This is a genomic window from Salmonella sp. SAL04214, from assembly GCF_046550615.1.
Classification (GTDB): domain Bacteria; phylum Pseudomonadota; class Gammaproteobacteria; order Enterobacterales; family Enterobacteriaceae; genus Salmonella; species Salmonella enterica.
On the sequence record NZ_JBGDXT010000005.1, the window covers coordinates 112184 to 169372 of the forward strand.

59 protein-coding genes, 2 pseudogenes, 1 riboswitch and 1 other annotated feature (2 of these 63 only partly in view) are annotated in these 57189 nt (G+C 53.4%); of the genes and pseudogenes, 32 read left to right on the plus strand and 29 right to left on the minus strand.

Annotated features, from left to right (window positions below; genetic code table 11):
* The 11 genes from ACLJQD_RS10720 to pduF form a co-directional block, all read right to left on the minus strand.
* Positions 1–343 carry the 5' end (the start) of a precorrin-3B C(17)-methyltransferase gene (locus tag ACLJQD_RS10720; RefSeq protein ID WP_017441819.1) on the minus strand. Its footprint begins 383 nt before the window's first position, so 343 of the gene's 726 nt are visible here — the first part of the coding sequence; it begins with the start codon at positions 341–343; the stop codon falls past the left edge of the window.
* Positions 343–1398, minus strand: a complete 1056-nt coding sequence (gene cbiG, locus ACLJQD_RS10725) for a cobalt-precorrin 5A hydrolase (protein ID WP_017441818.1) — start codon at positions 1396–1398, stop codon at positions 343–345. Before cbiG ends, ACLJQD_RS10720 begins: the two co-directional genes overlap by 1 nt.
* Positions 1379–2152, minus strand: a complete 774-nt coding sequence (locus tag ACLJQD_RS10730) for a cobalt-precorrin-4 methyltransferase (protein ID WP_000004859.1) — start codon at positions 2150–2152, stop codon at positions 1379–1381. The genes cbiG and ACLJQD_RS10730 overlap by 20 nt, the downstream gene beginning before the upstream one ends.
* Positions 2136–2714, minus strand: coding sequence for a decarboxylating cobalt-precorrin-6B (C(15))-methyltransferase (locus tag ACLJQD_RS10735; RefSeq protein WP_000650985.1), 579 nt, complete (start codon positions 2712–2714; stop codon positions 2136–2138). Before ACLJQD_RS10735 ends, ACLJQD_RS10730 begins: the two co-directional genes overlap by 17 nt.
* The gene (locus ACLJQD_RS10740) at positions 2704–3309 is read right to left on the minus strand and encodes a cobalt-precorrin-7 (C(5))-methyltransferase (protein ID WP_017441817.1); all 606 of its coding nucleotides are present in this window, start codon (positions 3307–3309) and stop codon (positions 2704–2706) included. Before ACLJQD_RS10740 ends, ACLJQD_RS10735 begins: the two co-directional genes overlap by 11 nt.
* Positions 3303–4442 (minus strand): cobalt-precorrin-5B (C(1))-methyltransferase CbiD, encoded by a 1140-nt coding sequence (gene cbiD / locus ACLJQD_RS10745; protein WP_017441816.1) that lies wholly within the window; start codon positions 4440–4442, stop codon positions 3303–3305. Before cbiD ends, ACLJQD_RS10740 begins: the two co-directional genes overlap by 7 nt.
* Positions 4442–5074, minus strand: coding sequence for a cobalt-precorrin-8 methylmutase (locus ACLJQD_RS10750; protein ID WP_000558987.1), 633 nt, complete (start codon positions 5072–5074; stop codon positions 4442–4444). The genes cbiD and ACLJQD_RS10750 overlap by 1 nt, the downstream gene beginning before the upstream one ends.
* A gap of 10 nt (positions 5075–5084) precedes the next feature.
* Positions 5085–6044 carry an adenosylcobinamide-phosphate synthase CbiB gene (gene cbiB, locus ACLJQD_RS10755; RefSeq protein WP_000153647.1) on the minus strand — a complete coding sequence of 320 codons (960 nt, stop codon included), beginning with the start codon at positions 6042–6044 and terminating at the stop codon, positions 5085–5087.
* Positions 6041–7420 carry a cobyrinate a,c-diamide synthase gene (locus ACLJQD_RS10760; protein WP_017441815.1) on the minus strand — a complete coding sequence of 460 codons (1380 nt, stop codon included), beginning with the start codon at positions 7418–7420 and terminating at the stop codon, positions 6041–6043. Before ACLJQD_RS10760 ends, cbiB begins: the two co-directional genes overlap by 4 nt.
* A 96-nt stretch (positions 7421–7516) precedes the next feature.
* Positions 7517–7692, minus strand: a riboswitch (cobalamin riboswitch).
* Positions 7693–8017: 325 nt separating this feature from the next.
* Entirely contained in the window at positions 8018–8929 is a 912-nt protein-coding gene (pocR, locus tag ACLJQD_RS10765) for a transcriptional regulator PocR (RefSeq protein ID WP_000622326.1), read from the minus strand.
* A gap of 216 nt (positions 8930–9145) precedes the next feature.
* On the minus strand, positions 9146–9940 hold the full coding sequence (gene pduF / locus ACLJQD_RS10770) for a propanediol diffusion facilitator PduF (RefSeq protein ID WP_001000023.1): 795 nt from the start codon (positions 9938–9940) through the stop codon (positions 9146–9148).
* Between the two features lie 524 nt (positions 9941–10464).
* Here pduF and pduA point away from each other — a divergent pair.
* From pduA to pduX, 21 genes are all read left to right on the plus strand, one after another.
* Positions 10465–10749, plus strand: coding sequence for a propanediol utilization microcompartment protein PduA (pduA, locus tag ACLJQD_RS10775; RefSeq protein WP_001183618.1), 285 nt, complete (start codon positions 10465–10467; stop codon positions 10747–10749).
* Entirely contained in the window at positions 10746–11558 is an 813-nt protein-coding gene (pduB, locus tag ACLJQD_RS10780; protein WP_000097500.1) for a propanediol utilization microcompartment protein PduB, read from the plus strand. The genes pduA and pduB overlap by 4 nt, the downstream gene beginning before the upstream one ends.
* Positions 11559–11576: 18 nt before the next feature.
* Positions 11577–13241 (plus strand): propanediol dehydratase large subunit PduC, encoded by a 1665-nt coding sequence (gene pduC, locus ACLJQD_RS10785; protein WP_001256899.1) that lies wholly within the window; start codon positions 11577–11579, stop codon positions 13239–13241.
* 10 nt (positions 13242–13251) lie between these two features.
* Positions 13252–13926 carry a propanediol dehydratase medium subunit PduD gene (gene pduD / locus ACLJQD_RS10790; RefSeq protein ID WP_000405049.1) on the plus strand — a complete coding sequence of 225 codons (675 nt, stop codon included), beginning with the start codon at positions 13252–13254 and terminating at the stop codon, positions 13924–13926.
* A 14-nt stretch (positions 13927–13940) separates the two neighbouring features.
* A complete protein-coding gene (gene pduE, locus ACLJQD_RS10795; protein WP_001090600.1) occupies positions 13941–14462 on the plus strand; it encodes a propanediol dehydratase small subunit PduE in 522 nt (173 codons plus the stop codon).
* A 15-nt stretch (positions 14463–14477) separates the two neighbouring features.
* On the plus strand, positions 14478–16310 hold the full coding sequence (gene pduG, locus ACLJQD_RS10800; RefSeq protein ID WP_017441814.1) for a propanediol dehydratase reactivase alpha subunit PduG: 1833 nt from the start codon (positions 14478–14480) through the stop codon (positions 16308–16310).
* On the plus strand, positions 16300–16650 hold the full coding sequence (gene pduH, locus ACLJQD_RS10805) for a propanediol dehydratase reactivase beta subunit PduH (protein ID WP_017441813.1): 351 nt from the start codon (positions 16300–16302) through the stop codon (positions 16648–16650). The genes pduG and pduH overlap by 11 nt, the downstream gene beginning before the upstream one ends.
* Before the next feature lie 19 nt (positions 16651–16669).
* Entirely contained in the window at positions 16670–16945 is a 276-nt protein-coding gene (gene pduJ, locus ACLJQD_RS10810) for a propanediol utilization microcompartment protein PduJ (RefSeq protein ID WP_001057755.1), read from the plus strand.
* 3 nt (positions 16946–16948) lie between these two features.
* Entirely contained in the window at positions 16949–17431 is a 483-nt protein-coding gene (gene pduK / locus ACLJQD_RS10815) for a propanediol utilization microcompartment protein PduK (protein WP_077907243.1), read from the plus strand.
* Positions 17431–18063, plus strand: a complete 633-nt coding sequence (locus ACLJQD_RS10820) for a phosphate propanoyltransferase (protein WP_017441811.1) — start codon at positions 17431–17433, stop codon at positions 18061–18063. The genes pduK and ACLJQD_RS10820 overlap by 1 nt, the downstream gene beginning before the upstream one ends.
* Complete coding sequence (gene pduM, locus ACLJQD_RS10825; protein WP_001012966.1) at positions 18060–18551, plus strand: propanediol utilization microcompartment protein PduM; 492 nt, start codon at positions 18060–18062, stop codon at positions 18549–18551. The genes ACLJQD_RS10820 and pduM overlap by 4 nt, the downstream gene beginning before the upstream one ends.
* Before the next feature lie 3 nt (positions 18552–18554).
* On the plus strand, positions 18555–18830 hold the full coding sequence (pduN, locus tag ACLJQD_RS10830) for a propanediol utilization microcompartment protein PduN (protein WP_000549825.1): 276 nt from the start codon (positions 18555–18557) through the stop codon (positions 18828–18830).
* Positions 18831–18839: 9 nt separating this feature from the next.
* Positions 18840–19850 (plus strand): two-domain cob(I)yrinic acid a,c-diamide adenosyltransferase PduO, encoded by a 1011-nt coding sequence (gene pduO / locus ACLJQD_RS10835; RefSeq protein ID WP_001029486.1) that lies wholly within the window; start codon positions 18840–18842, stop codon positions 19848–19850.
* Entirely contained in the window at positions 19847–21241 is a 1395-nt protein-coding gene (gene pduP, locus ACLJQD_RS10840) for a CoA-acylating propionaldehyde dehydrogenase PduP (RefSeq protein ID WP_017441810.1), read from the plus strand. The genes pduO and pduP overlap by 4 nt, the downstream gene beginning before the upstream one ends.
* Before the next feature lie 11 nt (positions 21242–21252).
* Positions 21253–22365, plus strand: a complete 1113-nt coding sequence (gene pduQ, locus ACLJQD_RS10845) for a 1-propanol dehydrogenase PduQ (protein ID WP_017441809.1) — start codon at positions 21253–21255, stop codon at positions 22363–22365.
* Complete coding sequence (gene pduS / locus ACLJQD_RS10850) at positions 22362–23717, plus strand: cobalamin reductase PduS (RefSeq protein WP_017441808.1); 1356 nt, start codon at positions 22362–22364, stop codon at positions 23715–23717. The genes pduQ and pduS overlap by 4 nt, the downstream gene beginning before the upstream one ends.
* A gap of 2 nt (positions 23718–23719) precedes the next feature.
* Positions 23720–24274: a propanediol utilization microcompartment protein PduT gene (pduT, locus tag ACLJQD_RS10855; RefSeq protein WP_000075772.1), complete on the plus strand. Its 555-nt coding sequence runs from the start codon at positions 23720–23722 to the stop codon at positions 24272–24274.
* Positions 24274–24624: a propanediol utilization microcompartment protein PduU gene (gene pduU, locus ACLJQD_RS10860; RefSeq protein WP_000441103.1), complete on the plus strand. Its 351-nt coding sequence runs from the start codon at positions 24274–24276 to the stop codon at positions 24622–24624. Before pduT ends, pduU begins: the two co-directional genes overlap by 1 nt.
* 4 nt (positions 24625–24628) lie before the next feature.
* A complete protein-coding gene (gene pduV, locus ACLJQD_RS10865; RefSeq protein WP_017441807.1) occupies positions 24629–25081 on the plus strand; it encodes a propanediol utilization protein PduV in 453 nt (150 codons plus the stop codon).
* A complete protein-coding gene (pduW, locus tag ACLJQD_RS10870; protein WP_017441806.1) occupies positions 25066–26280 on the plus strand; it encodes a propanediol utilization propionate kinase PduW in 1215 nt (404 codons plus the stop codon). The genes pduV and pduW overlap by 16 nt, the downstream gene beginning before the upstream one ends.
* A gap of 93 nt (positions 26281–26373) precedes the next feature.
* Positions 26374–27240 carry an L-threonine kinase PduX gene (gene pduX, locus ACLJQD_RS10875; RefSeq protein WP_001808089.1) on the plus strand — a complete coding sequence of 289 codons (867 nt, stop codon included), beginning with the start codon at positions 26374–26376 and terminating at the stop codon, positions 27238–27240.
* Between the two features lie 33 nt (positions 27241–27273).
* Here pduX and ACLJQD_RS10880 read toward each other — a convergent pair whose 3' ends face one another.
* The 8 genes and pseudogenes from ACLJQD_RS10880 to ACLJQD_RS10915 all read right to left on the minus strand — a co-directional run.
* Positions 27274–27609: a DUF496 family protein gene (locus tag ACLJQD_RS10880; protein WP_000450405.1), complete on the minus strand. Its 336-nt coding sequence runs from the start codon at positions 27607–27609 to the stop codon at positions 27274–27276.
* Between the two features lie 244 nt (positions 27610–27853).
* Positions 27854–28912: an FUSC family protein gene (locus ACLJQD_RS10885; RefSeq protein ID WP_001200855.1), complete on the minus strand. Its 1059-nt coding sequence runs from the start codon at positions 28910–28912 to the stop codon at positions 27854–27856.
* A gap of 118 nt (positions 28913–29030) precedes the next feature.
* Positions 29031–29498, minus strand: a complete 468-nt coding sequence (gene sbmC / locus ACLJQD_RS10890) for a DNA gyrase inhibitor SbmC (RefSeq protein ID WP_000384326.1) — start codon at positions 29496–29498, stop codon at positions 29031–29033.
* 150 nt (positions 29499–29648) lie between these two features.
* Positions 29649–30821: a serine-type D-Ala-D-Ala carboxypeptidase DacD gene (gene dacD, locus ACLJQD_RS10895; protein ID WP_017441805.1), complete on the minus strand. Its 1173-nt coding sequence runs from the start codon at positions 30819–30821 to the stop codon at positions 29649–29651.
* Between the two features lie 123 nt (positions 30822–30944).
* Positions 30945–31709 carry a thiosulfate reductase cytochrome B subunit gene (gene phsC, locus ACLJQD_RS10900; RefSeq protein ID WP_017441804.1) on the minus strand — a complete coding sequence of 255 codons (765 nt, stop codon included), beginning with the start codon at positions 31707–31709 and terminating at the stop codon, positions 30945–30947.
* Positions 31706–32284 carry a thiosulfate reductase electron transport protein PhsB gene (gene phsB, locus ACLJQD_RS10905; protein WP_001015351.1) on the minus strand — a complete coding sequence of 193 codons (579 nt, stop codon included), beginning with the start codon at positions 32282–32284 and terminating at the stop codon, positions 31706–31708. Before phsB ends, phsC begins: the two co-directional genes overlap by 4 nt.
* Before the next feature lie 14 nt (positions 32285–32298).
* The gene (phsA, locus tag ACLJQD_RS10910) at positions 32299–34575 is read right to left on the minus strand and encodes a thiosulfate reductase PhsA (protein WP_017441803.1); all 2277 of its coding nucleotides are present in this window, start codon (positions 34573–34575) and stop codon (positions 32299–32301) included.
* A 259-nt stretch (positions 34576–34834) separates the two neighbouring features.
* Positions 34835–34927: pseudogene (locus ACLJQD_RS10915) on the minus strand (heavy metal-binding domain-containing protein); the annotation flags it as partial.
* A gap of 266 nt (positions 34928–35193) precedes the next feature.
* Between ACLJQD_RS10915 and sopA the strand changes: the two are divergent.
* Positions 35194–37542 (plus strand): SPI-1 type III secretion system effector HECT-type E3 ubiquitin transferase SopA, encoded by a 2349-nt coding sequence (gene sopA, locus ACLJQD_RS10920; RefSeq protein ID WP_023242751.1) that lies wholly within the window; start codon positions 35194–35196, stop codon positions 37540–37542.
* Between the two features lie 129 nt (positions 37543–37671).
* Here the strand turns inward: sopA and ACLJQD_RS10925 are convergent.
* Positions 37672–37749, minus strand: a pseudogene (locus ACLJQD_RS10925) (hypothetical protein); the annotation flags it as partial.
* Positions 37750–37884: 135 nt separating this feature from the next.
* Between ACLJQD_RS10925 and sbcB the strand changes: the two are divergent.
* Entirely contained in the window at positions 37885–39315 is a 1431-nt protein-coding gene (gene sbcB, locus ACLJQD_RS10930; RefSeq protein ID WP_017441801.1) for an exodeoxyribonuclease I, read from the plus strand.
* A 135-nt stretch (positions 39316–39450) separates the two neighbouring features.
* Here sbcB and plaP read toward each other — a convergent pair whose 3' ends face one another.
* From plaP to ACLJQD_RS10950, 4 genes are all read right to left on the minus strand, one after another.
* Positions 39451–40809 (minus strand): putrescine/proton symporter PlaP, encoded by a 1359-nt coding sequence (plaP, locus tag ACLJQD_RS10935; protein WP_001519005.1) that lies wholly within the window; start codon positions 40807–40809, stop codon positions 39451–39453.
* Complete coding sequence (gene yoeI, locus ACLJQD_RS10940) at positions 40799–40861, minus strand: membrane protein YoeI (protein WP_096335044.1); 63 nt, start codon at positions 40859–40861, stop codon at positions 40799–40801. The genes plaP and yoeI overlap by 11 nt, the downstream gene beginning before the upstream one ends.
* A 233-nt stretch (positions 40862–41094) precedes the next feature.
* Positions 41095–42009 carry a LysR family transcriptional regulator gene (locus tag ACLJQD_RS10945; protein ID WP_000803316.1) on the minus strand — a complete coding sequence of 305 codons (915 nt, stop codon included), beginning with the start codon at positions 42007–42009 and terminating at the stop codon, positions 41095–41097.
* A 45-nt stretch (positions 42010–42054) separates the two neighbouring features.
* Positions 42055–42879: an SDR family oxidoreductase gene (locus ACLJQD_RS10950; protein WP_017441800.1), complete on the minus strand. Its 825-nt coding sequence runs from the start codon at positions 42877–42879 to the stop codon at positions 42055–42057.
* Positions 42880–43041: 162 nt separating this feature from the next.
* On the opposite strand from ACLJQD_RS10950, the gene hisL reads away from it, so the two are divergent.
* From hisL to hisIE, 9 genes are all read left to right on the plus strand, one after another.
* The gene (gene hisL / locus ACLJQD_RS10955) at positions 43042–43092 is read left to right on the plus strand and encodes a his operon leader peptide (RefSeq protein ID WP_001364200.1); all 51 of its coding nucleotides are present in this window, start codon (positions 43042–43044) and stop codon (positions 43090–43092) included.
* Positions 43068–43191 (plus strand) — a sequence feature (His leader region). It overlaps the preceding gene by 25 nt.
* Positions 43192–43238: 47 nt before the next feature.
* A complete protein-coding gene (gene hisG / locus ACLJQD_RS10960) occupies positions 43239–44138 on the plus strand; it encodes an ATP phosphoribosyltransferase (RefSeq protein WP_000886600.1) in 900 nt (299 codons plus the stop codon).
* A gap of 102 nt (positions 44139–44240) precedes the next feature.
* Positions 44241–45545 (plus strand): histidinol dehydrogenase, encoded by a 1305-nt coding sequence (hisD, locus tag ACLJQD_RS10965; protein WP_000009613.1) that lies wholly within the window; start codon positions 44241–44243, stop codon positions 45543–45545.
* Complete coding sequence (gene hisC, locus ACLJQD_RS10970; protein ID WP_017441798.1) at positions 45542–46621, plus strand: histidinol-phosphate transaminase; 1080 nt, start codon at positions 45542–45544, stop codon at positions 46619–46621. Before hisD ends, hisC begins: the two co-directional genes overlap by 4 nt.
* Complete coding sequence (hisB, locus tag ACLJQD_RS10975) at positions 46618–47685, plus strand: bifunctional histidinol-phosphatase/imidazoleglycerol-phosphate dehydratase HisB (RefSeq protein WP_000080050.1); 1068 nt, start codon at positions 46618–46620, stop codon at positions 47683–47685. The genes hisC and hisB overlap by 4 nt, the downstream gene beginning before the upstream one ends.
* On the plus strand, positions 47685–48275 hold the full coding sequence (gene hisH / locus ACLJQD_RS10980) for an imidazole glycerol phosphate synthase subunit HisH (protein WP_001103591.1): 591 nt from the start codon (positions 47685–47687) through the stop codon (positions 48273–48275). The genes hisB and hisH overlap by 1 nt, the downstream gene beginning before the upstream one ends.
* Positions 48275–49012 (plus strand): 1-(5-phosphoribosyl)-5-[(5-phosphoribosylamino)methylideneamino]imidazole-4-carboxamide isomerase, encoded by a 738-nt coding sequence (gene hisA, locus ACLJQD_RS10985; RefSeq protein ID WP_000586406.1) that lies wholly within the window; start codon positions 48275–48277, stop codon positions 49010–49012. Before hisH ends, hisA begins: the two co-directional genes overlap by 1 nt.
* The gene (gene hisF / locus ACLJQD_RS10990; protein ID WP_000880125.1) at positions 48994–49770 is read left to right on the plus strand and encodes an imidazole glycerol phosphate synthase subunit HisF; all 777 of its coding nucleotides are present in this window, start codon (positions 48994–48996) and stop codon (positions 49768–49770) included. Before hisA ends, hisF begins: the two co-directional genes overlap by 19 nt.
* Positions 49764–50375, plus strand: coding sequence for a bifunctional phosphoribosyl-AMP cyclohydrolase/phosphoribosyl-ATP diphosphatase HisIE (hisIE, locus tag ACLJQD_RS10995; protein WP_017441797.1), 612 nt, complete (start codon positions 49764–49766; stop codon positions 50373–50375). Before hisF ends, hisIE begins: the two co-directional genes overlap by 7 nt.
* 94 nt (positions 50376–50469) lie before the next feature.
* On the opposite strand, the gene wzzB is transcribed toward hisIE, so the two are convergent.
* The 5 genes from wzzB to cpsG all read right to left on the minus strand — a co-directional run.
* On the minus strand, positions 50470–51453 hold the full coding sequence (gene wzzB / locus ACLJQD_RS11000) for an LPS O-antigen chain length determinant protein WzzB (RefSeq protein WP_000215251.1): 984 nt from the start codon (positions 51451–51453) through the stop codon (positions 50470–50472).
* Positions 51454–51595: 142 nt separating this feature from the next.
* Entirely contained in the window at positions 51596–52762 is a 1167-nt protein-coding gene (ugd, locus tag ACLJQD_RS11005; protein ID WP_000704834.1) for a UDP-glucose 6-dehydrogenase, read from the minus strand.
* 235 nt (positions 52763–52997) lie between these two features.
* Positions 52998–54404, minus strand: coding sequence for an NADP-dependent phosphogluconate dehydrogenase (gene gndA, locus ACLJQD_RS11010; RefSeq protein ID WP_017441796.1), 1407 nt, complete (start codon positions 54402–54404; stop codon positions 52998–53000).
* A gap of 136 nt (positions 54405–54540) precedes the next feature.
* Positions 54541–56067 carry a lipopolysaccharide biosynthesis protein gene (locus tag ACLJQD_RS11015; RefSeq protein WP_024156511.1) on the minus strand — a complete coding sequence of 509 codons (1527 nt, stop codon included), beginning with the start codon at positions 56065–56067 and terminating at the stop codon, positions 54541–54543.
* A 285-nt stretch (positions 56068–56352) separates the two neighbouring features.
* Positions 56353–57189, minus strand: the 3' portion of a protein-coding gene (gene cpsG, locus ACLJQD_RS11020) for a colanic acid biosynthesis phosphomannomutase CpsG (protein ID WP_017441794.1). 534 nt of this gene lie beyond the right edge of the window; 837 of the gene's 1371 nt are visible here — the last part of the coding sequence; its start codon lies off the right edge, out of view; its stop codon occupies positions 56353–56355.

A 57189-nucleotide genomic window follows, 5' to 3' on the forward strand; every position in this document is an offset into this window, starting at 1 on the left:
CTGCGATACTGGCGGTCATCCCCGGAATAAGGCGAACCTCTACATCCAGCTTCTGCTTGCTCACCAGCTCCAGCACCAGTCCCGCCATGCCGTAAATACCGGCGTCGCCGCTGCTAATCAGCGCTACGTTATGCCCGGCCTGCGCCAGTTCAATAGCCGCCTGGCAGCGTTCAATTTCCTTACACATGCCGGTCTTGATCACCTGTTTGTCGCCGGTGAATGCTTTCACCAGGTGGGTGTAGGTTTTGTAGCCCACGACGATTTCCGCCGCCTGTAACGCCTCAATCGCTTCCATGGTCATCATTGACTGTGAGCCAGGGCCAATTCCGATTACGCTTAACATCAGTGTGAAACTCCCAAAGTAATAGTGACGCCCTGTTCGCGCAGGGTTTCGCCTAACAATTGTCCCTGGCTTAATAACCACGCAGCCGGGCCGGATACGCTGCCAACGCCCACCGTTTTTCTGACGAAGCCAGAACCGGGAAAATGGTGTTCGAATTCGCGCAACGCTTCGGCGGTAAAGGTTTTAAAAGGCACGCGGCAGCAGGAGGCGAGCTGAATAAGCCCCGGCTCCCCTTTTTTGAGCGTGACGCTGCCAATCGCTTTTAACGCCAGCGGATCGAGTTTCTGCGCTTCAAGCTGGCGCGCCAGTAATGTTGCTAACAGGGGAAATGGCGTATCGCGGCGACAGCCAATTCCCGCCACCACGCGCTGGGGCACCAGTTTCCAGTGCGGTACGGGAAGCTCAGGGAGGTCATTACGCAAAGAGACGCAGATAAGCGCATCCAGTTCAGGCAGCCGCTGCAAATCATCAACAGGGATAAAACCGCGAATATCGCACTGGTCGATCTCTTCCGTTAGTTCGGCATCCCACCATAGCCCCACACGTTGATGACTGACCAACATCTGGTTAACGGTTTTTACCGCCGTGCGAAGATCGGTCATGCGGGCGTTAAGCTGGAAAGCTAAGGTGTCCAACGCGGACATCTCATTGACATCCGTTGCCGTGGTAATCACCGGATCGGCGCCTAACATTCCTGCCAGGTAACGCGTCAAGGCATTGGCCCCGCCCGCATGACCGGAAAGCAGGCTAATGACATGCTGACCACGTTCATCAATGACGACCACCGCAGGATCGCTGAACTTGTCGTTCACTAACGGCGCCAGGACACGAACGGCAATGCCGGTCGCGCCAATAAAAATAAGCGCGGTATAAGTGGTAAAAGCCTGCCGGGCGGTATTAGCGAATCCGCCATCGAAGGGAATAAATCCCTCTTCCCGCAGTTTTTCACTGGTAAAGCAGGTTAACGGCAGCATCGCGGCGAGTCTCTTTGCCAGCGCCACGCCGCCGGGCGTCAGGCAAAACAACGCAATGGATTCAGGCTTTACGGTATTCATGGCTAAAGTCCGCTGCATAAAGTCTTGAGTAGTGATACTCCTTACCCAGAAAATTCCCGACCAGGATTAGCGCCGTCTTACGGATGCCAGCATCACGTACTTTGTCGCTAATATCCGCTAACGTGCCGCGAACGGTCTGACTTTCCGGCCAGGTAGCCTTATAGATGACTGCGACAGGCGTAGTTGCCGGATAACCGCCGGCAATGAGACGTTCCGCCACCCGATGAATACGCTGAACGGAGAGATAAATCGCCATCGACGTCTGGTGACTGGCGAACGCCTCCAGTTGTTCGCGCGCCGGTACTGGCGTACGCCCTTCCAGACGGGTAATAATGAGACTCTGCGATACCTCCGGTACGGTATATTCCACACCCAGCTCCGCCGCAGCGCCGAGAAACGCGCTGACGCCAGGCACTACCTGCCAGTCGATACCACGGCGGGTTAACTCTTCGCCTTGCTCACGTACGGAGCCGTACAGCGAGACATCGCCCGTTTGCAACCGCACCACCGTTTTTCCCGCTTTCACGCCCGCAGCCATCAGCTCGATAATCTGCTCAAGATGCAGTTCGGCGCTGTCGTAGCGTTCTGCCTGCGCGGGGCAGTAATCCAGCAGTTCGGTATTGATCAGCGAACCGGCATAGATAACTATCTGCGCCTGTTGCAGCAGGCGGTAGCCTTTAAGCGTGATCAGCTCGCGATCGCCCGGCCCGGCGCCGACGAACCATACACAGCGTGGATCAAATGTCTCTGACATGGTTTTCTTCCTTCTGACAGGCGATAACAAAAACAGGGTTGTTCGGTTTGAAATAGTGTCCCGCCCCCAGCGGCGTTAACGATGAAAGCTGAAGCTGTACACAGTCCATTCGACATGCGCCGATGTGCGCAAGATGCGCCAGCGCGCTATGGAGGTTTTCCTGCAAGATAAAGGTCATCACCAGACGGCCACCGGGATGCAGATGGCCCATCGCCCAGTCAATCAGCGCCGTCAGATGCCCGCCGCTGCCGCCCATAAACACCGCATCGGCTTTCCCGGTTATGGTCATTGGCGCTTCGCCGGGGAGAATATCGATATTGCCGCAGGCAAAGCGCTGACGATTCTCATCAAGCAGCCGTAGCGCGGCAGGATTACGCTCGATAGCCGTCACCTGCAACGAAGGAAATTGCAGCGCCGCTTCAATTGAGACGCTTCCCGTTCCCGCCCCGACGTCAATCAGGTGACTGGCGCGGTGGAGCTCAAGTTTCGACAGTGCCAGCGCCCGTACCGCCTCTTTGGTCATTGGCACGTTCTCGCCGCGCAGAAAAAGCTCATCTTTCATCCAGGATCACCACTGCATTCATTTCATAGTCGGCGTTGACCGCACTGACGGGTAGCCAGTGGATCCGCTCATTTTCCATCGCCAGATTTTCACCAATCACCATTAAGCGATGCCCTTTGCCCCGCGCGACCAATTCCCGCGCGATTTCTCGCGGCCCGCAGCGGGCATCCGTGACCATCGCCACTTTGCGATGGTTCGCCAACTGCTCGAAGCTGACGCAACGACCGTGGCTACTGGTCAACCACATGTCATTCATATCAATTCCAGCCTGTGCGCACAGATACTGTACGGCGCTGATGCCAGGGATAATGCGAACCTGTTCGATACCAAAATACGCCACCAGGCGTGTACCGATGCCATAAAACAGCGGATCGCCGGAGGCCAGCACCACGATCCCTTTATCCCGACGGGCGGCAATCCATGACAACAACGCGCCAATATCCGCGCCCAGCGTAAATCGTTCGCCGCCAAACGCCGGAAACTGCGCCAAATGCCGTTTACCGCCTGCCAGCGCATCGGCGTGGTCTATCGCTTCCAGCGCCGCAGGCGTCATCAAATGCCGTCCAGCGGGCCCCATTCCCACGACCGTTAGCATTGCAGCTCCTTAGCAATCTCGTCGACGGGACGATTACTGCCGAGAATATGGTTATCAAAAGAAAACAGGATGGCGTCGCAGACAGGCGGCGTTTTGGTAAAACGCAGCATCTGCATGACTCGTAAACAAATACGCCTGGCAAGATGGTTATAGATATGCCCGAAGCCATATGCTTCAATGTGCTCCATTGCCGCTTCGGTGGTATCGCAATCGCTGACCAGGGTGAGTAACTCCAGCGGCGCGCCCAGTAAAGCTAAATGCGCGACCAGCGTTTCCATGCGCGCATCGGCAATATGGCTATGGGTATGAAAGATCCCGGCGGCGATTTTGATCAATTTTCCAGGATGCCCCACCAGCACTATCTGGCAAAATCCCAGCCGTACCGCCTCTTCAATCATGTAGCCGACAAAATTGCTCATGGTGACGACCGCCTGTGTGTCGGCGCCCATTTGTTCGCGAACAAACCGTTCGCCGTGGTTGCCCGGCACGAGTATCACCCGCGTTAATCCTGACGCCCGTTTGATCTCCAGTTCCAGCGATAGCGAGCGTTTCCAGCTTTCTTCCGACATCGGCGTCACAATGCCGGTAGTGCCAATAATGGAAATGCCGCCAAGAATGCCAAGCCGCGAGTTATACGTCTTTTGCGCCCGCACTTCGCCTTCCGGGGCAAAAATCTCCACATCGGCCCCACGCGCCGGGCCTATCGCTTCGCGCACCGCAGACTCAATGGTATGGCGTGGCGTACGATTGATGGCGGCGCTCCCGAGCGGTAGTCCAATCCCTTTACGCGTTACCGTACCAATACCTTCGCCGCCAGTGAGCGTAATCTCACCGCTGTCGTTGAGCGTAACGCGGGCAAAAATCAGCATTCCGTGCGTGGCATCCACATCATCGCCGCCATCTTTACGAATTGCGGCTATCGCCTGCTGGCCTTCAATGTGCGGCGACTCCACGTTCAGGCATAGCGTGACGCCCGACGGCGTGACGATGGAGACCTGATGAATCAGATGTTGACGCAATACCATCAGCGCGGCGACTTTTGCCGCCGCCGTCGCGCAGGAACCGGTGGTATATCCTTTACGTAACGCTTTACCGTGGTGCCAGACCGGCGCGTCAAAAGAAAGCTCGCTCATCAGGCCTCCCGGAGATGATAGAGCAGCGCATTGACGATAGCGGCAGCCACGTTACTGCCGCCTTTACGCCCTAACGCGGCAACCGCGGGGAAATGGCTATGGGTGAGCGCCTCTTTGGACTCCGCCGCGCCGACAAACCCTACCGGTACGCCCACCACGCCGCTCACCGTCACGTTATGTTCAAGCAAACGGAACAGGGCCGTCGGCGCATTACCGAAAACAAAGAGCTTGTTTTTCTCCTCCTCGGCGATAGCGATATCGACGGCGGCCATTGAACGGGTAATCCCCTGCGTTTTTGCGGCGCGCACTACGCGCGGATCGCTGATATAACAGCGACACTCGCCGCCAAACGTCGCCAGTAATCTTTTATTAATGCCGGACAGCGCCATCGTGGTATCGGTATAAATAATGCACGGATGGCGTAACGCATCACAAAGCTGCTCCAGCGCATCGGCAGAGAACCACAAAATGTCCAGCCAGTCGAAATCGGCGGTGGTATGAATAACCCGCTTGATAATGGCCTCATGGAGCGGACTGGCGAAACGGTAATCAGGACGCGTTTCGCGAATAATGTCGCTAATAATGGTGAAACTGTTGGCCTCAATGGTTTGGGGCTGCTGGATATAATGCATACTGTCGTCCTCAGGCCACGCCAGATAACCCGCACCGCGCCGCAATAAACAGCGCCAGCGCCAGGGTTGAAGCGACCCACATCAATCGAATCGTTCGGGAAATATCGTCCACGGAAATATCGCGCTGCGCGTCGCCTATCCAGGGCTTGTCCACACGCTCGCCAAAGTAGTTATTTGGGCCACCGAGCTGGATTCCTAAGGCGCCGGCCACGCACGCTTCCGACCAGGCGCAATTTGGGCTACTGTGGTTATAACGGTCACGCCAGCCAATACGCAGCGCCCGCCAACCACTCAGGCGACACAGTCCTGCCGCAATGCCCAGCAACAGCCAGCTCAGTCGGGCAGGAAGATAGTTCGCTACGTCGTCCATACGGGCGCTGACCATACCAATCGCCCGGTATTTTTCATGTTTGTAGCCCACCATTGAATCCAGGGTATTGACGGCTTTGTAGGCCATCGCCAGCGGCGCGCCGCCGAGAAAGAGGAAAAAGAGCGGCGCGATAATGCCGTCAACGGTGTTTTCTGCAACCGTTTCCACCACGGCGCGATTGATCTGCGCTGGCTGAAGTTGCGACGTATCGCGCCCGACGATCCAGGAGAGTTTTATTCGGCTTTCCGCAAGGTCGTTCTTCCGTAACGGTCGTTCAACCTCCTGCGCGGCGTGGGCCAGAGAGCGTCCGGCCAGCGTGGTAAAGATCATCCAGACTTCGACGCTCCAGCCAAACCAGGGGTGAATCCGCTGCGCCAGCGCCAGTACGCCCCATGCCACGCCCCAGGTCGCCCCGACAACCACAACCCACATTACGCCGCCGCCAATCCGCAGCGCTTTATCGCCGGGACAATAGCGACGCACAATACGCTGCACAAACGTGATTAAACGACCTATCCAGCGTACCGGATGGGGCCAGTGTTGAGGGTCGCCGATGATAAAATCCAGCACCCAGGCGATACACCAGGCAAGAATCGTCATAATACGCGCCTCGCCGCCGCCAGCCAGTGCTGCAACATTTCCGGACGCTGGGCGAAATGGACGTGCAGATAGCTGGCAAACGTGTTGCCTGTCTGCCAGCCGCCAGTCCATTCCTGTAACACGCGGCCATCGCGAACCTTACGACAGGCCATAACGGCGGGTGTTTCGGGGATAAAATCTGAGTAGTGAAATTCATGGCCGCGCACTATCTCGCCAGGCGCCGCCAATAGCGTTGGCTGCATAGCCTGCGCCTCACAGTAGCCAAAGCGGGTAAGTCGCTTACCCATTTTGCTGTGACCGGGGATAATATTCGCCATCTGATGAATTTCCCCACCACTATCCTCCAGAGTGCTCCCCAGATACATCAGACCACCACACTCCGCGTAAATCGCCACGCCGCGCTGATGCGCTGCCCGCAAATGTTTTAACATCACCGTATTTGCCGCCAGATCCGCGGCGTATAATTCAGGATATCCACCGCCCAGCCAGATCATCTGACAATCAGGCAATGCGCGGTCATGCAGTGGGCTAAAACGCACAATGTTAACGCCGGCACGCTCCAGCAAATCGATGTTATCGGGATAATAAAAGTTAAAGGCCTCATCATCCGCCAGAGCAAGCGTCAGCCCTGCCCCCGCTGTGTTATCGGGGCGTTCAGGCCACATTCCCGCCGGAAGCGCTGATAACACGCTCAGCGAGAGTAGCGCATCCACATCCACTGTTTGCTCCAGCGTGGCGGCAAAATCATGCCATGATTGCTGATTGACGAGGGATTCTCTGGCGATAATCAACCCCAGGTGGCGTTCAGGTAATGCGACGCCGTCGCAAGGAGGGACATACCCCAGTACCGGCAGTGAGCAATAATGTTCAATGGCATTTTTGAGGAGCTGATAGTGGGCGTCGCTAGTGACGCGATTCACAATCACGCCCGCGAGGTTGAGGGTCGGGTCGAAGTGCTGAAATCCCATAACGGTAGCCGCAAGCGACGTTGAAACAGCCTTGCCGTCCACCAGTAGGATGACCGGGCAACCAAGCTGTTTGGCCATCGCAGCTGTGCTGCAGTAATTGGGATCGACGCCATAGCCGTCATACAACCCCATGACCCCTTCAATGACAGCGATATCCGCCTGCCGCATTTGTTCGCAAAATAAGGCGTTGAGAACAGGAGGAGGAAGCATGAAACTGTCAAGATTACGGGACGCCACGCCACAGATAGCGGTATGCCAGCCGGTATCAAGGTAATCTGGCCCAACTTTAAACGGCTGTACGCGCAGCGCGCGTTTTTGCAGCAGCCTTAACAAACCAAGCGTCACCGTGGTTTTGCCGCAACCGCTTCCTGTGCCTGCAAGAATAAATGCGTGATGCTTTGCCGCCATTACCCTGATCCTGTTCAGGGTGGTAGGGGTATACAGGTACGCGCATGTTCAGTCTTTCGACTGTACGCGTCTTCGCAACCCACTTCCCACCGAAGTTGTTGGTTATCACCGACAGGCAGGTCTTCTGGCTTAGCGTCCTCCTCGCCCGTCCTTCCCAATCTTGCGATCAGTGGTCTTTACGGGGTCGTCAGCATCACAGCAGCGGGGGCTGCGGGGGATTTTCACCCCCTTCCCTACCACAAATGTGGCAAACCTGTTGGTTTACGTTATGGCTGTACGGCACACCCATAACGACAATTAATAATGTGCTACGTTTTAAATTTCTGTGAGCAATAGCCTGAGCGGTTGCTCATCTGACGTTAATCTACTCATCCTTACCGGTATATTGACGATAAAACGTATCGACAAAGCGTAATAAAACTTATCTTTCCTGACACTGTACTTCATCACAAAAATAAAAACTGGTGCAGTTTATGCCCTAAATTTTATTATTTTGTTGCGCTATGACAATTTATTGTTACACCAGATAAATTTTCTTTCTGAAATGATTAAGATACAAAAGACTATCAAAAATCGGCAATAGCAAAATATTGCTATTCATAACGATGGAGGATGAGAATTCTCATTTATCTGCTGGCGATAAGCCTGCGGCGTAACCTGATAGGTCTGGCGGAAGACTTTGCAAAAATAGCTGGTTTGCGAAAAGCCTAAATTACGCGCAATACTGGCAATACTCCAGTCACTATGGCAAAGCAATTCTCTGGCGCTAACCATTCTCTGGCGGTTTACCCACGCATTAAATCCGATTCCCTGATATTTCTTGAATAGCTTACTGAAGTAATAGGGGCTGAGATAGACATGTGAGGCGACATCCTCAAGACGAAGATCGTCGGACAAATGCGCATCAATATAGCGAAGCGCTTTTTTCATTTTACTGTCATGCGGAGTGGGACCACGAGTGGTTTTATTTGCCTCCGATTGCTGCGGATTGTCTTTGATAACCACGAAATTGAGCTGTTTTTTCAGGCAATTCTCAACAATCAGTTTAAGAAGATCGGCGGAAGCGATAACGCGTGAATAGTCCATCTCTGGCACATTCCGAAATTCATTCAAGAGCTCAGGGTCAGCCTGCCAGCGATCGTCAACATTAAGAATGTTTACCAGCTCCACGTCATTACTTAAACGAACCTGCCCGCATAAAACAAAGCCAACTAAATGCCCTGCGATTACCAGCGGAATAGAAAAATCCGTTAGACCGGCATGACAACGATAAATACAGGGTTGATCGGACTTCGATGCCTCCAGTCCCCCGCAGCGATCGCTCATACGACAACGTGTACTATGCTGGGGATGCTGCCGCATCAACTGACAAAACGGCGTGAAATTGAATAGCTCAGATATTTCATCACCATGAATATTGACAACCACAACCGCCAGACCGGTGGCTTGTGCAAAATCCTGTGCGATTTTATTAATGAGTTCTGAGTTCAGAGCGCTCGCAGAAATCATGATAAAACCCCTCAGTTAATTTATTGTTATAAACAAAACACATTATTTACATTCACTTTTTATTACCATTATCCTGGCCCTGATAAAAAGTACAATGACAATATCAAAAGTCTCCCATTGCTGGGAGACGTTTTGATCAGTTCGTGAAAGCAGATCACGAAATTATCTCACCTGTTTTTACGATACATCATTGCTGTGAATCTGGTTCGCATTTCCTTACAGTTCACAGCGGTTACAAGGTAAATTCTTACCAATAAAATAGCGATATATGGCTGCTCCGGCACAGGCGCCGATAACAGGCGCGACAATCGGCACGATAAAATAAGGGATCTCTCGCCCACCGCTCATCGCCATGTTCCCCCACCCCGCTAACCATGTGAACAGTTTGGGACCGAAATCACGCGCCGGGTTCATTGCAAAACCGGTAAGGGGTCCAGTAGACGCGCCGATAACGGCAACCAGTATCCCAATAAGCAAAGGCGCAAGCGGCCCTTTAGGAATGCCATTGCCATCATCCGTCAATGCCATGATCATGCCCATCAGAATCGACGTAATGACCACTTCCACCAACGCAGCCTGCCATACATTTAGCGCTGCGGCCGGATAGGTACTGAAAATGCTGGCTAATTGCAAACTTTCGACGCTACCGCGCACCATATGATGCGCAGTCTCAAATTCAGTAAAAAGGCTACTATAAAGCACATACGCCAGCAGAGCGCCGCCAAAAGCGCCGGCAAACTGGGCAATAATATAAGGCAATACTTTCTGTTTGGGGAAGCAGGCAAACAGCCACAGCGCAATCGTCACCGCAGGGTTAAGATGTCCGCCGGAGATTCCGGCAGTAAGGTAAACGGCCAGTGAAATTCCAAGCCCCCAAATAATGCAAATCTCCCATAATCCGAGGCTGGCGCCTGCGACTTTGAGCGCGCTCAAACAGCCGATACCAAAAAACAAAAAGAGTCCGGTGCCTAAAAATTCCGCACCACATTGCGCCTTTAGAGAATCATTCATGTGACACCTTCTGAGCAAAGTTCGTGTCCTGGCCAGCGCAAGTTTCGGCTGGCGGTAGAGTACAGCTAACCTCACTATAAAAAGTGCCGCCTGTAAATTGTTGGCAACCTGCGGGCCTGCCTCCCGGAAAAATCGTGTTGCGATAGCAAAATTTTGCTTTTCCGATATTTTTATCAGCCCATCACACGGGAAATTTGAGCTATAAAATACGCCTGTGGAAATAATAAAATATTGCACAAGCCAACTTATCAATTTCGAATAAGCATCACATTTTGCGTCTTTCGCCATATCAAATAAAAATACTCTCGTCACTAACAAAAATGTAAAAATGAAATAATAAAAACAAAATAATCATATAGACAATAATAAATTAAATGTAATTTATCAATAAGTTACAAAAGCAAAAGACAATTTAGTCATATTGCTTTCCCATTATTTTCTGATGCTCAACAGCAAGTCAGCCATTCTTTTTCCTCGCATCTTCTTATAGTCCCAACTATCGGAACACTCCATGCGAGGTCTTTATGCAACAAGAAGCACTAGGAATGGTAGAAACCAAAGGCTTAACCGCAGCCATAGAGGCCGCTGATGCAATGGTTAAGTCAGCCAATGTGATGTTAGTGGGCTATGAAAAGATTGGCTCCGGGCTGGTAACCGTCATCGTGCGCGGCGATGTTGGCGCGGTCAAAGCGGCCACCGATGCAGGTGCCGCAGCCGCACGCAACGTGGGTGAAGTGAAAGCCGTACACGTCATCCCACGCCCTCACACCGATGTAGAAAAAATCTTACCGAAGGGAATTAGCCAATGAGCAGCAATGAGCTGGTGGAACAGATCATGGCGCAGGTGATTGCCCGTGTGGCAACGCCGGAACAACAGGCCATCCCTGGTCAACCCCAACCTATACGAGAGACGGCTATGGCAGAAAAAAGCTGCAGTTTAACGGAATTTGTCGGGACCGCCATTGGCGATACCCTGGGCCTGGTTATCGCCAACGTCGATACCGCCCTGCTGGACGCGATGAAGCTTGAGAAGCGCTATCGCTCCATCGGCATTCTCGGCGCCCGCACCGGCGCAGGCCCGCACATTATGGCGGCGGACGAAGCGGTGAAAGCCACCAACACCGAAGTGGTCAGCATTGAGCTGCCGCGCGATACCAAAGGCGGAGCAGGCCACGGTTCGCTGATTATTTTAGGCGGTAACGACGTGTCCGACGTCAAGCGCGGTATCGAAGTCGCGCTGAAAGAGCTGGACCGCACCTTCGGTGATGTTTACGGCAACGAAGCCGGACATATCGAGCTGCAGTACACCGCTCGCGCCAGCTATGCGCTGGAAAAAGCGTTCGGCGCGCCGATTGGCCGTGCCTGCGGCGTCATCGTCGGCGCTCCGGCTTCCGTCGGCGTACTGATGGCCGATACCGCCCTGAAGTCAGCCAACGTTGAAGTCGTGGCGTACAGCTCTCCGGCGCACGGCACCAGCTTTAGTAACGAAGCCATTCTGGTGATTTCCGGCGACTCCGGCGCGGTCCGTCAGGCGGTGACCTCCGCCCGCGAAATCGGCAAAACCGTCCTTGCGACCCTCGGTTCTGAACCGAAAAACGATCGCCCGTCCTACATCTGATACCCACGAGGCTGATTCATGAGATCGAAAAGATTTGAAGCACTGGCGAAACGCCCTGTGAATCAGGACGGCTTCGTTAAGGAGTGGATCGAAGAAGGCTTTATCGCGATGGAAAGCCCGAACGATCCAAAACCGTCGATTAAAATCGTTAACGGCGCGGTAACCGAGCTGGACGGAAAACCGGTTAGCGAATTCGACCTGATCGACCACTTTATCGCCCGCTACGGCATCAACCTGAACCGCGCCGAAGAAGTGATGGCGATGGATTCGGTCAAGCTTGCCAATATGCTGTGCGATCCTAACGTCAAGCGCAGCGAAATCGTTCCGCTGACCACCGCCATGACCCCGGCGAAAATTGTTGAAGTGGTTTCGCATATGAACGTCGTCGAAATGATGATGTCGATGCAGAAAATGCGCGCTCGCCGCACGCCGTCTCAGCAGGCGCACGTCACCAACGTTAAAGACAACCCGGTGCAAATCGCCGCCGACGCCGCCGAAGGCGCATGGCGCGGGTTTGACGAACAAGAAACCACGGTTGCGGTAGCACGCTACGCGCCGTTCAACGCCATCGCGCTGTTGGTCGGTTCTCAGGTTGGTCGTCCGGGCGTACTGACGCAGTGCTCCCTGGAAGAAGCCACCGAGCTTAAGCTCGGCATGCTGGGCCACACCTGCTACGCCGAAACCATCTCCGTTTACGGCACCGAGCCGGTCTTCACCGACGGTGACGATACGCCATGGTCGAAAGGCTTCTTAGCCTCTTCCTACGCCTCTCGCGGCCTGAAAATGCGCTTCACCTCCGGCTCCGGCTCCGAAGTGCAGATGGGCTACGCCGAAGGCAAATCCATGCTGTATCTGGAAGCGCGCTGCATCTATATCACCAAAGCCGCGGGCGTTCAGGGGCTGCAAAACGGCTCCGTAAGCTGTATCGGCGTACCGTCTGCCGTGCCGTCAGGCATTCGTGCCGTGCTGGCGGAAAACCTGATCTGCTCGTCGCTGGATCTGGAATGCGCCTCCAGTAACGACCAGACCTTCACCCACTCCGATATGCGTCGTACCGCGCGCCTGCTGATGCAGTTCCTGCCGGGTACCGACTTTATCTCCTCTGGTTATTCCGCGGTGCCGAACTACGACAACATGTTCGCCGGTTCCAACGAAGATGCGGAAGACTTTGACGACTACAACGTTATCCAGCGTGACCTAAAAGTGGACGGCGGTTTGCGCCCGGTTCGCGAAGAGGACGTTATCGCCATCCGTAACAAAGCCGCCCGCGCGCTGCAGGCCGTGTTTGCCGGAATGGGACTACCGCCGATTACCGATGAAGAAGTTGAAGCCGCGACCTATGCCCACGGTTCGAAAGATATGCCGGAGCGTAACATCGTCGAAGACATCAAGTTCGCCCAGGAAATCATCAATAAAAACCGCAACGGTCTGGAAGTCGTTAAAGCGCTGGCGCAGGGCGGGTTTACCGACGTGGCCCAGGACATGCTCAACATCCAGAAAGCCAAGCTAACCGGCGACTATTTGCACACCTCCGCCATTATCGTCGGCGACGGACAAGTGCTCTCTGCGGTTAATGACGTCAATGACTATGCCGGTCCGGCAACAGGTTATCGCCTGCAGGGAGAACGCTGGGAAGAGATTAAAAACATCCCTGGCGCTCTTGATCCCAACGAGATTGATTAAGGGGTGAGAAATGGAAATTAATGAAAAATTGCTGCGCCAGATAATTGAAGACGTGCTCCGCGATATGAAGGGCAGCGATAAACCCGTCTCGTTTAATGCGCCTGCGGCATCCACAGCACCACAGACCGCTGCGCCTGCGGGCGACGGCTTTCTGACCGAAGTGGGCGAAGCGCGCCAGGGCACTCAGCAGGATGAAGTCATTATCGCCGTCGGCCCGGCATTTGGCCTGGCGCAGACTGTTAATATCGTCGGCTTACCGCATAAGAGCATTTTGCGCGAAGTCATTGCCGGTATTGAAGAAGAAGGTATCAGGGCGCGCGTGATTCGCTGCTTTAAATCTTCCGACGTGGCGTTCGTCGCCGTGGAAGGTAACCGCCTGAGCGGCTCCGGCATCTCCATTGGCATCCAGTCGAAAGGTACTACGGTTATCCACCAGCAGGGGCTACCGCCGCTCTCCAACCTGGAGCTGTTCCCGCAGGCACCGCTGCTGACGCTGGAAACCTACCGTCAGATTGGTAAAAACGCCGCCCGTTATGCGAAACGCGAATCACCGCAGCCGGTCCCTACGCTCAATGACCAGATGGCACGCCCGAAGTACCAGGCAAAGTCGGCCATTTTGCACATTAAAGAGACCAAGTACGTCGTGACGGGCAAAAACCCGCAGGAACTGCGCGTGGCGCTTTGATAAAGGATAACTCCATGAATACCGACGCAATTGAATCGATGGTCCGGGACGTATTGAGCCGCATGAACAGCCTGCAGGGCGATGCGCCAGCAGCGGCTCCTGCGGCAGGCGGCACGTCCCGCAGCGCAAAGGTCAGCGACTACCCGCTGGCGAACAAACACCCGGAATGGGTGAAAACCGCCACCAATAAAACGCTGGACGACTTTACGCTGGAAAACGTGCTGAGCAATAAAGTCACCGCTCAGGATATGCGTATTACCCCGGAAACCCTGCGCTTACAGGCGTCTATCGCCAAAGATGCGGGCCGCGACCGGCTGGCGATGAACTTCGAACGCGCCGCCGAACTGACCGCGGTACCGGACGATCGCATTCTTGAAATCTACAACGCCCTTCGCCCCTATCGCTCGACGAAAGAAGAGCTGATGGCTATCGCCGACGATCTCGAAAACCGCTATCAGGCGAAGATCTGCGCAGCTTTCGTTCGCGAAGCGGCAACGCTGTATGTCGAGCGTAAAAAACTCAAAGGCGACGATTAACTTTAGGGGTAGACAATGCGATATATAGCTGGCATTGACATCGGCAACTCATCGACGGAAGTCGCCCTGGCGACTCTGAATGAGGCTGGCGCGCTGACAATCACCCACAGCGCGCTGGCGGAAACGACCGGGATCAAAGGCACGTTGCGTAACGTGTTCGGCATTCAGGAAGCGCTCGCCCTCGTCGCAAAGCGCGCGGGGATCAATGTCAGCGATATTTCGCTCATCCGCATTAACGAAGCCACGCCGGTGATTGGCGATGTGGCGATGGAAACCATTACCGAAACCATCATCACCGAATCGACAATGATCGGCCATAACCCAAAAACGCCGGGCGGAGCAGGCCTTGGTGTGGGTATCACGATTACGCCGGAGGAGCTGTTAACCCGCCCGGCGGACTCGTCCTATATTCTGGTGGTATCGTCAGCCTTTGATTTTGCTGATATCGCCAATGTTATCAACGCCTCAATGCGCGCCGGATACCAGATTACCGGCGTCATTTTGCAGCGCGACGATGGCGTACTGGTCAGCAACCGGCTGGAAAAATCGCTACCGATTGTCGATGAAGTTCTGTACATCGACCGCATTCCGCTGGGGATGCTGGCGGCGATTGAAGTCGCCGTGCCGGGAAAGGTTATCGAAACCCTCTCCAACCCTTACGGCATCGCCACCGTATTTAATCTCAACGCCGATGAGACGAAAAACATCGTCCCGATGGCGCGCGCGCTGATTGGCAACCGTTCCGCCGTGGTGGTTAAAACGCCATCCGGCGACGTCAAAGCGCGCGCAATACCCGCCGGTAACCTGGAGCTGCAGGCTCAGGGTCGTACCGTGCGCGTGGATGTTGCCGCCGGTGCCGAAGCTATCATGAAAGCGGTGGACGGCTGCGGCAAGCTCGACAACGTCACCGGCGAGGCCGGGACCAATATCGGCGGCATGCTGGAGCACGTACGCCAGACCATGGCCGAGCTAACCAATAAGCCCAGCAGCGAGATTTTCATTCAGGATCTTCTGGCCGTTGACACCTCGGTTCCGGTGAGCGTCACCGGCGGTCTGGCCGGGGAGTTCTCGCTGGAGCAGGCCGTCGGCATCGCCTCGATGGTGAAATCAGACCGTCTGCAAATGGCGATGATTGCCCGTGAAATTGAGCAGAAGCTTAATATCGACGTGCAGATCGGCGGCGCTGAGGCTGAAGCCGCCATTCTGGGCGCGCTGACCACGCCGGGTACCACCCGACCGCTGGCGATCCTCGACCTCGGCGCGGGCTCCACCGATGCCTCCATCATCAACCCTAAAGGCGAAATCATCGCCACCCATCTCGCCGGGGCAGGCGACATGGTGACGATGATTATTGCCCGCGAGCTGGGGCTGGAAGACCGCTATCTGGCGGAAGAGATCAAAAAATACCCGCTGGCGAAGGTCGAAAGCCTGTTCCATTTGCGCCACGAGGACGGCAGCGTGCAGTTCTTCCCGACGCCGCTGCCTCCCGCCGTGTTCGCCCGCGTCTGCGTGGTGAAACCGGACGAACTGGTGCCGCTTCCCGGCGACTTAGCACTGGAAAAAGTGCGCGCCATTCGCCGCAGCGCCAAAGAGCGCGTCTTTGTCACCAACGCCCTGCGCGCGCTGCGTCAGGTCAGTCCAACCGGCAACATTCGCGATATTCCGTTCGTGGTGCTGGTCGGCGGCTCGTCGCTGGATTTCGAAGTTCCGCAGCTGGTCACCGATGCGCTGGCGCACTACCGCCTGGTCGCAGGGCGGGGAAATATTCGCGGCAGCGAAGGCCCAAGAAACGCGGTGGCCACCGGCCTGATTCTCTCCTGGCACAAGGAATTTGCATATGGACAGTAATCACAGCGCCCCGGCTATCGTCATTACCGTTATCAACGACTGCACCAGCCTCTGGCACGAAGTGCTGCTGGGTATCGAAGAGGAAGGCATCCCTTTCCTGCTTCAGCGTCACCCGGCTGGAGATGTCGTTGACAGCGCCTGGCAGGCGGCGCGCAGCTCGCCGCTGCTGGTCGGCATCGCCTGCGATCGCCATACGCTGGTCGTACATTACAAGAATTTACCCGCATCGGCGCCGCTTTTTACGCTGATGCATCATCAGGACAGTCAGGCCCATCGCAATACCGGTAATAACGCGGCACGGCTGGTCAAAGGGATCCCTTTCCGGGATCTGAATAGCTAAGCAACAGGAGAACTGCAGTATGAATAACGCACTGGGACTGGTTGAAACAAAAGGGTTAGTAGGCGCCATTGAAGCTGCCGACGCGATGGTGAAATCCGCCAACGTACAGCTGGTGGGCTACGAAAAAATTGGTTCTGGCCTGGTTACCGTCATGGTTCGCGGCGACGTCGGCGCGGTTAAAGCAGCCGTAGATGCAGGCAGCGCGGCGGCAAGCGTCGTGGGTGAAGTGAAATCCTGCCACGTTATCCCGCGTCCGCACAGCGATGTTGAGGCCATTTTACCGAAATCAGCCTAATCGATGGCGAATAAGGAGCACCGCGTGAAGCAATCACTGGGATTACTTGAAGTTTGTGGTCTGGCACTGGCTATCAGCTGCGCCGATATCATGGCGAAATCCGCTTCTATCACGCTGCTCGCCCTCGAAAAGACCAATGGTTCAGGCTGGACGGTGATTAAAATTACCGGTGATGTGGCCTCCGTTCAGGCGGCTATCACCACCGGTGCGCATTTCGCCGAACAGCGGAATGGCCTGGTGGCCCACAAGGTTATCGCCAGGCCCGGAGAAGGGATTCTGCTCGCAGAAACGCCTCCCCCCTCCGTCATTGAACCTGAGCCTGAAGCGTCAGAGATAGCTGATGTCGTTTCTGCAGCGCCAGCCGAAGAGGCCCCGCAGGAATCAGAACTGGTCAGCTGCAATCTGTGTCTGGATCCAAAATGTCCGCGCCAGAAGGGCGAACCTCGTACGCTTTGCATCCATTCCGGCAAGCGAGGTGAAGCGTAATGGATAAAGAGCTTCTGCAATCAACGGTCAGTAAAGTTCTCGACGAGATGCGCCAGCGGCCTATTCCGCTGGGCGTCTCAAACCGTCATATCCACCTGTCCGCGCAGGATTATGAGCAGCTATTTCCTGGCCATCCCATCAGCGAAAAAAAAGCGCTGCTGCAGCCGGGACAATACGCCGCGGAGCAAACCGTCACCCTGGTGGGACCGAAAGGACAGCTCAAAAATGTGCGCCTGCTCGGTCCGCTGCGCTCGGTAAGCCAGGTGGAAATTTCGCGTACCGATGCGAGAGCGCTGGGGATTGCCGCGCCGCTGAGAATGTCCGGCAACCTGAAGGGCACACCGGGCATCCGCCTGGTCAGCCCCTTTGGCGAACTGGAGCTACCTTCCGGGGTTATCGTCGCGCAGCGGCATATTCATATGTCGCCGCTTGATGCGCTGATCCTGAAGGTCTCCCACGGCGATAGGGTTTCGGTAGCAATTGAAGGCGACGAGCGCGGGCTGATTTTCAACAACGTGGCGATTCGCGTTTCACCGGACATGCGCCTCGAAATGCACATTGATACCGATGAAGCCAACGCCGCTGGTGCCGATAACCCGCAGGCCTTTGCCCGGCTGGTAGGCCCGCGATGAACGGCGAAACTCTGCAGCGCATTGTCGAGGAAATTGTCTCTCGACTGCAGCGCCGTGCCCAGAGCACGGCGACGCTGAGCGTTACGCAACTTCGCGATGCCGACTGCCCAGCGCTGTTCTGTCAGCACGCGTCGCTGCGCATCCTGCTCGTCGACCTGCCGCTGCTGGGTCAGCTTGCGGATGCGGAAACCGACGATGCCGCCGCCCGGAAAATTCACGACGCGCTGGCGTTTGGCATCCGCGTACAGCTCAGCCTGCACAGCCAGCTGCTGCCGGTTATCCCGGTAAAAAAACTGGCTCGTCTGCCGCTGGTATTCACCGACGAGCACGGACTGCCGCTGGTTCTGCATGCGGGTTCGGTGCTGAGCTATCGCGATGTCGCGCTGCTAAGCCGGGGGCGTGTGGTTGTCCACCGCAAATGCATCGTGACCGCCATGGCGCGTGACGCGGCCAATGCGCGGAATATTCAATTAATTAAGCAGGAGTAAATCATGCATCTGGCACGAGTCACGGGCGCGGTTGTCTCCACGCAAAAATCACCTTCTTTGATTGGGAAAAAGCTGCTGCTGGTGCGTCGGGTCAGCGCCGATGGCGAACTCCCCGCCTCGCCTACCTCCGGCGATGAAGTGGCCGTGGACTCCGTCGGCGCGGGCGTCGGCGAACTGGTTTTGCTCAGCGGCGGCTCCAGCGCCAGGCACGTTTTTTCCGGGCCAAATGAGGCCATCGACCTCGCCGTTGTCGGCATTGTAGATACGCTTTCGCGTTAAGGGGCGGTTATGGCGATTTATACCCGAACAGGTGACGCTGGCACCACATCACTGTTTACCGGCCAGCGGGTGAGCAAAACCCACCCGCGGGTTGAAGCCTACGGCACGCTGGATGAGCTGAACGCCGCGCTGAGCCTGTGCGCCTGCGCCGCTGCGGATGAAAATCACCGCACCTTACTCGAGGCCATCCAGCAGCAACTTTTTTGGTTTAGCGCAGAGCTGGCCAGCGACAGCGAGCAGCCGTCGCCCAAACAGCGCTACATCAGCAGCGAAGAGATTTCGGCTCTGGAAGCCGCTATCGATCGGGCAATGGCCCGCGTCGAACCGCTGCACAGCTTTATTTTACCCGGACGCTGCGAAGCCGCGAGCCGCTTACATTTTGCCCGCACGCTGGCGCGCCGCGCCGAACGCCGTCTGGTTGAACTGGCAACTGAAGTCAACGTACGCCAGGTGCTGATGCGCTACATCAACCGCTTATCGGACTGCCTGTACGCCCTGGCCCGCGCGGAAGATAGCGATGCGCACCAGGCCAACATCATCCGTGAAGTTAGCAAGCGCTATCTGGCTGCCAGCCAGCCGACCCGCAGCAAGGAGACAACGCCCGTGGCCCTCTCATTCCACGATCTGCACCAGCTCACCCGCGCCGCCGTTGAACGCGCGCAGCAACTGCAGGTTCCGGTAGTCGTCAGCATCGTTGACGCGCACGGCACGGAAACTGTGACCTGGCGGATGCCGGACGCCCTGCTGGTCAGCAGCGAGCTGGCGCCGAAAAAGGCCTGGACCGCTGTTGCCATGAAAACGGCGACCCACGAGCTGAGCGATGTTGTTCAGCCAGGCGCGGCGCTTTATGGCCTGGAAAGTCATTTACAGGGAAAAGTGGTCACCTTTGGCGGCGGTTACGCCCTGTGGCGCGACGGCATATTAATTGGGGGTCTTGGCATCAGCGGCGGCAGCGTTGAGCAGGACATGGACATAGCACAGACCGCCATTGCGGCTATTAACGTGGGAACTCATCAATGAATACTTCTGAACTCGAAACCCTGATTCGCACCATTCTTAGCGAGCAATTAACCACGCCGGCGCAAACTCCGGCCCAGCCTCAGGGCAAAGGGATTTTCCAGTCCGTGAGCGAGGCCATCGATGCCGCGCACCAGGCGTTCTTACGTTATCAGCAGTGCCCGCTAAAAACCCGCAGCGCCATTATCAGCGCGATGCGTCAGGAGCTGACGCCGCTGCTGGCGACCCTGGCGGAAGAGAGTGCCAATGAAACAGGGATGGGCAACAAAGAAGATAAACTCCTCAAAAACAAGGCTGCGCTGGACAACACGCCGGGCGTAGAAGATCTCACCACCACCGCGCTGACCGGTGACGGCGGCATGGTGCTGTTTGAATACTCGCCGTTTGGCGTTATCGGTTCGGTCGCGCCGAGCACCAACCCGACGGAAACCATCATCAACAACAGCATCAGCATGTTGGCGGCGGGCAACAGCGTCTACTTTAGCCCGCATCCGGGAGCGAAAAAGGTCTCTCTGAAGCTGATTAGCCTGATTGAAGAGATTGCCTTCCGCTGCTGCGGCATCCGCAATCTGGTGGTGACCGTGGCTGAACCCACCTTCGAAGCGACCCAGCAGATGATGGCCCACCCGCGAATCGCGGTACTGGCCATTACCGGCGGCCCGGGCATTGTGGCAATGGGCATGAAGAGCGGTAAGAAGGTGATTGGCGCTGGCGCGGGTAACCCGCCCTGCATCGTTGATGAAACAGCGGACCTGGTGAAAGCGGCGGAAGATATCATCAACGGCGCGTCATTCGATTACAACCTGCCCTGCATTGCCGAGAAGAGCCTGATCGTAGTGGAGAGCGTCGCCGAGCGTCTGGTGCAGCAAATGCAAACCTTCGGCGCGCTGCTGCTAAGCCCTGCCGATACCGACAAACTCCGCGCCGTCTGCCTGCCTGAAGGCCAGGCGAATAAAAAACTGGTCGGCAAGAGCCCATCGGCCATGCTGGAAACCGCCGGGATCGCTGTCCCTGCAAAAGCACCGCGTCTGCTGATTGCGCTGGTTAACGCTGACGATCCGTGGGTCACCAGCGAACAGTTGATGCCGATGCTGCCGGTGGTAAAAGTCAGCGATTTCGATAGCGCGCTGGCGCTGGCCCTGAAGGTTGAAGAGGGGCTGCATCACACCGCCATTATGCACTCGCAGAACGTGTCGCGCCTGAACCTCGCGGCCCGCACCCTGCAAACCTCGATATTCGTCAAAAACGGCCCCTCTTATGCCGGGATCGGCGTCGGCGGCGAAGGCTTTACCACCTTTACTATTGCCACACCAACCGGTGAAGGGACCACGTCAGCGCGTACTTTTGCCCGCTCCCGGCGCTGCGTACTGACCAACGGCTTTTCTATTCGCTAACCGAGGTCGCGATGAATACCTTCTCACTACAAACGCGGTTGTACAGCGGTCAGGGCAGCCTGGCGGTGCTCAAGCGCTTTACCAATAAGCACATCTGGATAATCTGCGATGGCTTTCTGGCGCGCTCTCCGCTGCTGGATACCCTGCGTAACGCGCTGCCCGCAGATAACCGCATCAGCGTCTTTAGCGAGATAACGCCGGACCCCACCATCCATACCGTGGTGCAGGGCATTGCGCAAATGCAGGCCCTGCAGCCGCAGGTGGTGATTGGTTTTGGCGGCGGCTCGGCAATGGACGCGGCGAAAGCGATTGTCTGGTTTAGCCAGCAAAGCGGCATCAACATCGAAACCTGCGTAGCGATCCCGACCACCAGCGGCACCGGTTCGGAAGTCACCAGCGCCTGCGTAATTAGCGACCCGGATAAAGGCATCAAGTATCCGCTGTTCAACAATGCGCTGTATCCGGATATGGCGATCCTCGACCCGGAGCTGGTGGTCAGCGTACCGCCGCAGATTACCGCCAACACCGGCATGGACGTTCTGACCCACGCCCTGGAAGCGTGGGTTTCACCGCACGCCAGCGACTTTACCGACGCGCTGGCGGAAAAGGCCGCCAAACTGGTGTTCCAGTATCTGCCCACGGCGGTGGAAAAAGGCGACTGCGTGGCGACGCGCGGGAAAATGCACAACGCTTCAACGCTCGCCGGGATGGCCTTCAGCCAGGCGGGGCTGGGGCTTAACCACGCGATAGCCCACCAGCTTGGCGGACAGTTTCATCTGCCGCACGGGCTGGCCAATGCGCTGCTGCTCACGACGGTGATCCGCTTTAACGCGGGTGACCCGCGCGCCGCCAAACGCTACGCGCGGATGGCCAAAGCTTGCGGTTTTTGCCCGGCAGAAGCCAATGACGTTGCGGCAATCAATGCGCTGATTCAGCAAATCGAACTGCTTAAGCAACACTGCGCCCTTCCCTCACTGGCCGTTGCGCTTAAAGAAGGAAGATCCGACTTTTCCGCACGCATTCCGGCGATGGTGCAGGCCGCGCTGGCTGACGTTACGCTGCGCACTAACCCGCGCCCGGCCAATGCCGAAGCCATTCGGGAACTGCTGGAGGAACTGCTATGAGTACCGCCGTCAACGTCGTTGAAATGTCCCATAGCGCCGATGAAATTCGCGAGCGCGTTCGCGCAGCGGGCGTTGTGGGTGCGGGCGGCGCAGGTTTTCCCGCTCACGTCAAACTACAGGCGCAGGTAGAGATTTTTCTGGTGAACGCCGCCGAGTGTGAACCGATGCTCAAAGTTGACCAGCAACTGATGTGGCAGCAGGCCGCGCGTCTTGTTCGCGGCGTGCAGTACGCGATGACGGCAACCGGCGCGCGCGAAGGGGTGATAGCCCTGAAAGAAAAATACCGCCGGGCCATCGACGCCCTCACCCCGCAGCTGCCAGACGGTATCCGCCTGCATATCCTGCCGGATGTATATCCCGCGGGCGATGAGGTGCTGACTATCTGGATGGCAACCGGCCGCCGGGTCGCCCCGGCTGCGCTACCGGCCAGCGTCGGCGTGGTCGTCAATAACGTGCAAACGGTGCTGAATATTGCCCGGGCGGTCGAGCAGCAGTTTCCGGTCACTCGTCGCACGTTGACCGTGAACGGCGCGGTCGCCAGACCGTTGACCGTTACCGTGCCTATCGGCATGTCACTGCATGAAGTGCTGGCGCTGGCGGGCGGCGCAACGGTCGACGACCCTGGTTTTATTAACGGCGGCCCGATGATGGGTGGCCTGATTACCTCTCTTGATAACCCGGTGACGAAAACTACCGGCGGCCTGCTGGTGCTCCCCAAAAGCCATCTGCTTATCCAGCGGAGAATGCAGGACGAGCGCACGGTGCTTTCCGTCGCGCGCACCGTCTGCGAACAGTGCCGACTGTGTACCGATCTCTGCCCACGGCATCTGATCGGCCACGAACTCTCTCCGCACCTGCTGGTGCGGGCAGTGAACTTTCACCAGGCTGCCACGCCGCAGTTGCTGCTGAGCGCCCTTACCTGTTCGGAATGCAACGTTTGCGAAAGCGTGGCCTGCCCGGTGGGGATCTCGCCGATGCGCATCAACCGCATGTTAAAACGCGAGCTACGGGCGCAAAACCAGCGCTACGAAGGGCCACTGAACCCGGCCGACGAAATGGCGAAATATCGCCTGGTGCCGGTGAAGCGGCTGATCGCCAAACTGGGACTAAGCCCCTGGTACCAGGAAGCGCCGCTGGTTGAAGAAGAGCCGTCAGTAGAAAAAGTCACTTTACAGCTGCGCCAGCATATTGGTGCCAGCGCAGTACCGACTGTTGCCGTCGGCGAGCGCGTGACGCGCGGGCAATGCGTTGCCGATGTCCCGGCAGGTGCATTAGGCGCGCCGATTCACGCCAGCATCGACGGCATTGTTTCGGCCATCAGCGAACAGGCCATCACGGTTGTAAGAGGTTAACCATGTCTCAGGCTATAGGAATTTTAGAACTCACCAGCATCGCCAAAGGCATGGAGCTTGGTGATGCCATGCTGAAAAGCGCCAACGTCGATCTACTGGTCAGCAAGACCATCTGCCCAGGTAAGTTTTTACTGATGCTGGGCGGCGATATCGGCGCTATCCAGCAGGCCATTGAAACCGGTACGTCGCAGGCCGGCGAGATGCTCGTCGACAGCCTGGTGCTGGCAAATATTCATCCCAGCGTACTTCCGGCCATCAGCGGCCTGAACAGCGTCGATAAGCGCCAGGCGGTAGGTATCGTCGAAACCTGGAGCGTGGCGGCCTGCATTAGCGCCGCAGACCGGGCGGTGAAAGGCTCAAACGTCACCCTGGTGCGGGTGCATATGGCCTTCGGCATCGGCGGTAAATGCTACATGGTGGTGGCGGGCGACGTTTCTGACGTCAATAACGCCGTGACGGTTGCCAGCGAAAGCGCGGGCGAGAAAGGGTTGCTGGTTTACCGTTCGGTGATCCCGCGCCCGCATGAAGCCATGTGGCGACAGATGGTGGAGGGATAATGGAAAGACAGCCGACAACGGATCGCATGATTCAGGAATACGTGCCGGGGAAACAGGTCACCCTCGCGCACCTGATTGCCAATCCCGGCAAAGATCTCTTTAAGAAGCTGGGCCTGCAGGATGCGGTCTCCGCCATTGGCATCCTTACCATCACGCCGAGCGAGGCGTCGATTATCGCCTGCGATATCGCCACTAAATCCGGCGCGGTGGAAATTGGTTTTCTCGATCGCTTTACCGGTGCGGTGGTGCTGACTGGCGACGTTTCCGCCGTGGAATATGCCCTTAAGCAGGTAACGCGCACGCTGGGCGAAATGATGCAGTTCACCACCTGTTCGATCACCCGGACGTAACGTCATGAAGCGTTTGATGTTTATCGGCCCCAGCCAGTGCGGGAAAACCTCGCTGACCCAAAGCCTGCGCGGCGAAGCGCTCCATTATAAGAAAACCCAGGCCATTGAATGGTCGCCGATGGCCATCGACACGCCGGGCGAGTACCTGGAGAACCGCTGCCTGTATAGCGCCCTGCTGACCAGCGCCTGCGAGGCCGACGTTATCGCCCTGGTGTTAAATGCCGATGCCCAGTGGTCGCCCTTTTCTCCGGGGTTTACCGCCCCGATGAACCGACCAACGATTGGCCTGGTCACCAAGGCCGATCTGGCCGAGCCGCAGCGTATTTCGCTGGTTGCGGAATGGCTTACGCAGGCTGGCGCACAGCAGGTTTTTATTACCAGCGCGCTGAATAACTCGGGTCTCGACGCCGTGCTGGATTTTCTGAATTCGAAGGAACCTTTATGTCTTACAAAATAATGGCCATTAACGCCGGCAGCTCATCGTTAAAATTCCAGCTGCTGGAGATGCCGCAGGGCGACATGCTCTGCCAGGGGCTGATTGAGCGTATCGGTATGGCGGATGCGCAGGTGACAATTAAGACGCACAACCAAAAATGGCAGGAAACCGTCCCCGTTGCCGATCATCGCGATGCGGTAACGCTGCTTCTGGAAAAGCTGCTGGGTTATCAAATCATTAACAGTTTGCGGGACATTGATGGGGTGGGCCATCGTGTGGCGCACGGCGGTGAGTTTTTTAAAGACTCGACGCTGGTCACGGATGAAACGTTAGCGCAAATCGAACGTCTTGCTGAACTGGCCCCGCTTCACAACCCGGTAAACGCGTTGGGTATTCACGTTTTTCGTCAACTGTTGCCTGATGCCCCTTCCGTAGCCGTGTTTGATACGGCATTTCACCAGACGCTGGATGAACCCGCCTATATTTACCCGCTTCCCTGGCATTATTATGCTGAACTGGGGATTCGCCGTTATGGCTTTCATGGCACCAGCCATAAGTATGTCAGCGGCGTTCTGGCGGAAAAGCTGGGCGTACCACTCAGCGCATTACGGGTGATTTGTTGTCATCTTGGAAACGGTAGCAGCATCTGCGCCATCAAGAACGGGCGTTCGGTCAATACGTCGATGGGCTTTACGCCGCAGTCAGGCGTGATGATGGGCACCCGTAGCGGAGATATTGATCCCTCTATTCTGCCGTGGATAGCCCAGCGCGAAAGCAAAACGCCGCAACAGTTGAATCAGTTATTAAATAATGAGTCAGGCTTGCTGGGCGTTTCTGGCGTGTCGTCTGATTACCGCGATGTCGAACAGGCAGCCAATACCGGTAACCGGCAGGCTAAACTCGCTCTCACTCTGTTTGCCGAACGCATTCGCGCCACTATTGGCAGCTATATTATGCAAATGGGAGGACTGGATGCGCTGGTATTCACTGGGGGCATTGGCGAGAACTCAGCGCGCGCCAGATCGGCGGTGTGCCATAATTTGCAATTTTTGGGCTTAGCCGTTGATGAAGAGAAAAATCAACGTAATGCGACATTTATCCAGACGGAGAACGCCCTGGTGAAAGTCGCCGTCATCAACACCAACGAAGAGTTAATGATCGCACAAGACGTTATGCGCATTGCGCTACCGGCCACGGAAGGGCTTTGTGTACCAGCCTGAGAGAGTTATACGACGCATTGCGGCAAGTCATGGTAATAACGCTTTTACCATGACACTATGCGCGCACACTATTCGTACCTGAAAGGTGATAACGTGGCTGTTGCGCAATGCCCCGCCTCATGTGGGGAACTTATCCAGGGATGGATTCTGGGCAGTGAGAAACTGGTCTCCTGCCCCGTTGACTGGTACAGCACCGTAGCAGTCACGGCTGCGCCGCCGTTGGTAAACGAGCGCCCATTGTCGCGGGCGATGGTGGAGCGCGTTCTGGCGCACTGGCAGTATCCTGCGCACTGGAGTAATGAGATTCGCGTCGATGTGCGTTCGTCAATTCCCGTTGCCAAAGGCATGGCCAGCAGCACCGCAGATATTGCCGCTACGGCGGTGGCAACGGCGCATCATCTTGGCCATTCGCTGGATGAAACCACCCTTGCACAGCTTTGCGTCTCAATCGAACCCACTGATAGCACCGTTTTTCATCAGTTAACGCTGTTTGATCATAATAATGCGGCCACGCAAATCGCCTGCGAGCCACCGCCGCCAATCGATTTGCTGGTACTGGAAAGTCCGGTCACACTGCGCACGCAAGATTACCACCGTCTCCCTCGCCAGCAGAAATTAATAGCAAGTTCACCAACCTTGCAGCAGGCCTGGAATCTGGTGCAGGAAGCCTGTATAACGCAAAATCCGCTCCGACTGGGTGAGGCGGCTACGCTTAGCGCTATCGCCAGCCAGACGCTGTTACCTAAGCCAGGATTTACCGCCCTGCTGTCGCTGGTCGAAGAGTGTGATTTATACGGATTGAACGTGGCACATAGCGGTAGCGTGGTGGGTCTGATGCTGGACCGGAAACGTCATGACATTGCGCGCCTGAAAGGTAAGCTGGCAGAGAAAAAACTTACCCGACACTGGCCAAAACAACATTTACTCAAGATGGTCACAGGCGGGGTCAAACTGCAGTGAGAGCCTGATATACGCTCCCACTGCCGTAGCGCATTATTCGGCTTTTACATCGGCGTGTTTCATTTCGCCCATCGCTTTCAGCTTTTTGGAAATGTCGCGACGCTCTTTGGAGATTTCGGCATTTTTAATGATGTAGTCATCAACGCGATCTTCATAGTCGCTTTTCATACTGGCGATGATACCCTGAATCGCCTCAACGCTCATACCTGGCTTGATGTAGTCGCTCAGGTTGTCCAGCAGCAGCACACGCTTCTGGTTGTCACGGATCTTCTTCTCAATGTCCTGAATTTCACGTTGCAGTTTATTTTTGCGACGGAACAGACGAACAAACTCCAGCACGTCCTGGAAAGAAGGCTTGGTTGTTTCCATTTTTACACCCCTGATAATGTGAGATTCGGATTCGTTAAGCAACTGCTAGTGGATAAACATTACGTTTATCCCCGTCATACTTCAAGCCGCCAGAGGAAACACCGTTACGTCGCCGCCTGGGGAAACCTGAAGGTTCGGGGATAAAATCGTTGCCAGTAGCACTCATTTTATCCTTATATTAGTATCATACTCTTAATCTTTGCTGAATCGAAGCAGCAACAAATTCATTCGCCCCATCTGCTTTTTATTTGCGCAAAGCCCGGCAGATCAAATGTGAAAGCAGTTCCAACTGTCGGGCCGTTTCCATACTTAGCCAAACATAGCCGTGGATGGGGGTTTCAGCCACCGCGTCGCCCTGCTGCTCGTTCATTAGCTGCCGCAACTCGGCAGCAATATCATTCAGTTTACCGGTGTTTGCCAGTACCGGCTGCGGGTTGCCTTCAAACAACGCGTGGGCGATCGTTAGCAAGGTTTGCTGCGTCATCTGCTGGGTTTCACGCAATGTGTGCGCGTTAAGCATCACAAAATGGCTGGCGCGCGTCGCCCAGTGGGCATTGATTTGTAATTCAAGCATACAAACCAGATTGCGGTTGATGGTCTGAATGGCCTCGAAAATAGATTTTTGTATCCGGGTTTCTTTACTGGCAGGCGTTATCAGTCCGCGCATTTTGACGACATCGTTCAGCAACCGTTGCAAATGTTTATCCAACCGGGGGCGCTCCAGCAAATTCGGCGACAGCGCTGCCTGATACACCCGATTATACGCCGTGACGCAATGCGCCAGTTGGATGCGCCAGTGCAAAAAGGCGCGCTGGGGCCAGATGCCGGTAAACAACATCGCCAGTAGCGCCCCCAAAATCACATCCCCGCCACGCCATAATGCCGTATTCATATCACCAGCGGGAGCGCCGACAACAACGGCAAGCGTTATGCCTATCAGTAGCGCCTGATACGGTTTTTTCCCTAAGGCCAGCCAGCCGCACAAAAACATCGCTATCGCACACCACACCAGCATCAGCGGTAAGGAAAAGAGCTCCAGGCGTAGCGCCACCAGCCCTAACGCCGCGCCCAGGATCGTACCGCCTATGCGCTCAAAAGCACGAGGCACTACATTTCCCCAGAATGAGATGGGCCCCATAATCACCACTAACGTGATGAGCGGCCATGTGCCCTCGGGAATAGAAAACAGACGAACCAGCAGAAAGGTAAGAATGAACGCCAGGGCGATACGTATGCCATGCACGATGCGATAATGACGGTACAACCGTATTTCAAAAGGGCTTAATGACTTATCGGCACGCACGCTTGCGCTCCTTACGGGAATGGCAAAAAATGCATTGTACCTGCTTTATAGCAAAAATAGCGCACTGGCGGACGGAACACATTATCCGTCCGCTCTTTTCAGACAGGAAACCAGTCGATCACTTCCGCTGTACCGGAATATACATTTCAATATCCCAGTATCCATCTTCCATGCCGTTATTCAGATAGGTTTCAAAACAGGGCGCAGAGGCTATCTGATAAGCGCTATCCTGCTCCAGGACGTCAAAAAACCGTTCCCACGGCTTCGCAAAGTCACGGTCTTCCACTCGCGCGACAGCAGTGGCATATTCGCCGCCTTCAATGGCGGTCACGATTACGCCTTCGCTATTGTCCGGCAGGATGAAATTCTCTGCCACGGACACCACGGTATCGCAGCGGAGTTTTTCCGCAGGTACGACATCTGGATTGTCGTAATAGACGGCAATCCATTCAACTGGCACGATCCGCTGTCGATCCACCCACGTCATCAGTTGTTCAAAACCCTGCTTCACGGTGTGTTCCCATGGACCGACCATGTGGAAACCGGCTATCTTGCGTTTTTGCTCCTGCCTGATTTCGTAATCCATGCTGCCTCCGTCACTTTACTATACTGTATGAATACACAGTATAATTACAGCCTTTTACGGTCACAAGGACAGCGTGATCATTTTGTGAGCAACCTCGCAATCCCGCCCTTTTGACACCTCAGATGACGGTGAACGGTGTGTGACAACGGCTTACGCTTTATGCTGAAAATAGTCGCTCAGACGAGAGAACATACCGCCTTTACCCACCGACTCCAGAGTGACCAGCGGCCGCTGAGCGATCAGTTTATCCCGATCGTAGAGCTCTATTTCACCTACCCGTTGATGGGCGGCGATTGGCGCCTCCAGCTCTTTTCTATCCAGCACATATTTTGCTTTGATATGCGGAATTTCCGCTTTGGGCAGCGCCATCCAGAAATCCTGTTCCGTACCCAGCGCAATCTTTTCTTTGTCTCCATACCAGATTCGCTCGCTGCCCACTTTTTTACCGCTGTGCAAAATCTGCACCGTCGCAAAGTTTTGCTGGCCCCACTGCAACAGTTTTCGCGCCTGTTCCTCACGACCTTTCGAACTTTTCGCTCCCATCACGACGGCGATAAGTCGGCGCTGCCCGTCCACCGCCGATGCGATAAGATTAAATCCCGCCCCCGATGTGTGTCCGGTTTTAAGCCCATCGATATGCATGGTCTTATCCCATAACAAGCCGTTGCGGTTCTGCTGCGTGATGCCGTTCCAGGTCAGGCTTTTCTCGCTGTACATGTGATAAAATTCAGGTTCGCCGTGAATAATCGCCCGGGAGAGTACGGCCAGATCATACGCGGAGCTATGTTGTCCCGGCGCATCCAGACCGTGGACGGTTTCAAAATGGGTATCCTGTAAATTGAGTTTTTTCACATAGCTGTTCATCATCGCCACAAACTGCGGCTGCCCGCCCGCGATATAATCCGCCAGCGCCACACAGGCATCGTTACCGGAATCCACGATTAAGCCACGACTTAAATCACGCACCGACACGCGATCCCCTTCTTTTAAAAACATCAACGAGGAGCCGACAAACACCGGATTATCCTTCGCCCAGGCGTCGCGCCCAACGGTGACGATATCGTCAGGGCTGATACGATGACTATCGATGGCGCGATCGACGACGTAGCCCGTCATGAGCTTGGTAAGGCTGGCGGGATTACGTTGCTGGTGTTCATTACCGGCGGTAAGAACCTGTCCCGTAGTGTAATCCATCAACACCCAGGCGCCTGCATCAATGGCTGGCGGTTGGGGAGCAAAACTTACGGCATCGGCCGCAAGCGCAGGAAAAAGGTGCATCGCGAATAAAGAAGCGGCAATAAACAAACGGCGTTTCAACAGCATGTCCTCAGGATGGTCTCAATTTGCCGTTCTTTTTACGGAAGTTCAGTTAAACAAACATGGATAAATTGCAAGAAAATGTGACACAAGGCACATTTTCTTGCTGACATTATTTTATGGATACGCTCAGACGGCGGACTTATCCCCGCGCGGCGCGGTACGATGACGATGATAGCCGTCAACCATGCTACGGAAAATTTGTCCCGGCGTGTCGCCAAGAGTACACAGATAGAGATGCGCGCAAATAAACAGTAAGCCGATGATAGCAAGCGCCATATGCAACACCAGCATCACAGGGCCCAGACCCGCAACCTGCGGATAGAGACACAGCAAACCGGTAATGATTAACAGCGGTACCAGCGCGTACATAATCGCCAGATATGCCAGTTGTTGCAGTGGATTGAACTTATTCTGCTCTGTTGCCGCGAACGGATGCGCTTCCCCTTTCATGATGCCAAAAAGGTAAAAACGCGTCTGGCGTATGCAGCGCGTTACCAGTCCGGAAAAATTTACCCGATAGTGACGCCCGTTACCTGTGGTGAGATTGATCAGCACAAACCCGCCCCAGAAAGCCAGTAAGGCAAAACCACACCAGGTATGCACTTGTACCATTAGCGCTACAGGGCCGAGAGAAAAATGACCAAATAAACCGCTGAACAGTAATAAAACAAACAGTAACGCATTTCCCCAATGCCAACGGCGAATCGCCAGCGAGTAGAGATAGTCACGATGCTCTTCGCCGCCCGCCGTTTTTGGCGCCAGCATCCGGCGCAATAACGCATGGATAACCAGCCCAACAAGCATGAGCAGCACCACGACGCCTGCGTAAATTAACCACAGCGGCCAATAATCTGGCGCATAATGTAGTTCCGCTCCCCAGATAGTATTCATGCTTTACCCTCCTGATGGACTTCTTTACGACGGTACAGACTGACCGCGCCGCTACGCGCCTCCTGCTGGCGATAGACCTCTTTCTGACCGACCCAGCGCTGGATCTCGCTCTCATCCAGTCTGCCGAATTTCAGCGCGTCCGTTGGGCAAACGGATACGCACGCCGGAGACTGGCCAGCCGCCAACCGCGTGTCGGCACAGAAGTTACACTTGTCGGCGACACCGGTTTGCGGATTCAAATAGCGCACATGGAAAGGACACGCGGCAACACAATAATCGCAGCCAATACAGCGCGATTTATCCACCTGCACGATCCCGTTTTCATCACGATATGACGCTCCGGTAGGACAAACGCTGACACATGGCGCATTTTCACAGTGCTGACAGGAGACGCGGACAAATTGAAAATGGGTTAGTGCGTTGGATGCCTGTTCAGGGGCGCGAATTTGTACCTGTACGCGGCTAAATCCCTCCGGTACGTCATTAAGCACTTTGCAGGCAACGGTACACGCCTGGCAGCCGATACAACGTTTTTCATCATGCAGCATGACGTACTGATTCGTAAAATGATTCATGGTTCCCTCCTCCCTCATGCCCGGCTCAGCGTCACGCCTGCGGTATGCACTACCGTACCGGATACCGGACTCGTCACGTGCGGCAGTAAATTGCCACAGTGGATACCGTGTGTCGTCGCCGCCGTTTTGGCCCCAGCTTTAGCGCCAAATCCCATATAGACAAAAAGCGTGTCCGGACGGATACCGGGCGTCACCAGCGCCTTACCTTTCTCTTTACCCGTAGCATTTTCCAGCCAGATCTCATCGCCGGTCTTAATGCCTTTTTCTTGCGCCGTTTGCGGATGGACCCAGACCGCGTTATCCCACATTAGCTCGCTGAGTAAAGGTACGTACTGCGTCGCGCCATTGGTGTGCACGGCCACCTTGCCCTGAATGAAGTAAAGCTCATTCTCTTTTTTAAGCGCAAAGTCACGAACGCGCGGAATGCCGTAGCCTGGGAGCAATTCCTCCAGGGTTGCGGAATAAAGTTCGATTTTGCCGGAGGGCGATTTGAAGCGAAGCTGTTCGCCATAGGTGTTGTCGCTGTCCGTCGCGATAGCGCCGGGGTAACGTGCCGTAAACTGACGAACGGATTCTGGTTCGCGTAATAGCAGCGGAACGCCCCATTCGAGATACCCTTTCTGTCGCAGTTCCTTCGCTAAAGCATGGTCGCCGTTCAATTGATAGAGTTGGCGCGTCTGCATATCCTGCCACGGATAGTACTGTCCTAATCCCAACTGCTCGCCAAGTTCTTTCCAGATTTGCCAACTCGGACGCGCCTCGCCAATCGGCTCTACGACCTGTTGGCGCAGAGCGTAAGCCGGGTGCAGTCCCGACATATCCGATACCTCTTCGTCCCGTTCGAGATAAGTGCATTCCGGCAGCAGATAGTCGGCATACGCCGCGCTCTCGCTCAAATAGACATCGCAACTGACCACCAGATCCAGTTGCTCAACGGTTTTTACCAGGTCCGAACGACAGGTGACGGTCTGGAAAGGATTATGCCGCGACATAATCCACGCCTTTATCGGGTAAGGCTTCTGGGTTAACACCGCGTCAATAATGCTTTGCACCACGCCGCCGCCAGCGGCGATATATTTAAACTGCGGTGCGATCAAATCAATTCGTTGCGCCGTCGGTTTCGGCATATTTTTAATGTTGAGTTTCGCCAGCGTTGGCGCGACCTTTTCTCCGGCCAGTTTATTGTAAACCGACGCGTTTTTTTTCTGATATAGCCCACCTTCGCGCTCAATATTACCGAGCAGTACATTAAGCGTAAAAATCATACGCCGCATATCGATCTCTTCCTGCGAGAACGTCGCGCGATGACCAGGACTGACAATAGCGTGAGGCGCGCAGGCGGCCAGTTCGCGTGTCACCCGGACAATAACGTCGGCTGGGACATCGGCCTGCGCGGCGGCCCATTCCGGCGTCGTCTCTTTTACCGCCTGTGCTAACTGTTCAAATCCGCTGGTATAACGCTCAACAAAAGACGCATCGTAGAGTTGTTCATCAATCATGACGTGGCACATCGCCAGCAGAACCGCTAAATCCCCCCCGGGACGAATAGCGTGCCACTCATCCGCCTTGCTGGAAAATATCGACAAACGCGGATCGAAGCTCACCATTTTGGCCCCCTTCTCCTGCGCGGTCATTAACTCATGGGTATCGGCAACTTCAATCCCTTCATACAAATTGTGGCCAAACGAAACCAGATAGCGCGTGTTAGCGATATCCATCGCCAGATCGCCGCCCATCATCACTTTTGCCGCAATGGCTTTCCCGGCAGGGCATGTTGAGGCGTGAGTAAAGGTATTAGGCGAACCAAAGGCCGTAGCCAGATGGAAAAGATGGCTGGAGAGCGAGCCCGATTTGGAAGAGAAAGCCACGGTCTCGGGGCCATGCTGCGCTTTGATGGCATTCATTTTCGCCGCGATTTCCTGGTAAGCCTGTTGCCAGCTAATCACCTGCCATTCACCGTCGCCGCGTGGCCCGGTGCGTTTCATAGGTTTTACAATCCGTTGCGGGTCATTAACCAGGCTGACGCCGCTCCCGCCCCTGGCGCATATGCGCGTCCCCTGCTGCGGCGCAGAAGGATTGCCCTGGATAAAAACGGTCTTGTTATTGACTACCTGCGCCTGAATAGGGCAACGAAAGGAACACATTTCGCACAAGCTTGGCGTTAGCGTGGTTTTACCGTTAATGCCGGCAATCGGGTTGCGCGCCAGCGCCCCGGGCGGAAAAGCGCCCAGTGCGCAGGCAGAGCAGCCGATGCCTACCCCCTGCAAAAAAGAACGACGACTAATGCTCATATAACCTCCTGTTATTAGATATAGCTGAAGATTATATTTAATTTGTATTATGAAATGTCGGCTTCAATCACAATTTGAAATAGTTGTTAAAATGAGCATACCAACACGATAACACCTTTTATTTTATAAATATTTTACATTTCCTGAACACGCACATGGACTGTCATTGAATAATCAGCAGAATTACCAAACAACCCGCTGTTAATTATAAAAATGATACAATTCCAATAACACGTAATAATATTTAAAAGAAAACGATTATTTCCTGAAAAGCGATTTCACGCGCTTTACGCAGTTCTTTCTCATACGCGCCGGAATGTCCGCCGACGATATCCCGAATGCCGGCGAAAAACGCTGACTGCGCATCGAAGCGGGTTTAGTTTTTCGCGCACACGGGCTTCGTTACCCGACCCGCTCTCTTATGCCTGGATTTTTCCGCAGATACGTCAGCGTCCCACAATACGGTGACATGATGACAGGATGGACACTTTCTGAAAGAAACCTGCCAGATAACATGGTGAATTGTGATCTCCATCGCCATACCGACATATGAAGCTTACTTTTAAGGCGTTAAAAATCCAGACCGTTTTTCCATAATGATGTTGATAAGGAATTCTAATGAAGATATCATCAGGCACAATTAATTTTTCTACTATTCCTAACCAGGTCAAAAAATTAATTACCTCGATTCGTGAACATACGAAAAACGGGTTCGCCTCAAAAATAACCAGTGTTAAAAACACGCATGTTTCTTTAAATGAAAAACTTAAAACAGGAAAGAGCTCATCGATTGAGTTCGCGTTACCACAAAAAATAAAAGACTTCTTTCAGCCAAAAGATAAAAACACCTTAAACAAGACATTGATTACTGTTAAAAATATTAAAGATACAAATAATGCAGGTAAGAAAAATATTTCAGCAGAAGATGTCTCAAAAATGAATGCAGCATTCATGCGTAAGCATATTGCAAATCAAACATGTGATTATAATTACAGAGTGACAGGTGCGGCCCCGCTCCCCGGTGGACTCTCTGTATCAGCCAATAACAGGCCCACGGTTTCTGAAGGTAGAACACCACCAGTATCACCCTCCCTCTCACTTCAGGCTACGTCTTCCCCGTCATCACCTGCCGACTGGGCTAAGAAACTCACGGATGCAGTTTTACGACAGAAAGCCGGAGAAACCCTTACGACCGCAGATTGCGATTTTTCAAACGCAGATTTCCGTAATATTACATTCAGCAAAATATTGCCCCCCAGCTTCATGAAGCGAGACGGCGATATTATCAAGGGGTTCAACTTTTCAAATTCAAAATTTACTTATTCTGATATATCTCATTTACATTTTGACGAATGCCGATTCACTTATTCGACACTGAGTGGTGTAGTCTGCAGTAATACGAAATTTAGTAATTCAGACATGAATGAAGTGTCTTTACTGTATTCAATTACTACACAACAACAGCCCTCTTTTATTAATACAACATTAAAAAATACGCTTATACCTTACAAAGCCAACCTCTCCGACGTTATTTTAAATGAACCGGATAATTTATCACCTCCGTCAGTGTCAGGGGGCGGAAATTTTATTCGTCTAGGTGATATCTGGCTGCAAATGCCACTCCTTTGGACTGAGAGCGCTGTGGATGGTTTTTTAAATCATGAACATAATAATGGTAAAAGTATTCTGATGACCATTAACAGCCTGCCCGATAAATACAGACAGGAAAAAGTCCGGGCAATGGAAGACCTGGTGAAGTCATTTCGGAGTGGCCGCTTATCAGAGGAACGTATCCGGCCAGTTGAAAGTTCGCTGGTGAGCGTACTGGCCCACCCCCCCTATACGCAAAGTGCGCTTATCAGCGAGTGGCTCGGGCCTGTTCAGGAACGTTTTTTTGCCCACCAGTGCCAGACCTATAATGACGTTCCCCTGCCGGCTCCTGACACATATTATCAGCAGCGCATACTGCCTGTGTTGCTGGATTCGTTTGACAGGAACAGCGCCGCCATGACCACTCACAGCGGATTCTTTAATCAGGTGATTTTACACTGTATGACAGGCGTGGACTGCACTGATGGCACCCGCCAGAAAGCTGCAGCGCTTTATGAACAGTATCTTGCTCACCCGGCGGTGTCTCCCCACATCCATAATGGGCTCTTCGGCAATTATGACGGCAGCCCGGACTGGACAACCCGCGCTGCAGATAATTTCCTGCTGCTTTCCTCCCAGGATTCAGACACGGCGATGATGCTCTCCACTGACACGCTGTTAACAATGCTAAACCCTACTCCTGACACCACATGGGACAACTTTTACCTGCTGCGAGCCGGAGAGAACGTTTCCACCGCGCAAATCTCTCCGGTAGAGTTATTCCGTCATGACTTTCCGGTGTTTCTCGCCGCATTTAATCAGCAGGCCACGCAGCGACGCTTTGGGGAGCTGATTGATATCATCCTCAGCACTGAAGAGCACGGGGAGCTGAACCAGCAGTTTATTGCCGCCACGAACCAGAAACATTCCACCGTGAAGTTGATTGATGATGCCTCAGTGTCGCGTCTGGCCACCATTTTTGACCCCTTGCTTCCTGAAGGCAAACTCAGCCCGGCACACTACCAGCACATCCTCAGTGCTTATCACCTGACGGACGCCACCCCACAGAAGCAGGCGGAAACCCTGTTCTGTCTCAGTACCGCATTCGCACGCTATTCCTCCAGCGCCATTTTCGGCACTGAGCATGACTCTCCGCCGGCCCTGAGAGGCTATGCGGAGGCGCTGATGCAGAAAGCCTGGGAACTGTCTCCGGCGATATTCCCATCCAGCGAACAATTTACCGAGTGGTCCGACCGTTTTCACGGCCTCCATGGCGCCTTTACCTGTACCAGCGTTGTGGCGGATAGTATGCAACGTCATGCCAGAAAATATTTCCCGAGTGTTCTGTCATCCATCCTGCCACTGGCCTGGGCCTAGTCCAGCCTCAACCCGCATGAAATTAAGGGACACAGCGTTGTGTCCCTCTGTACATAGACCCGTTTTAGTCCATGCATTTTTTGAGATCCCGGCCAGATTGACCCTGGCCTAAATTCCATACAGTACTAAATCAGAATCAGTAATTTCAGATGGACCGGAATATGGTTTACCATAGAGGGAGCGTAGCTTAGTGTCGCTGATGGTCATTTTAGTATTTTGTACTCACCTTCGCATGTACCATAATTAGCAACGATATCAATTGGTGTACAAATACAATCAATCAACGACAAAATAAAAGAATAAAATATTTCATATACAGATAACATCAGGCGTGTACATCAAGTGACAGTTAAAAACGACAGCATACAGAGCACATTCCTCTTCCACGATTACGAAACCTTCGGTACGCATCCGGCCCTCGACAGACCTGCGCAATTTGCCGCGCTCCGTACGGATAACGACTTCAACGTTATTGGCGAGCCGGAGGTGTTTTATTGCAAACCCGCCGATGATTATCTACCGCAGCCCGGCGCGGTGCTGATTACCGGCATCACGCCGCAGGAAGCGCGTGAGAAAGGAGAAAACGAAGCCGCTTTCGCCAGACGCATTCATGCACTGTTTACCGTTCCTAAAACCTGCGTTGTGGGCTACAACAATGTACGTTTTGATGATGAAGTCACGCGCAATATTTTTTATCGCAACTTTTACGATCCCTATGCCTGGAGCTGGCAGCATGATAATTCACGTTGGGATCTATTGGATGTCATGCGCGCCTGTTATGCGCTGCGCCCGGAGGGAATTAACTGGCCGGAAAACGACGACGGCCTGCCCAGCTTTCGTCTGGAACATTTAACCCAGGCGAACGGGATCGAACACAGCAACGCGCATGATGCGATGGCGGATGTCTACGCCACTATTGCGATGGCGCAACTGGTGAAAACACGCCAGCCGCGGCTGTTTGATTATCTTTATAGCCACCGCAGTAAACATAAACTGGCGGCGCTGATTGACGTTCCGCAAATGAAGCCGCTGGTGCATGTCTCCGGCATGTTTGGCGCGTGGCGCGGTAATACAAGCTGGGTCGCGCCGCTGGCGTGGCATCCTGAAAACCGTAACGCGGTGATCATGGTCGATTTAGCAGGCGATATTTCTCCTCTTCTTGAGCTGGACAGCGATACCCTTCGCGAGCGGCTTTATACGGCCAAAGCCGATCTTGGCGATCACGCCGCAGTGCCGGTAAAGCTGGTGCATATCAATAAATGTCCGGTACTGGCGCAGGCGAATACCTTGCGCCCGGAGGATGCCGACCGGCTGGGAATTAACCGCCAGCACTGCCTGGATAACCTGAAAGTGCTGCGTGAAAACCCGCAGGTCCGCGACAAAGTGGTGGCGATTTTCGCCGAAGCCGAACCTTTTGCCGCCTCGGATAACGTTGATGCCCAGCTCTATGATGGTTTTTTCAGCGATGCCGATCGCGCAGCCATGAAAATCGTACTCGAAACCGAGCCGCGTAACCTGCCCGCGCTGGACATTACCTTTGTCGATAAACGCATTGAGAAGCTGCTGTTTAATTACCGCGCACGCAATTTTCCCGGTACGCTGGATGACGCAGAGCAGCAGCGCTGGCTGGAGCATCGCCGTCAGGTGCTGACGCCGGAGTTTTTACAACAGTATGCCAATGAATTGCAGATGCTTTCTCAGCAGTATGCGGAAGATAAAACGAAGCTGGCGCTGCTGAAATCACTGTGGCAGTACGCAACCGAGATTGTGTAATTGACCAATGCCTGACGGGCATTGTTAATCCAGAGCGGATAAAGAGTGACGCCGCCATCCGGTAAACGTGCTGGATGACAAACAAAAAACCGGAGGCACTGCCTCCGGTTTTACTATTGCCGATAATACGCGCGATTACGCGACGTCTTCGTACTGTGGAACCGGGTTACGGAAGCTTTTAGTTACGCACGCCAGATAAATCAGCCCGATACCTGCCCAGATCAGGCCCAGTACCATTGAGCTCTCTTCCAGGTTAACCCACAACGCACCAACCGTGAGCGCGCCGCACATCGGCAGGAACAGATACTGGAAGTGATCTTTCAACGTTTTATTACGCTTCTCACGGATCCAGAACTGCGAAATCACCGACAGGTTAACGAAGGTAAACGCGACCAGCGCGCCAAAGTTAATCAGCGCCGTCGCCATCACCAGGTCAAAATTAATCGCCAGCAGCGCGATCGCCCCGACCAGGATGATGTTCATCGCTGGCGTACGCCATTTCGGATGAACGTAACCGAAGAAGCTTTTCGGGAATACGCCGTCGCGCCCCATTACGTACATCAGGCGCGCTACGCCTGCATGCGCCGCCATACCGGAAGCCAGTACGGTGATAGTAGAGAAGATCAACGCGCCCACCTGGAAGGTTTTACCCGCCACGTACAGCATGATTTCCGGCTGAGACGCATCCGGATCTTTAAAGCGAGAGATATCCGGGAAGTACAATTGCAGGAAATAGGTTGCAAAGATGAAGATCAGGCCGCCAATCAGCGCGGTCAGGAAAATCGCACGCGGGATCACGCGTTCAGCATCTTTGGTCTCTTCCGACAGGTTACTGATGCCGTCAAAGCCAGTAAAGGAGAAGCACAGGATCGTCGCTCCCGTAATCATCGGGATAACGTGCGCATCGCCGGACCAGAACGGACGGGTGCTCGCCAGCGTACCGGCGCCTTCGCCTTCAAATACGCCATAAACCACCATGCCCAGAATGACCGCAATCAGCACTACCTGTAGCACTACAATCACGGTGTTGAAGTTAGCGACCGATTTGAGGCTGCGCAGGTTAAAGGCCGTCATAAAGGCCACCAGCGCCACAACAAACACCCATGACGGAATGGAGGGCACCAGCGCTTCAAAATAAATTTTCGCCAACAGAATGTTGATCATCGGCGCGAACAGATAATCGAGCAGAGAAGACCAACCCACCATAAAGCCAACGGTCGGGCTGATGGATTTCTGGGCATAGGTATACGCCGAACCCGCGGAAGGGTAGCGACGCACCAGTTTCCCGTAGCTCAACGCCGTAAACAGAATCGCGATTAACGCGAATGCATACGCCGTCGGTACGTGACCGTCAGTGAGGCCTGAAACGATACCAAATGTATCGAACAGCGTCATCGGCTGCATATAGGCAAGACCCATCATTACAACCGGAACTAACGTAAGCGTTTTACGTAATTCCACGCGAGAGGTGTTTGGAGTAACGTTATGCGACATGGTCATTCTCCTTTACGGCGAATGCCGTCGCGTAAGCAAAAAATTGCCCCATTTTCTGGATTCCTCAGCGACAACAACTGTCGATTTTTAAGTAAGTATCTATCCGGTACGAAGCCCGGCCTCTTGGTATTGAATGATGTGTTTGAAGCAAAAAAATAACCGACGCGTATTAAAACGTCGGTTAGTGTCATTTTTTGCAAGCGGCGTATTCTGCCCTAAATTGAAGTGAAATGACAAGAGAATGCGAGCGCGTTCAAAAAATTATTTTTCATAAGCGATTGATTTTTAAACCGGCGATTTTGCATACACCCCAGCAATAGCATTATTTGCTAAAATTTCATCCCGCCACCAGCCGCTGGCCAGCCCGGCGGTCTGTTCATTCCAGCCAACCCACACCGGTTCATAGACGATTTGCGCTACAACTTTCTTCTCTATAAGCGCGCCGCTTTCCAAAAATCGCTGCGCCAGATAACGCGGTAAATAGCCGCATCCCAGGCCGCTAATTTGCAGCTCCAGCTTGGTTTTAAAATCAAACACGGTAATCGCTTCCTGAGCGTCGAGCAGTTCAGACCCTATTGATCGCGAGGAATGGACGCTATCGCCAACCACAATCGCGCGAAAACGTTTGATCGTCTGGCGGCTAAGCGGTTCCTCTTCATGAACCAGCGGATGATGCGGGGCGACAGCAAACACCAGTTCAAGATCGCCCAGTCTTGCAAAGCCAAAGCCGGTGTCAGGCGGCGGCGCGCGCATGGCGCCAACGATGATATCCGCCCTTCCCTGCGTCAGCGTCTCCCATGAACCGCCGAGAACGCCATTGACAAATTTAAGGCGCGTCACGCTGTGGCGTTGATAAAAAGCGTCGATAAGCGGGGCCAGAAGAGAAAAGGGAAAGGTATCATCCACACCGATGACCAGTTCGTTCTCCCAGCCTTCATGCAGTTTAATCGCCTGCTTTTCCAGCTCGCGAACGGTGTGCAGCACTTCACGGCCTTTTTCCAGTAGCATTTTACCGGTTCGCGTAAATCGCGCGCGATGCCCGCTACGGTCGAGCAGTTGGATATTAAGATCGTTTTCCAGCTTATGAACGGTATAACTGAGGGCGGACGGCGTTTTAAATAATTTTGCCGACGCCGCCGCGAAGCTGCCTTCTTTTTCTAACGCATCAAGAATAATCAGAACGTCCAGCAGTGGTTTCATACTCGTCCCCTTGCGCTATATGGCGACCACCTGCTGGACAGCGACTCACTCCATCGGCATCACCAACGGATCGGGATATTGATATTCAAATCCCAGCTCATTACAAATCCGGCTACCGTCGATAATCTTCCCTTTGCCGTTGTCCGGTGCGTCACGAAAATGCGGCGGCGCCATTCCCAGCAAGCGCGTCATTTGCGGATAAAACACGTTGCGGGCTGGATGCGCCGGCGCACATATATTATAGATGTGCCCTCCTTTCGGCGCCTGTAGCAAGAGGGTAATTGCGCCAACCACGTCTTCAAGATGCACCAGATTGACCCCGTGTTGACCATCCGGCGCGGTTTTTCCGGCAAAGAAACGACCGGGATGGCGCCCAGGCCCGACCAACCCCGCCAGCCGCAGAATATCCACTGACGTGCCCGGCAGATTATGCAACCAATCTTCCAGTTCCTTCAGGGTACGCCCGCTGGCCGTGACCGGATTACGCGGCGTATTCTCTTTCACCACGCCTTGCGCATCGCCGTAAACAGACGTCGAACTGGTAAAAATAATACGCGGGATACGATAAGCCAGCGCGCTGTCGGCCAGCTCCTGCATCGCCTGCAGATAAAAATCCTCTCCCGGACCGCTACGGCGCGCGGGCAGTGTTATCACCAGCGCATCGACATCCAGCAGAGCGTCAAGATCGTCCGCCTCACAGACCAACTCCGGCTCCAGACGCAGCGGATAGCTTTCAATTCCACTCATACGGGCCGCTTCCACCCCGTCAAGGGTGGTTTTGCTGCCGGTAACCTGCCAGCCCCTCGCTGCCAGCGACATTGCCAGCGGCATGCCTAACCAACCTAAACCGACAATTGCGACCTTTTTCATCCATTTTCTCCTGACTTTAACGCCTTATACATAAGGCTACGCCAGCCCGCCGTGACTGACAATTCATACTATAAATGCGAAATGAAAAAAGCGCTTGCTTTAAGGCGTAAAAGTGGTTTAGGTTAAAAGGTATCAAATGAATAAGCATTCATCGGAATTTTTATGACACGCGTTCAATTTAAACACCACCATCATCACCATCATCCTGACTAGTCTTTCAGGCGATGTGTGCTGGAAGACATTCAGATCTTCCAGTGGTGCATGAACGCATGAGAAAGCTCCCGGAAGATCATCTTCCGGGGGCTTTTTTTTTGGCGCGCGATACAGACCGGTTCAGACAGGATAAAGAGGAACGCAGAATGTTAGACAACACCCGCTTACGCATAGCTATTCAGAAATCAGGCCGTTTAAGCGATGATTCACGAGAATTGCTGGCCCGCTGCGGCATAAAAATTAATTTACACACTCAGCGCCTGATTGCGATGGCGGAAAACATGCCGATTGATATCCTGCGCGTACGTGATGATGACATTCCGGGTCTGGTGATGGATGGCGTGGTCGATCTCGGCATTATCGGCGAGAACGTGCTGGAAGAAGAGCTACTCAACCGCCGCGCGCAGGGCGAAGATCCGCGCTATTTTACCCTGCGCCGTCTTGACTTCGGCGGCTGCCGTTTATCGCTGGCAACGCCGGTTGACGAAGCCTGGGACGGCCCGGCCGCGCTGGACGGTAAACGTATCGCTACCTCTTATCCGCACCTCCTCAAACGCTACCTCGACCAGAAAGGCGTCTCTTTTAAATCGTGTCTGTTAAATGGTTCTGTCGAAGTCGCGCCGCGCGCGGGGCTGGCCGATGCTATCTGCGATTTGGTCTCTACCGGCGCGACGCTTGAAGCTAACGGCCTGCGTGAAGTCGAAGTTATCTACCGCTCTAAAGCCTGTCTGATTCAGCGCGACGGTGAGATGGCACAGAGCAAGCAACAGCTGATCGATAAATTGCTGACCCGTATTCAGGGCGTGATTCAGGCGCGCGAATCGAAATACATCATGATGCACGCGCCAAGTGAACGCCTGGAAGAGGTTATCGCCCTGCTGCCAGGCGCTGAAAGGCCGACAATTCTGCCGCTGGCGGGCGAGCAACAGCGCGTGGCGATGCACATGGTCAGCAGCGAAACGTTGTTCTGGGAAACCATGGAGAAACTGAAAGCGCTTGGCGCCAGCTCGATTCTGGTACTGCCGATCGAGAAGATGATGGAGTGATCTGACGCCTGATGGCGCTGCGCTTATCAGGCCTACGTAATGCGTTGATATTTTGGGTTCTGTAGGCCGGATAAGGCGGAACCCTGTGATGGAGTAAAGACCATGAGCTTCAATACCCTGATTGACTGGAACAGCTGTAGCCCTGAACAGCAGCGTGCGCTACTGACGCGTCCGGCGATTTCCGCCTCTGACAGTATTACCCGAACGGTCAGCGATATTCTGGATAATGTAAAAACACGCGGTGACGATGCCCTGCGTGAATACAGCGCTAAATTTGATAAAACAGAAGTGACAGCGCTACGCATTACCCCTGAAGAGATCGCCGCCGCCGGCGCGCGTCTGAGCGACGAATTAAAACAGGCGATGGCCGCTGCCGTCAAAAATATTGAAACGTTCCATTCCGCGCAGACGCTACCGCCTGTAGATGTGGAAACCCAGCCAGGCGTGCGTTGCCAGCAGGTTACGCGTCCCGTCGCGTCTGTCGGTCTGTATATTCCCGGCGGCTCGGCTCCGCTCTTCTCAACGGTGCTGATGCTGGCGACGCCGGCGCGCATTGCGGGATGTCAGAACGTGGTTCTGTGCTCGCCGCCGCCCATCGCTGATGAAATCCTCTATGCGGCGCAACTGTGTGGCGTGCAGGAAATCTTTAACGTCGGCGGCGCGCAGGCGATTGCCGCTCTGGCCTTCGGCAGCGAGTCCGTACCGAAAGTGGATAAAATTTTTGGCCCCGGCAACGCCTTTGTAACCGAAGCCAAGCGTCAGGTCAGCCAGCGCCTCGACGGCGCGGCTATCGATATGCCTGCCGGGCCGTCTGAAGTGCTGGTGATCGCCGACAGCGGCGCAACACCGGATTTCGTCGCTTCTGACCTGCTCTCCCAGGCTGAGCACGGTCCGGATTCCCAGGTGATCCTGCTGACGCCTGATGCTGACATTGCCCGCAAGGTGGCGGAGGCGGTAGAACGTCAACTGGCGGAGCTGCCGCGCGCGGACACCGCCCGGCAGGCCCTGAGCGCCAGTCGTCTGATTGTGACCAAAGATTTAGCGCAGTGCGTCGCCATCTCTAATCAGTATGGGCCGGAACACTTAATCATCCAGACGCGCAATGCGCGCGATTTGGTGGATGCGATTACCAGCGCAGGCTCGGTATTTCTCGGCGACTGGTCGCCGGAATCCGCCGGTGATTACGCTTCCGGAACCAACCATGTTTTACCGACCTATGGCTATACTGCTACCTGTTCCAGCCTTGGGTTAGCGGATTTCCAGAAACGGATGACCGTTCAGGAACTGTCGAAAGCGGGCTTTTCCGCTCTGGCATCAACCATTGAAACATTGGCGGCGGCAGAACGTCTGACCGCCCATAAAAATGCCGTGACCCTGCGCGTAAACGCCCTCAAGGAGCAAGCATGAGCACTGAAAACACTCTCAGCGTCGCTGACTTAGCCCGTGAAAATGTCCGCAACCTGGTACCGTATCAGTCCGCCCGCCGTCTGGGCGGTAATGGCGATGTCTGGCTGAACGCGAATGAATTCCCGACAGCGGTGGAGTTTCAGCTCACCCAACAAACGCTTAACCGCTACCCGGAATGCCAGCCAAAGGCTGTGATTGAAAACTACGCGCAATATGCTGGCGTAAAGCCGGAGCAGGTGCTGGTCAGCCGCGGCGCGGATGAAGGGATCGAACTGGTGATCCGCGCCTTCTGCGAACCGGGGAAAGACGCCATTCTCTACTGTCCGCCCACTTACGGTATGTACAGCGTCAGCGCCGAAACCATTGGCGTAGAGCGCCGGACGGTTCCCGCACTTGAAAACTGGCAGCTGGATCTACAGGGGATTTCCGACAACCTTGACGGCACAAAAGTGGTATTCGTTTGTAGCCCCAATAACCCCACCGGGCAACTTATCAACCCGCAGGATCTGCGCACGCTGCTGGAGTTGACACGCGGTAAAGCGATAGTCGTCGCCGACGAAGCTTATATTGAGTTTTGCCCGCAGGCCACGCTGGCAGGCTGGCTGGTTGAATATCCTCATCTGGTTATCCTGCGCACATTGTCGAAAGCTTTTGCGCTGGCGGGTCTGCGCTGCGGCTTTACGCTGGCTAATGAAGAGGTGATCAACCTGCTGTTAAAAGTGATCGCCCCTTATCCGCTTTCTACGCCAGTGGCGGATATCGCCGCCCAGGCGCTGAGCCCGCAGGGAATAAACGCAATGCGCGATCGCGTGGCGCAGACAGTGCAGGAACGTCAGTATCTGGTGAATGCCCTGCAACAGACCGCCTGCGTAGAACACGTCTTTGACTCTGAAACCAACTATATTCTGGCGCGGTTTACCGCCTCCAGCAGCGTGTTTAAATCCTTATGGGATCAGGGCATTATATTACGCGATCAGAATAAACAACCTTCTTTAAGCGGCTGCCTGCGGATTACGGTCGGCACCCGCAAGGAAAACCAGCGCGTCATTGACGCCTTACGTGCGGAGCCAGTATGAGTCAGAAGTATCTTTTCATCGACCGGGACGGAACCTTAATTTCCGAACCACCGAGCGATTTTCAGGTAGACCGCTTTGATAAACTGGCCTTTGAGCCAGAGGTGATTCCCGTATTGCTGAAGCTGCAAAAAGCCGGTTTTAAGCTGGTGATGATCACTAACCAGGATGGACTTGGCACGCAAAGCTTCCCGCAGGCGGACTTCGACGGACCGCACAACCTGATGATGCAGATTTTCACCTCTCAGGGCGTACGCTTTGATGAGGTGCTGATCTGCCCTCACCTGCCCGCAGACGACTGCGACTGCCGCAAGCCCAAAGTGAAGCTGGTGGAGCGTTATCTTGCGGAACAAGCGATGGATAGCGCCAACAGCTATGTGATTGGCGATCGTGCGACCGATATCCAGCTCGCTGATAACATGGGCATTACTGGTTTACGCTATCACCGTGAAACGCTGAACTGGACGATGATTGGCGAACAGCTAACGAAACGCGATCGCTATGCGCATGTGGTCCGCAACACCAAAGAGACACAGATTGATGTCAGCGTCTGGCTGGATCGCGAAGGCAACAGCAAGATTAATACCGGCGTCGGCTTCTTTGACCATATGCTCGATCAAATCGCCACCCACGGCGGCTTTCGCATGGAGATTACCGTTAAGGGCGATCTCTATATCGACGATCACCACACGGTAGAAGATACCGGACTGGCGCTCGGTGAGGCATTAAAACTGGCACTCGGCGACAAGCGCGGTATCTGCCGTTTTGGCTTTGTACTGCCGATGGATGAATGTCTGGCGCGCTGCGCGTTGGATATTTCCGGTCGTCCGCATCTGGAATATAAAGCTGAATTTACCTACCAGCGTGTGGGCGATTTGAGCACAGAGATGATTGAACACTTTTTCCGCTCACTCTCTTACACGATGGGCGTCACTCTGCATCTCAAGACTAAGGGTAAGAACGATCACCACCGTGTCGAAAGTTTGTTTAAAGCCTTTGGTCGGACGCTACGCCAGGCTATTCGCGTGGAGGGCGATACATTACCGTCCTCGAAAGGAGTGCTGTGATGAACGTCGTCATCCTTGACACCGGCTGCGCCAATTTAAGCTCGGTAAAATCCGCCGTGGCGCGCCACGGTTACACCCCGGTGGTCAGCCGCGAAGCGGAAATCGTATTACGCGCTGACAAACTCTTTCTGCCCGGAGTCGGTACGGCGCAGGCCGCTATGGATCAACTGCGCGAACGTGAACTGATCGACTTAATTAAAGCGTGTACTCAGCCGGTACTGGGTATCTGCTTAGGGATGCAACTGCTGGGTCGTCGCAGCGAAGAGACGCGCGGCGTGGATCTGCTGAACATTATCGAACAAGACGTGCCGAAAATGACCGACTTTGGTCTGCCGCTGCCGCACATGGGCTGGAATCGCGTGTATCCGCAGGCGGGCAACCGGCTGTTTCAGGGCATTGAAGATGGCGCCTATTTTTACTTTGTTCACAGCTACGCGATGCCGGTCAACCCGTGGACTATCGCCCAGTGCAATTACGGCGAGCCGTTTACCGCGGCGGTACAGAAAGATAATTTCTTCGGCGTACAGTTCCATCCGGAACGTTCGGGCGCGGCGGGCGCACAGTTGCTGAAAAACTTCCTGGAGATGTAATGATTATTCCGGCATTAGATTTAATTGACGGCACCGTAGTGCGTCTCCACCAGGGTGACTACGCCCGGCAGCGGGATTACGGTAACGATCCCCTGCCCCGTTTGCAGGATTACGCCGCCCAGGGCGCCGGGGTGCTGCATCTGGTAGATCTGACCGGCGCTAAAGATCCGGCTAAGCGACAGATACCGCTGATTAAAACCCTGGTCGCGGGCGTGAACGTGCCTGTTCAGGTCGGCGGTGGCGTGCGTACCGAAGAAGACGTTGCGGCATTACTGAAAGCTGGCGTTGCCCGTGTGGTCATCGGTTCAACGGCGGTGAAATCCCCTGACGTGGTGAAAGGCTGGTTTGAACGTTTTGGCGCGCAGGCGCTGGTGTTGGCGCTGGACGTTCGCATAGACGAACACGGCAACAAGCAGGTGGCGGTTAGCGGCTGGCAGGAAAATTCCGGTGTCTCGCTGGAACAACTGGTGGAGACCTATCTCCCCGTCGGCCTGAAACATGTACTGTGTACCGATATTTCTCGCGACGGCACGCTGGCGGGCTCTAACGTTTCGCTGTACGAAGAGGTATGCGCCAGATATCCGCAGATCGCCTTTCAGTCCTCCGGCGGTATTGGCGATATCGATGATATTGCCGCCCTGCGCGGCACCGGCGTGCGCGGGGTGATTGTCGGGCGCGCGCTGTTAGAAGGGAAATTTACCGTTAAGGAGGCCATCCAATGCTGGCAAAACGTATAATTCCGTGTCTGGATGTTCGTGATGGTCAGGTGGTAAAAGGCGTACAGTTTCGCAACCATGAGATCATTGGCGATATCGTTCCGCTGGCCAAACGCTATGCCGACGAAGGCGCGGACGAACTGGTGTTCTATGACATTACCGCCTCCAGCGATGGCCGCGTAGTCGATAAAAGCTGGGTGGCGCGCGTTGCCGAGGTGATCGACATTCCGTTTTGTGTAGCGGGCGGTATCCGGTCAATTGACGACGCCGCCAAAATTCTTTCTTTCGGGGCGGATAAGATCTCTATCAACTCCCCGGCGCTGGCTGACCCAACGCTGATTACCCGTCTGGCTGACCGTTTTGGCGTACAGTGCATTGTCGTCGGGATTGATACCTGGTTTGACGACGCCACGGGGAAATATCATGTTAACCAGTATACCGGCGATGAAAACCGTACCCGCGTGACACAGTGGGAGACGCTGGATTGGGTGCAAGAGGTACAACAGCGCGGCGCGGGGGAAATCGTCCTGAATATGATGAACCAGGACGGTGTGCGTAACGGTTACGATCTGACGCAGTTGAAAAAAGTCCGTGACGTTTGCCGCGTGCCGCTGATCGCCTCCGGCGGCGCGGGCACAATGGAACACTTTCTTGAGGCATTCCGTGATGCCGATGTCGACGGCGCGCTTGCCGCCTCCGTTTTTCACAAGCAAATCATCAATATTGGCGAATTAAAAGCGTACCTGGCAGGCCAGGGCGTGGAGATCAGGATATGTTAACAGAGCAACAACGCCGCGAGCTGGACTGGGAAAAAACCGATGGCCTGATGCCAGCCATCGTGCAACATGCGGTATCCGGCGAAGTATTGATGCTGGGCTATATGAACCCACAAGCGCTGGACAAAACCATTGAATCCGGCCATGTCACGTTCTTCTCACGCACGAAACAGCGTTTATGGACCAAAGGCGAAACCTCAGGCCATGTGCTGAATGTCGTCAGCATTGCGGCAGATTGCGACAACGATACACTGCTGGTGCTGGCAAACCCTGTCGGGCCGACCTGCCACAAAGGTACCAGCAGTTGCTTTGGCGACGCCAGCCATCAGTGGTTATTCCTGTATCAACTGGAGCAGCTACTGGCAGAGCGCAAAACCGCCGATCCGGCCAGCTCTTACACGGCGAAACTGTACGCCAGCGGTACCAAACGTATTGCGCAAAAAGTTGGCGAAGAAGGTGTAGAAACCGCGCTGGCGGCCACCGTCAATGATCGTTTTGAATTAACCAATGAAGCGTCTGATTTGATGTACCACCTGCTGGTGCTGTTGCAGGATCAGGATCTCAACCTCACCACCGTGATCGACAATCTTCGTAAGCGTCATCAATAAGCGTAAAAAAACCGGGCAATGCCCGGTTTTTTAATGAGAAATTTTACCTTTCGTAGCCGGATAAGGCACTTGTGCCGCCATCCGGCAAAGAAGCTTACAAGGCTTTTGGCTTATAGCTACGTAGCGCATTGCGCCCCAGCACAATCCCGGCGCCGATCATCCCGCCCAGCAACACAGCCAGCACGAGGGTAATGGCTTTTTTCGGGCTATCGCGACGGACCGGCAGCGTCGGCTTCATCACATAACGATAGACGTGCACCGTATCGGCAGTCACTTTCAGATTTTTAATGTCCAGCAGTGTCTGCTTCGTCTGGTAATAGGCCGGAGAAAAGACCAGTGGACGCGTCGCTTCGTTCTGTATCATCGATTTTAGCGCATCGCTCCCCAGCAGGAACATCGTGTCCTGGGTAACATCCTGGGTTTGCTGAATCTGCGGCTGCGTGATTTTGGCCTCATCCGCATAGCGCAACGCTTCTTCGATTTGCTTAATACGCAGATCTTTTTGCTCCTGCGCCACAACTTCCTGCGTCTCAAGGGACTCCTGCAACGTTTTGGTTTGCAGCGTGATGTTATCTTTCAGGTCAACTTCCAGTTCCTTAGCGACCTCTTCATCCACCTGTTGGATATATTCCGCCAGCCGACGCTGCGCCCCTTCAGCGGTAGTACTCACATAAGAAACCGAGAGTGGCAGCGCCTGCCCTTTTACCGACTGTTCAATGGTAAGCTTTTCCCGCTCTTTCTGATTATCCAGCGCTTCCGATAATGCGGAAAACGCAGAGCTAAAGCGGCTTATAAAATTCGCCTGCACTTCAGAGATTTTGGGGGCATTCCCGCCATACAAGACGTTGAGCGCGTTGGTATAGGTGGCAACCTGCGCGGCATCAGGTTGGGTAATAATCGCCGTGGATGTCCATTTTTCTTTGGCTATCATCAGGTAGCCTACGGCCAGCAAAATGGCGATAATAACGGCTACAATAATGGTCATCTTCCCACGCCATAACTGTAGCAATAACTCAATCAAATCAATCTGTTCCGGATCGTTCCCACGCCCGGAAGACGTATTACTATCCACTGTCATAGATACCCTAACTAAAAAAAGGATGAAGCTGGAGACAGTGTAGTCATAAAGCAAATATATGCCATAGGATTAATGATAAAAATCAGACATTATTTCCATATGGTCAATAAATCATCGGGACTCATCAGCCCCGATTGCCTTATTAATCACTACCGAAAAGATCGCGGGTATACACTTTTTCAGCAACATCCAAAAGCTCTGCCGCCATCCTGTTGGAAATAATGACATCCGCCTGCTGTTTAAAGCAGTGCAAATCACGTTCAAGACGTGAGTTAAAGAAAGTATCTTCTTCCATTACCGGCTCATAGATGATGACCTCTACGCCTTTCGCTTTAATGCGCTTCATAATCCCCTGAATCGATGAGGCGCGGAAGTTATCGGAGCCACTCTTCATAATCAGGCGATAAATGCCCACCACTTTAGGCTTTCTGGCGAGGATAGCATCGGCAATAAAATCTTTACGCGTACGGTTTGCTTCAACGATAGCGGAGATAATATTATTAGGCACCGACTGATAATTGGCCAGCAACTGTTTGGTATCTTTTGGCAAACAATATCCGCCATAACCAAAAGAGGGATTATTATAATGATTGCCAATACGCGGGTCGAGGCACACCCCTTCAATAATTTGTCGGGTATTTAATCCTAACGTTTCAGCATAGCTGTCTAATTCATTAAAATAAGCGACTCGCATAGCGAGATAAGTATTGGCGAAAAGTTTAATGGCTTCCGCTTCAGTGGAGTCCGTAAACAGCGTCGGAATCTGCTGTTTAATAGCGCCTTCCTGGAGTAATGCGGCAAATTCTCTGGCGCGTTCAGACTGTTCCCCAATCACGATACGGGAGGGATAAAGGTTATCGTAAAGGGCTTTACCTTCACGTAAAAACTCCGGAGAGAAAATGATATTTTCTGTCGCAAACTTCTGACGCATTGCCGCCGTGAAGCCAACCGGCACCGTAGACTTAATAATCATCACGGCTGCGGGGTTGATGCTGATCACATCCTGAATGACCGATTCCACACTGGACGTATTAAAATAGTTGGTTTTGGGATCGTAATCCGTAGGCGTAGCAATGATGACGTAATCTGCATTCTGGTACGCATCAAACTTATCCAGCGTTGCCCTGAATCTGATGTTATCTTCCTTTAAAAATTGCTGAATTTCTTTATCAACAATCGGAGATATCCGATCATTTAACAGTTCAACACGGGAAGGAACAATGTCTAACGCCACCACTTCATGGTGTTGTGCAATAAGCAAACCATTAGACAAGCCAACATAACCCGTCCCGGATATCGTGATTTTCATTATTTGCTCTCAGAATTAACTTAATTATGAATCATGATGTATTTCGCATCCTGATAAGATATTAAAGTTTTAACGCCTGAGTATATAAAGTGCAACGCAGACGAAAACAATTCAGATTATCTTCATTACGATAAACACAGATTATTAAGTTAATATTAAGCAAAAGCGATAAATCAATAAGAATAGAGATAAAAAAAAGCCCGGTATTAAACCGGGCTTAAACATTTTGCAGAAATTATTCCAACCACTCGGTATGGAAAACACCTTCTTTATCAGTACGTTTATAGGTGTGCGCACCAAAGTAGTCACGCTGCGCCTGAATTAAGTTAGCTGGCAGTACTGCGGCGCGATAGCTGTCATAGTAGGCCACTGCCGCAGAGAATGTCGGCACCGGAATGCCGTTCTGCACCGCGTAAGCCACAACATCACGCAGCGCCTGCTGGTACTCATCAGCAATTTTCTTGAAGTAAGGCGCTAACAGCAAATTGGCAATACCAGCGTTTTCTGCGTAAGCATCGGTGATTTTCTGCAGGAACTGAGCGCGAATGATACAACCCGCACGGAAAATCTTAGCAATCTCGCCGTAGTTGAGATCCCAGTGATATTCATCAGACGCGGCGCGTAGCTGCGAGAAGCCCTGCGCATAGGAGACGATCTTGCCAAGATACAGCGCGCGACGCACTTTCTCGATAGATTCCGCTTTGTCGCCTGCCGGTTGCGCTTTCGGCCCGGAGAGCACTTTAGATGCGGCAACACGTTGCGCTTTCAACGAAGAGATGTAACGCGCAAAGACAGATTCGGTAATCAGCGACAGCGGTTCGCCCAGATCCAGCGCGCTCTGGCTGGTCCATTTACCGGTCCCTTTGTTGGCGGCTTCATCAAGAATGACATCCACCAGGTAATTACCGTCTTCATCTTTTTTAGTGAAGATGTCTTTAGTGATGTCGATCAGATAGCTGCTCAGCTCGCCGTTATTCCACTCAGTAAAAGTGTTCGCCAACTCTTCATTGCTGAGGTTCAGGCCGCCTTTCAGCAGGGAGTAAGCTTCAGCGATAAGCTGCATATCGCCATATTCAATACCATTATGGACCATCTTGACGTAGTGACCAGCACCATCGGCGCCGATATAGGTCACGCACGGTTCGCCATCTTCCGCCACGGCAGCAATCTTCGTCAGGATCGGCGCCACCAGTTCATAGGCATCTTTCTGACCGCCAGGCATGATAGATGGCCCCTTCAGCGCGCCCTCTTCACCACCGGAAACACCGGTACCGATAAAGTTAAAACCTTCCGCAGACAGCTCGCGATTGCGACGGATTGTGTCCTGGAAGAAGGTGTTACCGCCATCAATAATGATATCGCCTTTTTCCAGATACGGTTTCAGCGAATCGATAGTTGCATCAGTACCTGCGCCCGCTTTCACCATTAACAGGATACGACGAGGCGTTTCGAGGGATTCAACAAACTCTTTCACCGTGTAATAAGGCACCAGCTTTTTGCCGGGATTCTCGGCAATCACTTCTTCGGTCTTTTCACGGGAGCGGTTGAAAACGGATACGGTATAACCACGGCTTTCGATGTTGAGCGCGAGGTTGCGCCCCATCACTGCCATACCGACGACGCCGATCTGTTGCTTGGACATTACATACTCCTGTCAGGTGTGGAAGTTACATATATTTCACCATTATGTGCTACAAATTTTACAGCGTAAAGCATATTAAATACTTATCCATTAATAGCACATTATGGTTCGGCGGATATTTTCCCGCCTGGTTAACTTAAAATACCACGCGTAAAATTCTTTTAACAAAAGACCTAAAGTTAGCATCTGCATAAAAAACCGCAAAAACTATAATCATACTTACCAGTGATACAATAGTAAGCTTACTCATAAAGTCAAACCAGTTGGAAGCTTTAAAGAAAATTATTTGTTCCCTTGCAAAATAAAAAACAGCAAAAATAACAAATGAGAATATTAAAGGTTTCAGTACAAAGGACAGGTACTTTTTCAATGCATTAAATCTACCAAACATTTTACCATATAGATATAATGGTTTTGCAATTAATGTAATTAATACATTGGATATAATCGTGCCTATAATAATACCAGGAAGACCAATATAAAAAGCTAAGAGCGCGGAAAAAAATAAATTACTCCCCCCCTCAAGCAAAGGATAATATACGTCCCCAAAAAAGCCAGTTGCGTTTTTAAAAATATCACAAGGAATCCTAATGACACTTATAAATACATTAACAAGCATTAATATAACAATACCATTACCTAGTATGAATTTTTCGCCTATCCAGTTGGTAATAAAGTCATTAACCAAAAAATACATATTCAAAGAAATGAAGGTAGCCAATGCTATAAATACTGTGTTAAATTGTTTTGCAATACTGGTAACTTCATCATCATTTTGATTGATTAAAAAATTACCCACACTAGCTGTAATGGCATTAACAAAACTGGACATAAGCACAGTCACAACCTGGAAGACCATCATATAACTTCCATAAATCGTGACGTAGCTTAAATTAAGAAATTTTGAAACTAGCAAATAATCAGTATTTAAAACTAACACACCACCAATCTTATGAAAAAACATGTTTTTTATTTTTATTTTTAATTCATTTTTTAATGTTGTTTTTTCATCATCGCTAATAGATTGTGGAACCACCTTAAAATGGATGTCGTTATTAATAATATTTTTAAATATAAAATACTGTACTATCACGCCAATAGTTTCAACGAGCAAATAGAGTAAGAAATTATGTGTGGTGACTAATAGCAATATTTGCAGCGCAATAATTAATATTTTCCCGCCCCCCTGTATTTTACGGACTACTGAATATTGCTGATTTGCAGTTAATAGAGTTGAATGCTTTGCATAAGAATAAGTTAAAGATGTATTTATTACAAAAAATGCCCAATAAATAAAAACGTGACTTACTGCATTAACAGAATCGATGAAAAAGTAAATACCAAAGCCAATTACTATACCTATCAATAAAACTAAAAACGAGATATATCTATAGATTGTAGACAGCAATAAAGTTAAGTATTTTATTTTTGCATAATCCCCTTCACTCAGCGGCTTGTATAAAAGGCTTGCCGCAGCTACCCCTATGCCAAGCTCGGCGAGATTTAAATAAGCAGTCAGTTGTGTAAATAACAACATCACACCTGTTAAATCAGCGCCCATCTTAGAGACAAATATAGTTCGAAGATAAAATCCTAGCGCAATAAGAAAAAAAGTAATAAATAAATCAACTTTAAAGTTGTTAATCGCTTTTATAGTTCGCATTTTTACTTTCCGGATGTAAACTTAAAGTAAATAAATATTCGTGGGAAGTTACAGGATGACATCAATTATTATTAGCCCCATAATAATTAATATTACCAGGAAGGTAAAATAAATAATCATATCAATGATTATTTATACTGTCCGAAAAGAACATAGCGAAAACCTTATATCTATTAGAAATGGAAACCAACAACAATCAAACACACTTAATATTTATTGGCTTTATACTACGTATTGGTTAGAGAATATCCGAAAAGTTAGCCCTCCATAAAGAAGGGCTGCTTTTTATGAATTGAGTAGCTGAAGAATTTCTTTCGTTCGCGCTTCCATCAGCGGAATATCGCCGCGTGATTCCACATTCAGGCGCACCACCGGTTCGGTGTTTGACGAGCGCAGGTTGAAACGCCAGTCCGGGAATGACATGCTGAGGCCGTCCGTGCGGTCCACCGCCTGCGCCTCTTCCGCAAAGTGCGCTTCCACCCGCGCAATGGCTGCCGCCGGCTCCGCCAGCCTGCTGTTGATTTCCCCGCTCGCCGGAAACGCCGCCATCCGGTCGCGGACCAGTTCACCCAGCGACTGCCCCTTCAGGCACACCAGCTCCGCCACCAGCAGCCACGGGATCATCCCGCTGTCGCAGTAGGCAAAATCACGGAAATAGTGATGCGCGCTCATTTCCCCGCCATAAATGGCATCCTCCGTACGCATCCGCTCCTTGATAAAGGCGTGCCCGGTTTTTGACATCACCGGCGTCCCGCCCGCCGCCGTCACCACTGCCTCCGTGTTCCAGGTCAGGCGCGGGTCGTGGATAATCTTCGCCCCCGGGTGTTTTTCCAGAAATGCTTCCGCCAGCAGCCCGACGATGTAGTACCCCTCGATAAACTGCCCTTTCTCATCGAACAGGAAGCAGCGGTCGAAGTCGCCGTCAAAGGCGATGCCCATGTCCGCCCCGTGTTCAATAACGGCCTTGCGGGTGTCGTCGCGACACTCCGGCAGCAACGGGTTGGGAATGCCGTTCGGGAAGGTGCCGTCCGGGGTGTTGTGGATTTTGATGAACTCCACCGGCGCGCCCAGCGCCTTCAGGCGCGCTTCGATGGCGTCAATGACTGGCCCCGCCGCGCCGTT

Coding starts and splice junctions, on each gene's coding strand:
- sbmC (WP_000384326.1), bottom strand. CDS start 29,498: ATGGATTACGAAATCAGGCAGGAGCAAAAACGCAAGATAGCCGGTTTC.
- pduV (WP_017441807.1), top strand. CDS start 24,629: ATGAAGCGTTTGATGTTTATCGGCCCCAGCCAGTGCGGGAAAACCTCG.
- pduU (WP_000441103.1), top strand. CDS start 24,274: ATGGAAAGACAGCCGACAACGGATCGCATGATTCAGGAATACGTGCCG.
- pduW (WP_017441806.1), top strand. CDS start 25,066: ATGTCTTACAAAATAATGGCCATTAACGCCGGCAGCTCATCGTTAAAA.
- pduK (WP_077907243.1), top strand. CDS start 16,949: ATGGCGAATAAGGAGCACCGCGTGAAGCAATCACTGGGATTACTTGAA.
- cbiB (WP_000153647.1), bottom strand. CDS start 6,044: ATGACGATTCTTGCCTGGTGTATCGCCTGGGTGCTGGATTTTATCATC.
- hisD (WP_000009613.1), top strand. CDS start 44,241: ATGAGCTTCAATACCCTGATTGACTGGAACAGCTGTAGCCCTGAACAG.
- dacD (WP_017441805.1), bottom strand. CDS start 30,821: ATGCTGTTGAAACGCCGTTTGTTTATTGCCGCTTCTTTATTCGCGATG.
- pduM (WP_001012966.1), top strand. CDS start 18,060: ATGAACGGCGAAACTCTGCAGCGCATTGTCGAGGAAATTGTCTCTCGA.
- pduJ (WP_001057755.1), top strand. CDS start 16,670: ATGAATAACGCACTGGGACTGGTTGAAACAAAAGGGTTAGTAGGCGCC.
- pduE (WP_001090600.1), top strand. CDS start 13,941: ATGAATACCGACGCAATTGAATCGATGGTCCGGGACGTATTGAGCCGC.
- ACLJQD_RS10750 (WP_000558987.1), bottom strand. CDS start 5,074: ATGCATTATATCCAGCAGCCCCAAACCATTGAGGCCAACAGTTTCACC.
- pduO (WP_001029486.1), top strand. CDS start 18,840: ATGGCGATTTATACCCGAACAGGTGACGCTGGCACCACATCACTGTTT.
- ACLJQD_RS11015 (WP_024156511.1), bottom strand. CDS start 56,067: ATGCGAACTATAAAAGCGATTAACAACTTTAAAGTTGATTTATTTATT.
- ACLJQD_RS10760 (WP_017441815.1), bottom strand. CDS start 7,420: ATGGCGGCAAAGCATCACGCATTTATTCTTGCAGGCACAGGAAGCGGT.
- hisG (WP_000886600.1), top strand. CDS start 43,239: ATGTTAGACAACACCCGCTTACGCATAGCTATTCAGAAATCAGGCCGT.
- phsB (WP_001015351.1), bottom strand. CDS start 32,284: ATGAATCATTTTACGAATCAGTACGTCATGCTGCATGATGAAAAACGT.
- pduN (WP_000549825.1), top strand. CDS start 18,555: ATGCATCTGGCACGAGTCACGGGCGCGGTTGTCTCCACGCAAAAATCA.
- ACLJQD_RS10950 (WP_017441800.1), bottom strand. CDS start 42,879: ATGAAAAAGGTCGCAATTGTCGGTTTAGGTTGGTTAGGCATGCCGCTG.
- pduT (WP_000075772.1), top strand. CDS start 23,720: ATGTCTCAGGCTATAGGAATTTTAGAACTCACCAGCATCGCCAAAGGC.
- pduS (WP_017441808.1), top strand. CDS start 22,362: ATGAGTACCGCCGTCAACGTCGTTGAAATGTCCCATAGCGCCGATGAA.
- plaP (WP_001519005.1), bottom strand. CDS start 40,809: ATGTCGCATAACGTTACTCCAAACACCTCTCGCGTGGAATTACGTAAA.
- pduQ (WP_017441809.1), top strand. CDS start 21,253: ATGAATACCTTCTCACTACAAACGCGGTTGTACAGCGGTCAGGGCAGC.
- cbiG (WP_017441818.1), bottom strand. CDS start 1,398: ATGAATACCGTAAAGCCTGAATCCATTGCGTTGTTTTGCCTGACGCCC.
- hisF (WP_000880125.1), top strand. CDS start 48,994: ATGCTGGCAAAACGTATAATTCCGTGTCTGGATGTTCGTGATGGTCAG.
- pduD (WP_000405049.1), top strand. CDS start 13,252: ATGGAAATTAATGAAAAATTGCTGCGCCAGATAATTGAAGACGTGCTC.
- pduP (WP_017441810.1), top strand. CDS start 19,847: ATGAATACTTCTGAACTCGAAACCCTGATTCGCACCATTCTTAGCGAG.
- pduH (WP_017441813.1), top strand. CDS start 16,300: ATGGACAGTAATCACAGCGCCCCGGCTATCGTCATTACCGTTATCAAC.
- ACLJQD_RS10820 (WP_017441811.1), top strand. CDS start 17,431: ATGGATAAAGAGCTTCTGCAATCAACGGTCAGTAAAGTTCTCGACGAG.
- pocR (WP_000622326.1), bottom strand. CDS start 8,929: ATGATTTCTGCGAGCGCTCTGAACTCAGAACTCATTAATAAAATCGCA.
- hisC (WP_017441798.1), top strand. CDS start 45,542: ATGAGCACTGAAAACACTCTCAGCGTCGCTGACTTAGCCCGTGAAAAT.
- pduB (WP_000097500.1), top strand. CDS start 10,746: ATGAGCAGCAATGAGCTGGTGGAACAGATCATGGCGCAGGTGATTGCC.
- hisA (WP_000586406.1), top strand. CDS start 48,275: ATGATTATTCCGGCATTAGATTTAATTGACGGCACCGTAGTGCGTCTC.
- ACLJQD_RS10740 (WP_017441817.1), bottom strand. CDS start 3,309: ATGCTAACGGTCGTGGGAATGGGGCCCGCTGGACGGCATTTGATGACG.
- phsC (WP_017441804.1), bottom strand. CDS start 31,709: ATGAATACTATCTGGGGAGCGGAACTACATTATGCGCCAGATTATTGG.
- ugd (WP_000704834.1), bottom strand. CDS start 52,762: ATGAAAATCACGATATCCGGGACGGGTTATGTTGGCTTGTCTAATGGT.
- ACLJQD_RS10735 (WP_000650985.1), bottom strand. CDS start 2,714: ATGAAAGATGAGCTTTTTCTGCGCGGCGAGAACGTGCCAATGACCAAA.
- cbiD (WP_017441816.1), bottom strand. CDS start 4,442: ATGAGCGAGCTTTCTTTTGACGCGCCGGTCTGGCACCACGGTAAAGCG.
- pduG (WP_017441814.1), top strand. CDS start 14,478: ATGCGATATATAGCTGGCATTGACATCGGCAACTCATCGACGGAAGTC.
- phsA (WP_017441803.1), bottom strand. CDS start 34,575: ATGAGCATTAGTCGTCGTTCTTTTTTGCAGGGGGTAGGCATCGGCTGC.
- hisIE (WP_017441797.1), top strand. CDS start 49,764: ATGTTAACAGAGCAACAACGCCGCGAGCTGGACTGGGAAAAAACCGAT.
- pduC (WP_001256899.1), top strand. CDS start 11,577: ATGAGATCGAAAAGATTTGAAGCACTGGCGAAACGCCCTGTGAATCAG.
- pduF (WP_001000023.1), bottom strand. CDS start 9,940: ATGAATGATTCTCTAAAGGCGCAATGTGGTGCGGAATTTTTAGGCACC.
- wzzB (WP_000215251.1), bottom strand. CDS start 51,453: ATGACAGTGGATAGTAATACGTCTTCCGGGCGTGGGAACGATCCGGAA.
- hisH (WP_001103591.1), top strand. CDS start 47,685: ATGAACGTCGTCATCCTTGACACCGGCTGCGCCAATTTAAGCTCGGTA.
- sopA (WP_023242751.1), top strand. CDS start 35,194: ATGAAGATATCATCAGGCACAATTAATTTTTCTACTATTCCTAACCAG.
- hisB (WP_000080050.1), top strand. CDS start 46,618: ATGAGTCAGAAGTATCTTTTCATCGACCGGGACGGAACCTTAATTTCC.
- gndA (WP_017441796.1), bottom strand. CDS start 54,404: ATGTCCAAGCAACAGATCGGCGTCGTCGGTATGGCAGTGATGGGGCGC.
- ACLJQD_RS10880 (WP_000450405.1), bottom strand. CDS start 27,609: ATGGAAACAACCAAGCCTTCTTTCCAGGACGTGCTGGAGTTTGTTCGT.
- ACLJQD_RS10730 (WP_000004859.1), bottom strand. CDS start 2,152: ATGTCAGAGACATTTGATCCACGCTGTGTATGGTTCGTCGGCGCCGGG.
- ACLJQD_RS10945 (WP_000803316.1), bottom strand. CDS start 42,009: ATGAAACCACTGCTGGACGTTCTGATTATTCTTGATGCGTTAGAAAAA.
- pduA (WP_001183618.1), top strand. CDS start 10,465: ATGCAACAAGAAGCACTAGGAATGGTAGAAACCAAAGGCTTAACCGCA.